Annotated in this window: 55 protein-coding genes, 1 tRNA gene, 1 pseudogene and 1 riboswitch (1 of these 58 running past the window's edge); of the genes and pseudogenes, 19 read left to right on the forward strand and 38 right to left on the reverse strand. The window is 61.9% G+C overall.

Annotation, left to right across the window (positions count from 1 at the left end):
• Positions 1-19: 19 nt before the first annotated feature.
• Genes X773_RS53180 through cobD form a run of 3 tightly spaced genes read right to left on the reverse strand, consistent with a single transcriptional unit; the run spans position 20 to position 2,852 of the window.
• Complete coding sequence (locus X773_RS53180; RefSeq protein WP_023676553.1) at positions 20-1,234, reverse strand: serine hydrolase domain-containing protein; 1,215 nt, start codon at positions 1,232-1,234, stop codon at positions 20-22.
• 59 nt (positions 1,235-1,293) lie between these two features.
• Entirely contained in the window at positions 1,294-1,797 is a 504-nt protein-coding gene (locus X773_RS53185) for a tyrosine phosphatase family protein (RefSeq protein WP_023676554.1), read from the reverse strand.
• Positions 1,794-2,852: a threonine-phosphate decarboxylase CobD gene (cobD, locus tag X773_RS53190; RefSeq protein WP_023676555.1), complete on the reverse strand. Its 1,059-nt coding sequence runs from the start codon at positions 2,850-2,852 to the stop codon at positions 1,794-1,796. The genes X773_RS53185 and cobD overlap by 4 nt, the downstream gene beginning before the upstream one ends.
• On the opposite strand from cobD, the gene cbiB reads away from it, so the two are divergent.
• Positions 2,851-3,822 (forward strand): adenosylcobinamide-phosphate synthase CbiB, encoded by a 972-nt coding sequence (cbiB, locus tag X773_RS53195; RefSeq protein WP_023676556.1) that lies wholly within the window; start codon positions 2,851-2,853, stop codon positions 3,820-3,822. The two genes, cobD and cbiB, sit on opposite strands and share 2 nt — an antisense overlap.
• Positions 3,823-3,849: 27 nt before the next feature.
• Here cbiB and X773_RS53200 read toward each other — a convergent pair whose 3' ends face one another.
• The 5 genes from X773_RS53200 to X773_RS53220 all read right to left on the reverse strand — a co-directional run bounded on the left by X773_RS53200 (position 3,850) and on the right by X773_RS53220 (position 6,857).
• Positions 3,850-4,164, reverse strand: a complete 315-nt coding sequence (locus X773_RS53200) for a hypothetical protein (protein WP_051406122.1) — start codon at positions 4,162-4,164, stop codon at positions 3,850-3,852.
• 582 nt (positions 4,165-4,746) lie between these two features.
• Positions 4,747-5,364, reverse strand: a complete 618-nt coding sequence (gene cobO, locus X773_RS53205) for a cob(I)yrinic acid a,c-diamide adenosyltransferase (RefSeq protein ID WP_023676558.1) — start codon at positions 5,362-5,364, stop codon at positions 4,747-4,749.
• Position 5,365: 1 nt separating this feature from the next.
• Positions 5,366-5,887: a bifunctional adenosylcobinamide kinase/adenosylcobinamide-phosphate guanylyltransferase gene (gene cobU / locus X773_RS53210; RefSeq protein ID WP_023676559.1), complete on the reverse strand. Its 522-nt coding sequence runs from the start codon at positions 5,885-5,887 to the stop codon at positions 5,366-5,368.
• Positions 5,880-6,662 carry a CbtA family protein gene (locus X773_RS53215; protein WP_023676560.1) on the reverse strand — a complete coding sequence of 261 codons (783 nt, stop codon included), beginning with the start codon at positions 6,660-6,662 and terminating at the stop codon, positions 5,880-5,882. Before X773_RS53215 ends, cobU begins: the two co-directional genes overlap by 8 nt.
• Before the next feature lie 15 nt (positions 6,663-6,677).
• On the reverse strand, positions 6,678-6,857 hold the full coding sequence (locus X773_RS53220; protein ID WP_023676561.1) for a CbtB domain-containing protein: 180 nt from the start codon (positions 6,855-6,857) through the stop codon (positions 6,678-6,680).
• Between the two features lie 34 nt (positions 6,858-6,891).
• Positions 6,892-7,089: riboswitch (cobalamin riboswitch) on the reverse strand.
• Between the two features lie 141 nt (positions 7,090-7,230).
• On the opposite strand from X773_RS53220, the gene X773_RS53225 reads away from it, so the two are divergent.
• The 3 genes from X773_RS53225 (at position 7,231) to X773_RS53235 (ending at position 10,164) form a co-directional block, all read left to right on the forward strand.
• Positions 7,231-8,424, forward strand: coding sequence for an aromatic ring-hydroxylating dioxygenase subunit alpha (locus X773_RS53225; RefSeq protein WP_023676562.1), 1,194 nt, complete (start codon positions 7,231-7,233; stop codon positions 8,422-8,424).
• A 218-nt stretch (positions 8,425-8,642) separates the two neighbouring features.
• Entirely contained in the window at positions 8,643-9,641 is a 999-nt protein-coding gene (locus tag X773_RS53230) for a DUF1624 domain-containing protein (protein WP_023676564.1), read from the forward strand.
• 16 nt (positions 9,642-9,657) lie between these two features.
• Positions 9,658-10,164, forward strand: coding sequence for an isoprenylcysteine carboxylmethyltransferase family protein (locus tag X773_RS53235; RefSeq protein ID WP_023676565.1), 507 nt, complete (start codon positions 9,658-9,660; stop codon positions 10,162-10,164).
• 14 nt (positions 10,165-10,178) lie between these two features.
• Here X773_RS53235 and X773_RS53240 read toward each other — a convergent pair whose 3' ends face one another.
• The 4 genes from X773_RS53240 to X773_RS53255 all read right to left on the reverse strand — a co-directional run bounded on the left by X773_RS53240 (position 10,179) and on the right by X773_RS53255 (position 13,250).
• Positions 10,179-10,565, reverse strand: coding sequence for a MerR family DNA-binding transcriptional regulator (locus tag X773_RS53240; RefSeq protein ID WP_023676566.1), 387 nt, complete (start codon positions 10,563-10,565; stop codon positions 10,179-10,181).
• A gap of 139 nt (positions 10,566-10,704) precedes the next feature.
• Positions 10,705-12,123: a magnesium transporter gene (gene mgtE, locus X773_RS53245; RefSeq protein WP_023676567.1), complete on the reverse strand. Its 1,419-nt coding sequence runs from the start codon at positions 12,121-12,123 to the stop codon at positions 10,705-10,707.
• A gap of 330 nt (positions 12,124-12,453) precedes the next feature.
• Positions 12,454-12,936: an SRPBCC family protein gene (locus X773_RS53250; RefSeq protein ID WP_031211735.1), complete on the reverse strand. Its 483-nt coding sequence runs from the start codon at positions 12,934-12,936 to the stop codon at positions 12,454-12,456.
• Positions 12,933-13,250: a metalloregulator ArsR/SmtB family transcription factor gene (locus tag X773_RS53255; protein WP_023676569.1), complete on the reverse strand. Its 318-nt coding sequence runs from the start codon at positions 13,248-13,250 to the stop codon at positions 12,933-12,935. Before X773_RS53255 ends, X773_RS53250 begins: the two co-directional genes overlap by 4 nt.
• 436 nt (positions 13,251-13,686) lie before the next feature.
• Between X773_RS53255 and X773_RS53260 the strand changes: the two genes are divergently transcribed.
• Positions 13,687-14,502 carry a phosphatase PAP2 family protein gene (locus tag X773_RS53260; RefSeq protein ID WP_245274697.1) on the forward strand — a complete coding sequence of 272 codons (816 nt, stop codon included), beginning with the start codon at positions 13,687-13,689 and terminating at the stop codon, positions 14,500-14,502.
• Between the two features lie 282 nt (positions 14,503-14,784).
• Here the strand turns inward: X773_RS53260 and X773_RS53265 are convergent, their stop codons facing one another.
• The 6 genes and pseudogenes from X773_RS53265 to X773_RS53285 form a co-directional block, all read right to left on the reverse strand.
• Positions 14,785-15,840 carry a cyclic nucleotide-gated potassium channel gene (locus X773_RS53265; protein WP_023676572.1) on the reverse strand — a complete coding sequence of 352 codons (1,056 nt, stop codon included), beginning with the start codon at positions 15,838-15,840 and terminating at the stop codon, positions 14,785-14,787.
• 189 nt (positions 15,841-16,029) lie between these two features.
• Positions 16,030-16,395, reverse strand: coding sequence for a 4a-hydroxytetrahydrobiopterin dehydratase (locus X773_RS53270; protein ID WP_023676573.1), 366 nt, complete (start codon positions 16,393-16,395; stop codon positions 16,030-16,032).
• A gap of 49 nt (positions 16,396-16,444) precedes the next feature.
• Positions 16,445-16,519, reverse strand: a pseudogene (locus X773_RS79290) (hypothetical protein); the annotation flags it as partial.
• Positions 16,520-16,561: 42 nt separating this feature from the next.
• Positions 16,562-18,205 carry a chaperonin GroEL gene (groL, locus tag X773_RS53275; protein ID WP_023676574.1) on the reverse strand — a complete coding sequence of 548 codons (1,644 nt, stop codon included), beginning with the start codon at positions 18,203-18,205 and terminating at the stop codon, positions 16,562-16,564.
• Between the two features lie 50 nt (positions 18,206-18,255).
• Positions 18,256-18,570: a co-chaperone GroES gene (locus tag X773_RS53280; RefSeq protein ID WP_023676575.1), complete on the reverse strand. Its 315-nt coding sequence runs from the start codon at positions 18,568-18,570 to the stop codon at positions 18,256-18,258.
• A 629-nt stretch (positions 18,571-19,199) separates the two neighbouring features.
• On the reverse strand, positions 19,200-19,637 hold the full coding sequence (locus X773_RS53285) for a hypothetical protein (protein ID WP_023676576.1): 438 nt from the start codon (positions 19,635-19,637) through the stop codon (positions 19,200-19,202).
• 412 nt (positions 19,638-20,049) lie between these two features.
• Here X773_RS53285 and X773_RS79295 point away from each other — a divergent pair, with 412 nt between their 5' ends.
• From X773_RS79295 to X773_RS53315, 6 genes are all read left to right on the forward strand, one after another.
• Positions 20,050-20,424 carry a DUF1488 domain-containing protein gene (locus X773_RS79295; protein WP_023676577.1) on the forward strand — a complete coding sequence of 125 codons (375 nt, stop codon included), beginning with the start codon at positions 20,050-20,052 and terminating at the stop codon, positions 20,422-20,424.
• Between the two features lie 50 nt (positions 20,425-20,474).
• Positions 20,475-20,660: a DUF3606 domain-containing protein gene (locus X773_RS53290; protein WP_023676578.1), complete on the forward strand. Its 186-nt coding sequence runs from the start codon at positions 20,475-20,477 to the stop codon at positions 20,658-20,660.
• Positions 20,661-21,031: 371 nt separating this feature from the next.
• Positions 21,032-21,688 (forward strand): ABC transporter ATP-binding protein, encoded by a 657-nt coding sequence (locus X773_RS53300; protein ID WP_031211739.1) that lies wholly within the window; start codon positions 21,032-21,034, stop codon positions 21,686-21,688.
• Positions 21,688-24,096: an ABC transporter permease gene (locus X773_RS53305; RefSeq protein ID WP_023676581.1), complete on the forward strand. Its 2,409-nt coding sequence runs from the start codon at positions 21,688-21,690 to the stop codon at positions 24,094-24,096. The genes X773_RS53300 and X773_RS53305 overlap by 1 nt, the downstream gene beginning before the upstream one ends.
• The gene (locus tag X773_RS53310; RefSeq protein WP_023676582.1) at positions 24,086-25,141 is read left to right on the forward strand and encodes a lipocalin-like domain-containing protein; all 1,056 of its coding nucleotides are present in this window, start codon (positions 24,086-24,088) and stop codon (positions 25,139-25,141) included. Before X773_RS53305 ends, X773_RS53310 begins: the two co-directional genes overlap by 11 nt.
• A 1,027-nt stretch (positions 25,142-26,168) precedes the next feature.
• Complete coding sequence (locus tag X773_RS53315) at positions 26,169-26,429, forward strand: pyocin activator PrtN family protein (protein WP_023676583.1); 261 nt, start codon at positions 26,169-26,171, stop codon at positions 26,427-26,429.
• A 682-nt stretch (positions 26,430-27,111) separates the two neighbouring features.
• Here X773_RS53315 and X773_RS79300 read toward each other — a convergent pair.
• From X773_RS79300 to iolG, 11 genes are all read right to left on the reverse strand, one after another.
• Entirely contained in the window at positions 27,112-27,459 is a 348-nt protein-coding gene (locus tag X773_RS79300; protein ID WP_348625927.1) for a transposase domain-containing protein, read from the reverse strand.
• A 649-nt stretch (positions 27,460-28,108) separates the two neighbouring features.
• Positions 28,109-28,744 (reverse strand): transposase, encoded by a 636-nt coding sequence (locus X773_RS53320; RefSeq protein ID WP_245274691.1) that lies wholly within the window; start codon positions 28,742-28,744, stop codon positions 28,109-28,111.
• Positions 28,745-28,986: 242 nt separating this feature from the next.
• Positions 28,987-30,036, reverse strand: a complete 1,050-nt coding sequence (locus tag X773_RS53325; RefSeq protein ID WP_245274692.1) for a Gfo/Idh/MocA family oxidoreductase — start codon at positions 30,034-30,036, stop codon at positions 28,987-28,989.
• 210 nt (positions 30,037-30,246) lie between these two features.
• The gene (locus tag X773_RS53330; RefSeq protein WP_023676588.1) at positions 30,247-31,251 is read right to left on the reverse strand and encodes a substrate-binding domain-containing protein; all 1,005 of its coding nucleotides are present in this window, start codon (positions 31,249-31,251) and stop codon (positions 30,247-30,249) included.
• A 58-nt stretch (positions 31,252-31,309) separates the two neighbouring features.
• A complete protein-coding gene (locus X773_RS53335) occupies positions 31,310-32,410 on the reverse strand; it encodes an ABC transporter permease (protein WP_156937342.1) in 1,101 nt (366 codons plus the stop codon).
• Positions 32,403-33,143 (reverse strand): ATP-binding cassette domain-containing protein, encoded by a 741-nt coding sequence (locus X773_RS53340; protein ID WP_023676590.1) that lies wholly within the window; start codon positions 33,141-33,143, stop codon positions 32,403-32,405. Before X773_RS53340 ends, X773_RS53335 begins: the two co-directional genes overlap by 8 nt.
• A gap of 137 nt (positions 33,144-33,280) precedes the next feature.
• Positions 33,281-34,405 (reverse strand): Gfo/Idh/MocA family oxidoreductase, encoded by a 1,125-nt coding sequence (locus tag X773_RS53345; RefSeq protein WP_023676591.1) that lies wholly within the window; start codon positions 34,403-34,405, stop codon positions 33,281-33,283.
• Complete coding sequence (locus tag X773_RS53350; protein WP_023676592.1) at positions 34,395-35,360, reverse strand: hydroxyacid dehydrogenase; 966 nt, start codon at positions 35,358-35,360, stop codon at positions 34,395-34,397. Before X773_RS53350 ends, X773_RS53345 begins: the two co-directional genes overlap by 11 nt.
• On the reverse strand, positions 35,360-36,175 hold the full coding sequence (locus X773_RS53355; protein ID WP_023676593.1) for an aldolase/citrate lyase family protein: 816 nt from the start codon (positions 36,173-36,175) through the stop codon (positions 35,360-35,362). The genes X773_RS53350 and X773_RS53355 overlap by 1 nt, the downstream gene beginning before the upstream one ends.
• A gap of 10 nt (positions 36,176-36,185) precedes the next feature.
• Positions 36,186-37,622 (reverse strand): NAD-dependent succinate-semialdehyde dehydrogenase, encoded by a 1,437-nt coding sequence (locus X773_RS53360; RefSeq protein ID WP_023676594.1) that lies wholly within the window; start codon positions 37,620-37,622, stop codon positions 36,186-36,188.
• Between the two features lie 3 nt (positions 37,623-37,625).
• Positions 37,626-38,633 carry an inositol 2-dehydrogenase gene (gene iolG / locus X773_RS53365; RefSeq protein WP_023676595.1) on the reverse strand — a complete coding sequence of 336 codons (1,008 nt, stop codon included), beginning with the start codon at positions 38,631-38,633 and terminating at the stop codon, positions 37,626-37,628.
• A gap of 107 nt (positions 38,634-38,740) precedes the next feature.
• On the opposite strand from iolG, the gene iolD reads away from it, so the two are divergent.
• The 3 genes from iolD to X773_RS53380 all read left to right on the forward strand — a co-directional run bounded on the left by iolD (position 38,741) and on the right by X773_RS53380 (position 42,450).
• Positions 38,741-40,588, forward strand: coding sequence for a 3D-(3,5/4)-trihydroxycyclohexane-1,2-dione acylhydrolase (decyclizing) (gene iolD, locus X773_RS53370; RefSeq protein ID WP_023676596.1), 1,848 nt, complete (start codon positions 38,741-38,743; stop codon positions 40,586-40,588).
• A 125-nt stretch (positions 40,589-40,713) separates the two neighbouring features.
• Positions 40,714-41,613 carry a myo-inosose-2 dehydratase gene (gene iolE, locus X773_RS53375; RefSeq protein ID WP_023676597.1) on the forward strand — a complete coding sequence of 300 codons (900 nt, stop codon included), beginning with the start codon at positions 40,714-40,716 and terminating at the stop codon, positions 41,611-41,613.
• Positions 41,614-41,616: 3 nt separating this feature from the next.
• Positions 41,617-42,450: an SDR family oxidoreductase gene (locus tag X773_RS53380; protein ID WP_023676598.1), complete on the forward strand. Its 834-nt coding sequence runs from the start codon at positions 41,617-41,619 to the stop codon at positions 42,448-42,450.
• 61 nt (positions 42,451-42,511) lie between these two features.
• Here X773_RS53380 and X773_RS53385 read toward each other — a convergent pair whose 3' ends face one another.
• Positions 42,512-43,387: a MurR/RpiR family transcriptional regulator gene (locus X773_RS53385; RefSeq protein ID WP_245274693.1), complete on the reverse strand. Its 876-nt coding sequence runs from the start codon at positions 43,385-43,387 to the stop codon at positions 42,512-42,514.
• Positions 43,388-43,733: 346 nt separating this feature from the next.
• Here X773_RS53385 and X773_RS78100 point away from each other — a divergent pair, with 346 nt between their 5' ends.
• Positions 43,734-43,841, forward strand: a complete 108-nt coding sequence (locus tag X773_RS78100) for a hypothetical protein (RefSeq protein ID WP_245274694.1) — start codon at positions 43,734-43,736, stop codon at positions 43,839-43,841.
• An 891-nt stretch (positions 43,842-44,732) separates the two neighbouring features.
• On the opposite strand, the gene X773_RS53390 is transcribed toward X773_RS78100, so the two are convergent.
• Positions 44,733-45,683, reverse strand: a complete 951-nt coding sequence (locus X773_RS53390) for a hypothetical protein (protein ID WP_156937335.1) — start codon at positions 45,681-45,683, stop codon at positions 44,733-44,735.
• Between the two features lie 30 nt (positions 45,684-45,713).
• Here X773_RS53390 and X773_RS53395 point away from each other — a divergent pair, with 30 nt between their 5' ends.
• Positions 45,714-46,220, forward strand: a complete 507-nt coding sequence (locus X773_RS53395; RefSeq protein WP_156937336.1) for an alpha/beta hydrolase — start codon at positions 45,714-45,716, stop codon at positions 46,218-46,220.
• Positions 46,221-46,508: 288 nt separating this feature from the next.
• Here the strand turns inward: X773_RS53395 and X773_RS53400 are convergent, their stop codons facing one another.
• Complete coding sequence (locus tag X773_RS53400) at positions 46,509-47,684, reverse strand: S-adenosylmethionine:tRNA ribosyltransferase-isomerase (RefSeq protein ID WP_023676604.1); 1,176 nt, start codon at positions 47,682-47,684, stop codon at positions 46,509-46,511.
• Positions 47,681-48,403 (reverse strand): SDR family oxidoreductase, encoded by a 723-nt coding sequence (locus X773_RS53405; RefSeq protein ID WP_023676605.1) that lies wholly within the window; start codon positions 48,401-48,403, stop codon positions 47,681-47,683. Before X773_RS53405 ends, X773_RS53400 begins: the two co-directional genes overlap by 4 nt.
• A gap of 94 nt (positions 48,404-48,497) precedes the next feature.
• Between X773_RS53405 and soxR the strand changes: the two genes are divergently transcribed.
• Positions 48,498-49,250 carry a redox-sensitive transcriptional activator SoxR gene (soxR, locus tag X773_RS78105; protein WP_245274695.1) on the forward strand — a complete coding sequence of 251 codons (753 nt, stop codon included), beginning with the start codon at positions 48,498-48,500 and terminating at the stop codon, positions 49,248-49,250.
• A gap of 531 nt (positions 49,251-49,781) precedes the next feature.
• On the forward strand, positions 49,782-50,156 hold the full coding sequence (locus X773_RS76365) for a hypothetical protein (protein ID WP_156937337.1): 375 nt from the start codon (positions 49,782-49,784) through the stop codon (positions 50,154-50,156).
• Here the strand turns inward: X773_RS76365 and X773_RS53420 are convergent.
• Both X773_RS53420 and X773_RS53425 read right to left on the reverse strand, forming a co-directional pair.
• Positions 50,116-51,498 (reverse strand): DUF6538 domain-containing protein, encoded by a 1,383-nt coding sequence (locus tag X773_RS53420; RefSeq protein ID WP_023676607.1) that lies wholly within the window; start codon positions 51,496-51,498, stop codon positions 50,116-50,118. The two genes, X773_RS76365 and X773_RS53420, sit on opposite strands and share 41 nt — an antisense overlap.
• A 137-nt stretch (positions 51,499-51,635) precedes the next feature.
• Positions 51,636-51,720: transfer RNA gene (locus X773_RS53425), tRNA-Leu, on the reverse strand.
• Positions 51,721-51,895: 175 nt separating this feature from the next.
• Here X773_RS53425 and lipB point away from each other — a divergent pair.
• Complete coding sequence (gene lipB, locus X773_RS53430) at positions 51,896-52,639, forward strand: lipoyl(octanoyl) transferase LipB (RefSeq protein WP_023676608.1); 744 nt, start codon at positions 51,896-51,898, stop codon at positions 52,637-52,639.
• 387 nt (positions 52,640-53,026) lie between these two features.
• Here the strand turns inward: lipB and X773_RS53435 are convergent, their stop codons facing one another.
• The 3 genes in view from X773_RS53435 to proS are tightly spaced (each overlapping or abutting the next) and all read right to left on the reverse strand, a layout consistent with a single transcriptional unit that may run on beyond the window.
• Entirely contained in the window at positions 53,027-53,710 is a 684-nt protein-coding gene (locus tag X773_RS53435) for an ABC transporter ATP-binding protein (protein WP_023676610.1), read from the reverse strand.
• A complete protein-coding gene (locus X773_RS53440; RefSeq protein WP_023676611.1) occupies positions 53,707-54,993 on the reverse strand; it encodes a lipoprotein-releasing ABC transporter permease subunit in 1,287 nt (428 codons plus the stop codon). Before X773_RS53440 ends, X773_RS53435 begins: the two co-directional genes overlap by 4 nt.
• Positions 54,990-56,271, reverse strand: the 3' portion of a protein-coding gene (gene proS / locus X773_RS53445) for a proline--tRNA ligase (RefSeq protein ID WP_023676612.1). The gene runs 47 nt beyond the window's last position; 1,282 of the gene's 1,329 nt are visible here — the last part of the coding sequence; the start codon falls outside the window, past its right edge; it ends in the stop codon at positions 54,990-54,992. Before proS ends, X773_RS53440 begins: the two co-directional genes overlap by 4 nt.

Below are 56,271 nucleotides of genomic sequence, written 5' to 3' on the forward strand. Positions count from 1 at the left end.
CATTCGCGCGCGAGGATCCTCATTTCACCTCTTGAAGCGGCGACACCGTGTAGATTTCGTCCAGTATCTTCACCATCAAGGTGTTGGCGGTCGCCTGGCCGTCGAGCGCGAGAGTCAGGTTGGTCCATATGACCAGGGTGACGTCATTGGCCGGATCGTAGCCCATGAAGGACTGGTAACCGGGCATCTCGCCTTCGTGATAGTAGATTTCGTTAGGCCCGAAGGTCAGCGTTAGGATGCCATAGCCGTATTTTTGCATGGCGGGTTCGCCCGGCTCCGGCGCCTCAGGGCTTGCAAGCCACTGCCGCTGGAAGTCGGCATTGAAGAGCTTGCCCCCGACCAGCGCGCGCATCCAGGTCGCGAGGTCATCCGCGGTGGAGATGACTCCGCCAGCCGCAAAGTAGGCGGACGGGTTCTGCCATGTGTCGTCGTTGGGCTTGAGCGTTCCCGCCCTGGCCGCAGCCTGGAGGTCGTCCGGATAGGGCGCATCAGCCAGGGCGTACGAAGTACTGCCGTAGAGATAGCCGTTTGAGTATGGCTCGGGGATGGCGTTCGACGTGCTCGGCGGCAACGCGGTGTTCTTCATGCCGAGCGGCCCGAACAGGCGGTCCCGGAAGATGGTCGAGAGCGGCTTGCCGTCGATCTTCTCGGCAACAAGGCCGAGCAGATAGTAGTTGGTGTTGTTGTACTCGAATTCGGCACCCGGCGCGAAGTCCGGCGGCCGTTTGAACGCCATGCCGAGTACTTCATCAGCGGTCCATACCCTGTAAGGATACTTGTCCAGGCTTTCGGCAAGTTCCGGCGCATTGGTGAAGTTAGGGAGGCCGCTCCGCATTGTTATGAGCTGCCGAATGGTTATCTCGTCGCCGTTGGGAACGCGCTGGACGTATTTCGAGATCAGATCGGCGAAGCTCAGTTTCCCCTCCTGCACCAGTTGCACGATGACAGCGGCGGTCATCGTCTTGGTGTTCGAGGCCGCACGGAAGTGGGTATCGGCGCGCGGCGGGTTCGTGGCACCCAGTTCAGTCGTACCGTAGCCGAAGACGAGGTTGCCCCGCGGAGTCTTGAGCAAAACCATGGCACCGGGCAGCATAAGTTCCTTGGCCAAACCCTCGACAGTGGCTTGGAGCGCTGCCAGGTCGATCGACTTGAGAGCCGGCATGGACGCGGCCATGGCGCTGCCTGTCGCGCAGACCACGCCAACAACGATGGCCAAAATTCTCCCGATCATCATTCGCCCCTTGGCCGTGTCCTAGAACTCCTGCGCACTTTTCCTGGAATTTGTTTTTAGGCTCAGATTTTCAATTCGAACGGCGTGCCTTCGAAAGCATCCGCGCCGCGCCCGATCGCCTGGATCGCTTCGATCATCCGGCCTCTGCGATCGAGCAGCGTGTCGGCGATCGCGATCAGCCGCGGATTGGGTGTCGCCGTGGGCGACAGCGCGCGCAGCGTCTCGGCCAGTTCGGCCTCGTCGCGCTTCGGCGCCAAGGCTGCCGCGATTATGCAGGCCGAGGCGGTCGAGCGGCTGATGCCGGCATAGCAATGCACCACCAGCGGCCGCGAGCGATCCCATTGGCGTGCGAAATCGAGCAGGTTCAAGACATGCTCCTCGCCCGGCATCGTCATGCCCTCCTGCGCTACCGCAATGTCGTGCATGACCAGATGCAGATGGTTTTCCCTGGTGATCGAGGCCGGTCGCATCACCTCCGTTCCGGCGGCAAGCAGCGAAAGCAGCCGGCCGGCCCCGGTCTTCGTTACCGTTTCCTCGACTTTGGACAGCGAACAGACGTGGATCATTGGGTAGTTTCTCCCTTGGCATCATCGTCGCGCCGCGAGGCCCAGCCGGCAAGTGCGGATTCGAGCCGCCGCCATTCTTCGTCGGCTCCCGGCAGGCCGACGCGCAGCACATCCGGACGATCGGCGAAATGCCGAAGCAGGATGCCGCGCTGGCCGAGCACCGAAAACAGGCCGGCGGCGCCCGCCAGCCTGATATAGCGGAACAACGCGGTGCCACCGGCGACAGGCACGCCGAAGCAGCCGAACAGCGTATCGAGCCGCGCGGCATCCTCGGCCAGACGGCGCCGCATCCCGGCCTGCCAGCCGGTATCGGCAAGCGCCCTTATGCCATATTCGAGCGCCGGCCCGGCAACCGCCCATGGCCCGAATTGCGCCTCCAGCCGCTCGACCGTCAGCGCATCGGCCAGTGCAAAGCCAAGCCGCAGGCCGGCCAGGCCGAAGAACTTACCGAACGAACGCAGCACGACGATGCCGCCCTGGTCGACGTCGCCGGCCAGGCTTTCGCTGCGCGGGCCGACATCCATGAAGGCCTCGTCGACCACCAGCAGCCCACCTCTGGCGCGTAATGTCTCGGCAAGTCGAAGCAATCTTTCGCGCTCGACGACGCGCCCGTCCGGGTTGTTGGGATTGACGACGACGGCAAGGTCGGCCGCCGCCAGGGCTTCGAAATCATCGACTTCAGCCGCCGCATGGCCGGCGATCGCCGCTGCCCGCCGATGCTCGGCATAAGTCGGCCCGAGCACCAGCGCCGTGCCCGGGCTGACCAGGGAAGCGACGCGCGGCAACAGGATCTGCGTGCCGGGCGCCGCTGCGACATTCGCCGCCGACGAGGCGCCATAGGCGCTTGCCGCGCGTTCAGCCAAGTCGCGGCTGCGCGCTGTTTCCGGCAATCGCGACAGGGCGGTGGCGGGCAAATCGAAAAGCGGGTAGGAGTGCGGATTGATCCCGGTCGAGAGGTCGACGAAAGGCAGCGGCGCGTGAGGGAAAAGCGCCCTCGCCCGGCCAAGGCTTCCGCCGTGGTCCACTGCCGCCGTCACTCCATCAAGAGACTTCATGCCGATTCTGATCACTTTCCTGTCGCTGGCCATCGAACTTGTACTCGGCTACCCGGCCCGGCTCTTCGATGCCATTGGCCATCCCGTCACCTGGTTCGGCAGGCTGATATCCTTTCTCGACCGCAGGCTCAACCGCGCCACTGATTCCGACGCCCACCGTCGCGGCTGGGGCGTCTTCGCGCTGCTGGTGATCGTGCTGGTGCCGGCCGCCCTCGCCCTCTGGCTCGAAACCTTGCTTTGGAGCATTCCCCTCGGCTGGTTGGTCACCGCAATCCTGGCGACGTCGCTGCTGTCGCAGAAGAGCCTGGCCGAGCATGTCGAAGCGGTCGCCGACGCACTCGACAGCGGCGGACTGGATATGGGCCGCATTGCCGTCTCGCGGATCGTCGGTCGCGACCCGGAAAAGCTCGACAGGGCCGCTGTCTGCCGCGCCGCGATCGAAAGCCTGGCCGAGAATTTCTCCGACGGCGTCGTCGCTCCGGCCTTCTGGCTCGGTATCGGCGGGCTCGCCGGCGGCGTCGCCTACAAGGCCGCCAACACCGCCGATTCGATGATCGGCCATCGCACCCCCCGCCACGAAGCCTTCGGCTGGGCGGCTGCGCGCTTCGACGATTGGATCAATCTGCCGGCGTCGCGGCTGACGGCGCTGCTGATCGTACTCGCCGCTTTTCTGGTCAAGGGCGCCGACGCCAAGGGCGCCTGGCACGCCGTGCGGCGCGATGCGAAAAAACACCGCTCGCCCAATGCCGGCTGGCCGGAAGCAGCGATGGCCGGCGCGCTCGGCCTGGCGCTCGCCGGCCCCCGTTCCTATGACGGCGTCATGGTCGAAGACGCATTGATGGGCGAAGGCGGCCGGCGCGATGATGTCGAGAGCACCGACATCCGACGGGCGCTGAAACTCTACCGCGTCGCCGACTTACTGCTGATCGCGCTGTTCGGCGTGGTCGCGGTGATCGTCATCGCCGCGTGAACGTCCGAATGGGTCGGCAAACCCGACCTACCAGGTAACACGGACTTCCTTTGCGCTCGGATCGGCTTCCACGCCAAACCTTTTGATCGCGTACCCACCGGCAGCTACGGGAGAAGATTTCAATAAGGGTTCGACTACGACAAAAAGTCGTTCAGCGTTTGGCCCATACATGTAGAGGATGCATTCGCCTTCACCAAACAAGTCACCGTCAAACTCGCCGACCGATGCATCCTCGATAGCTTTCTCTAGCCGATTCTCGAGCGCATAAATGGATTCGCGTTCGTCAGCGGCACCAAACTGACCATCATTGAGAATAAGATAGACGATTACCGCCTGGTCCACGAACAATCTCCAGCTTCGCAAGCGACCAGAACTCTATCCCTGACATCCGGCGGCACTGAAACTCTACCGGATCGCCGACTTTCTGCTGATCGCACTGTTTGGGGTAATCTCGACGGTCGTAATTCTGTTGTGATCTTCGCCCGATCCCAGGCGAAACAAAAACCCACCATGCGGCGGGTCGTTGGAGCCAATTAGCACCATACCGAAATTAGTAGCATAGCTGCCGGCACAAAGCAAGAACAAAAGGTGGCGACATCGACGAAACTGCCGATAGGCACANGGCGGGTCGTTGGAGCCAATTAGCACCATACCGAAATTAGTAGCATAGCTGCCGGCACAAAGCAAGAACAAAATAGGGCGCCTTCAGCCTTGAAGGTTCGCAGCTTAGTTCCAGCTTGGGTTCCTCGCCCCACGAAAGTGGGGAGAGGTGGCTCGGCGAAGCCGAGACGGAGAGGGGAACCGCGCTCTACGAAAGCCCCTCTCCGGCCGCTTCGCGACCACCTCTCCCCCGCTTCGCGGCGGGCGAGGAACCCAAATCTTGAGAGGTCGCGACACCGCGCCTCTGCCTCCCCAGCAACCCCCTCAGAACTCGATCCCCTGCTGCGCCTTCACGCCGGCGGAGAAGTGGTGCTTGGTCACGCCCATCTCGGTGACCAGATCGGCCGCCTCGACCAGTGCCGGTTTGGCGTTGCGGCCGGTGACGACGACATGCAGGCCTTCGCGACGCGCCTTCAGCGCCGCGACCACCTTTTCGAGATCGAGGTAGTCGTAGCGCAGCGCGATGTTCAGCTCGTCGAGCACCACGAGGCTGATCGACGGCTCGGCCATCAGCTCCAGCGCTTTCGCCCAGGCAGCCTCGGCCGCCGCGATGTCGCGCTTCAGATCCTGTGTCTCCCAGGTAAAGCCCTCGCCCATGGCGTGCCAGACGACACGGTCGCCGAAGGCGGCAAAGGCGTCTTTCTCGCCGGTGTGCCATTTGCCCTTGATGAACTGAACGACGCCGACGCGCTTGCCATAGCCAAGCATCCTGAGCGCCAGCCCAAAGGCGGCCGTGGTCTTTCCCTTGCCCGGTCCGGTGTTGACGATCAGCAGCCCCTTCTCGACCGTCTTGGCCGCGACCTCGGCGTCCTGCACCGCCTTGCGCTTGGCCATCTTGGCGCGGTGGCGTTCCTCGTCCTTGGGATCGATAGTATCAGCCATGTCATTTCACCTTGAGCGGCAGCCCCGCCACCATCAAAAGCACGGTGCCGGCAACAGCCGCGACGTCCTGGTTCAGCCGGCCGGCGGCGTCGCGAAACCGTCTTGCCAGCGCATTGTCCGGCACGATGCCCTGGCCGACCTCGTTGGACACCACGAACCACGGCCCACGCGGCCGCGACAGCACATCGGCCAGCCTCCGGCATTCGGCCTCGACATCATGGTCGGCCAGCATATGGTTGGTCAGCCACAGCGTCAGGCAGTCGATCAGCACCGGCTGGCCGTCAGGCAGCGCTCCGATCGCGCCGGCAAGGTCGAGCGGCGCATCGATGGTCGTCCAGCCGGCGCCGCGGCGCGAGCGGTGCAGCGCGATGCGCTGGCGCATCTCGTCGTCATAGGCTTGCGCCGTGGCGATATAGCTCCAAGGCAGCGGGCCGACCGTCACCAGGCTCTCGGCATGCGCGCTCTTGCCGGAGCGCGCACCGCCGATGACCAGGGTCAGTGCCCCGGCAGCGCGGTCAGGCAAAGCTGTCGCGCAGGCTGGTCGCCGTGCCGGTGAAGCGTCCGCGCACCACGCCGACGACCGCGCCGAGCACCAGCCAGAACACCAGATTGGTCAGCGTCACCGCCACCACGAACTGGTGGTGCAGGCCTTCCGGGATCGCCGTCTCGAAGCTATCGGGCTGCGGCGCGCCGACGATATGCGGCGCAACGATCAACGCCACGGCAAGAGCCACCAGCGGCAGCGATCTGCGGAAGACGATAAGGCCGAGACCGGCCGCTGTCGCCACCACTGTTGCCCACCACCATAACTGGCGTTGGACAAGGTCGGCCGCCGGCATCGCCGGCAGTTCCGGCGGCAGGCCGAGGCCCGGCGCCAGCGTGAATGCGGCAAAGCCGGCCAGCCCCCAGAACAGGCCCTGGCGCCAATTGCCGATGCCGCCGGCGAATTCCGAAACCGCAACCAGGACCAGCGCAAAGCCGATGCCGGTGACGATATTGGCAACGACGCTGAAGCCGAAGCGTTCGAAACCGTCCGCCGGCGCCCAGCCTTCGTCTTCCGCCGGAGCCATTGCTTCAGCCGGTGCCGGCGCGGCGCTGCTCATAGCCGTCATGCCCGCGGCGTTTTCAGCCGGTGTCGCAGGTGCCGCGGCATGGTCATGGCCGCCGCCGGCCTGTTCGTAGACTTCCGCCTTTAGGATGAGCGGCACCGTGGCATAGGCTTGCATGCAGGCGAGAGCCACGCCGGCCACAAGCCCTGCGATCGCCGCGATGAACACGACGTTGCGAAACAGTGTCATGATGTCAGCCCCTTGTTAGTGGCAGGGAAAGCCCATCGAATGGCGATAGTCGTGCGCGGCATTGTGGACCGCATCGATATGCGAGAAGCCGACAAAGCCCATGACGAAAATGCCGAGGAATGCAGCAAGCGCCAGCTGCATGAGACGCGACTGCGAGGAGGCGGAAGCGCCGAGCGAAACGGAAGCGGTATTCATGTCTTTCCTTTCGCCCTCCACCCGAGGGCATAGAAGTCAGTTTCCTGTCGCCGGCAGGTCTCCTGGCTCGCGGATCAGCGCCCTTCCCCACCTTCCCGAAGGCGAACCTTCAGTGGCATATGGAGAGGACTACCGCACACAGTTGCGGGGGCAGCCACGGCATTGGGCAAACAACTTGCCCTCACCGCATTCCCTCTTGGTTCCAAACGGAACCGACGACATCAGTGACTATAGGCAGAATCGCCGCGCCCGGCAAACCAAATTCCGCCGGATCGTGTGGCGAATGCGCCGCCTCGCCAAGCCCGGTCGGCCGGCGCCGCGATTGACAATTTTCGCAGCCGGGTGTCGGCTGGCGGATGGGGAGGAAGCCGGCATGCAACCCAGCCCGAATGAGCGCGGTCCCTACAACGGCCTGACGCGGGCCGAGCCGACGCTGCCGTCATCAGCCTATTGGGACATCGCGGCCTATCAGCGCGATCTCGAGGCCATCTGGTATCGCAACTGGCTGCTCGTCTGCCGCGAGGCCGACCTTGCCCAGCCGCTGGCTTTCAGGACGTTCCGCATAGGCACGCAGGAGGTCGTCGTGCTGCGCGACGAGACCGGCGAGTTGCGCGCCTTCCACAACACCTGCCGGCATCGCGGCTCGCAGCTTTGCCAGCAGAGCGAAGGACGGCTGAAGGCGCGGCTCATCACCTGCCCATACCATGCCTGGTCCTATTCGCTGCACGGCGATCTGGTGCGCGTGCCGTCGAAATCGCTGCCGGACGGCTTCGACAAGGCCGATCATCCGCTCTACCGGGTCGCGCTTTCGGTGTGGCGCGGTTTCGTCTTCGTCAATCTGGCGGAAGACGCTGCCGGCTCGGCTGAAACATCCTTCGATCCGGCATCCGGTAACCTCGCCAACTGGCCGCTGGAAACGCTGCTGAGCGGCCATGTGCTGCGCAAGGTGATAAACTGCAACTGGAAGGTATTTTGGGAAAATTTCAACGAGTGCCTGCACTGCCCCGGCGTCCACAAGGACCTGTCGCGGCTGGTGCCGATCTATGGCCGCGGCCTGATGGGCCGGCACGACGACCCCGAATGGGCGCGCCACGCCGACAATGACGCGCCGGAATTTGCAGGCGGCTTGCGGGCCGGGGCCGAAACCTGGTCGCGCGACGGGCGCGTCCACGGCTCGGTCTTTTCCGGCCTGACGCCGGGCGAGCGTGCCGCCGGGCAGACCTATGCCACCAGCCTGCCGTCGATGTTCGTCGTCGGCCATGTCGACTATGTCAGGACCGTGCGGCTGGTGCCGCTTGGGCCGGAGCAGACCGAACTTACCGCCGAATGGCTTTTTTCGCCCGAAGCGCTCGCCGATCCGGCCGCGGATATCGACAACATCGTCGCCTTCGGTACCCAGGTGCTGGAGGAGGATGCTGATATCTGCGAGGTCAACCAGATGGGCCTGCGCTCGATGCGCCACAAGGCCGGCGTACTGATGCCCGAGGAGTACGACTTGCACCGCTTCCACAACTGGGTGCGCGAGCGCCATGCGGCGCTCGCACATCAAAGCGATTTGGGCAGATAGCGCCAGGTGACGAAGCCGCAGGCCGCCGCCAGCAGGCCGAGTGTCGCGAAAACCGCGCCCAGTCCGAAAAACGCCAGCACGCCGGCCAAAGGCTTTCCGGCTTTGGCCTAAAGCAGCTCTGATGCCGACCGGTACCAACGCGACGCAAGGCCCTGCTTCTTTTGACGGTGGCAACCGTGATAGTCGTCTTGCCGGGGCTGAACCAAGACAGCGAGACCATGAGCATCGACACGCCGAGCGCAGCCGTTCAGGATCAACCGAAGTCGAAGCGCATCGCCGTTATCGACATTGCACGCGGCATCGCTTTGCTTGCCATGGCGAGCTATCATTTCACCTGGGACCTCGAATTCTTCGGCTACACCGATCCCGGCCTCACCGCCTTCGGCTGGTGGAAAATCTACGCGCGCTGCATCGCCTCGAGCTTCCTGTTCCTGGTCGGCATCAGCCTCTATCTCGCCCATGGCAAAAAAATCCGCTGGACCGGCTTCTGGAAGCGCTTCGCCATGGTTGCCGGGGCAGCGCTCGCAATATCGCTGGTCACCCGCATCGCCACGCCCGACGGCTTCATCTTCTTCGGCATATTGCACGAGATCGCGCTCGCCAGCCTGCTCGGCCTGGCGTTCCTGCGCCTCCCGGCGCTACTGACGCTTGCCGTGGCGGCCCTCGCTATTGCCGCGCCTTTCTACCTGCGATCTGAGCTTTTCGATCATCCGGCTTTGTGGTGGGTCGGCCTGTCGGCGACCAACCCGCGCTCCAACGACTACGTTCCACTGCTGCCCTGGTTCGGCGCCGTACTTGCCGGCATCGCGGTTACCAAGCTCGCCGCCACCTCCGGCGCGCTGACGCGGCTGTCGGCCTTGGCGCCCGGCCGCTGGGCAAATCCGCTGGTCTTCATCGGCCGGCACAGCCTTGCCTTCTATCTGATCCATCAGCCGGTGCTGATCGGCTCGGTCTGGCTGTTTTCGCAATTCATGCCGGCGCAGGCCGAAACCAGGGAGGTGAGTTTTGTGAAATCCTGCCAGATATCCTGCGAGCAGGCACGCGACACCGAGTTCTGCTCCAGCTATTGTGCCTGCATGCTGGACACTCTCCAGGGCGAAGCCTCGCTTGACCGGCTCTACAGCAACGACCAGTCCCCGGAGTGGAAGGCGCATATTGGCGAGCTCGCCGGCACCTGCACCGCCCAAACCGAGGCGGCGGAACCGGGAACGCGCTAATCGAGGGAGGACAATAATGAGCGACAGTCACCCGAAACCCGTGCAGCAAAATCCTGGGCAGCCGAAGCTGGGGTACATCCCATGGCCGCCGCTGATCTATATCGCCGCCATCATCGTCAGCGTCGCGCTAGGGCTGTTCTATCCGCTGCCGTGGATCGGCGATCTTCTCGGCGACATCCTGTTCGCCGCCGGCCTTGTGGGGTTGGTGGCGGTTGCCGCGCTCTGGTTCACGGCAATCCGCACCATGATCCGCGCCAAGACGACGCTCAACCCGAACGGCGTGCCTGACCATCTGGTGACTACCGGACCCTTCGCCGTCAGCCGCAACCCGATCTACCTCGCCAACACGCTGCTGCTGATCAGCCTCGCCTTTGTCACTGGGATCGCCTGGTTCCTGCCGTTGGCGGTCATCGCGGCGTTCCTGACGCAGAAGCTGACGATCGAGAGCGAGGAGAAGGTGCTGACGGCCAAATTCGGCAAGAAATACCGGGACTACGCCAAAAGGGTGCGGCGCTGGATTTGAGCCGAGGCACCGGCTTAGGTGGTGACGCCGAGTTCCACCAGCCGCTCGACGCAGGATTCCTCTGCCTGATCGAGCTCGGCCAGCGTCTCTTCGAGGTCGCGGCGTTTCTGGCGCAAATCCTCGCGCTTTTCCTCGATGCGCTTGATCATCAATTTGAGTTGGCCGACCTCGCCGGGCGGCTCCCTGTACATCTGGATGATTTCGCGGATCTCGTTGATCGAGAAGCCGAGCCTTTTTCCCCGCATGATCTGGCGGATGAGATGCCGGTCCGACGGACGGAACAGCCGAGTGCGGCCGCGTCTTACTGGCTGCACCAGCCCTTCGTCCTCATAGAAGCGCAACGTCCGCGTCGACACGTCGAATTCGCGGGTCAGCTCCGTGATCGAATAATATTCCCGCATCGTCACTCCAATGCCCCGGCCACGCCGCGAGTTCCAACTGGCCGGCGCCGCCGGCGCCCAGGCGCGTACCAGAATCGGCGGACAAGGCACCTTTCAAAGCCTCGCATGGCATTTACGTAAAAGTCAATTGAGGTGACGTTCAGCGCACGCCGAACCACCATGTGGCGAGCCCGAGAAAGGCAAAGAAACCTACGACATCGGTGACCGTGGTGACGAAAACCGCCGAAGCCACAGCCGGATCGATCTTGAAGCGGTCGAGCAGCAGCGGGATAAGGATGCCCGCCAGAGCCGCCACGAACATATTGATGATCATCGCAGCCGCAATGATGCCGCCGAGATTGCGATCGTGGAACCAGGCAGCAGCCACGAGGCCGATCAGGATGGCAAAGATGATGCCGTTGATGAAGCCCACCCCGATTTCGCGGCGGATGATGCGGCCGGCATTGTAGATGTCGAGGTCCCTGGTCGCCAGCGCCCGCACCGTGACCGTCATGGTCTGCGAGCCGGCATTGCCGCCCATGCCGGCGACGATCGGCATCAGCACCGCCAGCGCCACGATATGCTCGATGGTGCGGTCGAACAGGCCGATCACCGAGGCCGCCAGGAAAGCCGTCAAAAGATTGACCAGCAGCCAGGGCACGCGCGAGCGCGAGGTCGAAAAGATGCTGTCCGAGAGTTCTTCGTCGCCGACGCCGCCCATGCGCAGCAGATCTTCTTCGGCCTCCTGCTGGATGACGTCGACGACGTCGTCGATGGTCAGCACGCCGACCAGCCGCTCGTTCTCGTCGACGACGGCGGCGGACAGAAGATCGTATTGTTCGAATTCGCGTGCCGCCTCCTCCTGGTCCATGGTGGCCGGGATGGCATGCCTGGTCTCATGCATGACCTCTTCGACCTTGACCGAGCGCTTGGTACGCAGGATCTGGTCGAGGTCGATGGCGCCGAGCAGCTTGAAGCTCGGATCGATGACGAAGATCTGGCTGAAACGGTCGGGAAGATTGTTGTCCTCGCGCATGTAGTCGATGGTCTGGCCGATCGTCCAGAAGGGCGGCACCGCGACGAACTCCGCCTGCATGCGGCGGCCGGCGGTCTCTTCGGGATAGTCAAGCGAACGCCGCAGCCTGATCCGCTCGGTGAACGGCAGCTGCGACAGGATCTCGTCCTGGTCCTCCTGGTCGAGGTCTTCGAGAATGTAGACCGCGTCGTCGGAATCGAGATCCTGCACCGCCTGGGCGATCTGCGCATTGGGCAGACTGTCGACGATGTCGCGGCGAATCGCCTCGTCAACCTCGGTCAGCGCGGAAAAATCGAAATCCTTGCCCAGCAATTCGACCAGCGCGCGTCGCTGTTCCGGGTGCAGGGCCTCGAGCAGGTGGCCGAGTTCCGACTGGTGCAGATCGTCGACTTCACGCTTCAGCGTCAGCGTATCGCGATCGGCGATCGCGGCACCGATCTGGGCGAGGAACGACGACAGGATGACGCCGTCCTCGTCATAGATGTCGGCGCGGCGCTCCTCGGCGGCCCTGGCGCCGGTCATCTGTTCGTCCTGGCCTTCCACCAGCGCCTCCCGCCATCGGATTTCCGGATAAGGTGCCTGTCAGGTCTAACGCATGACCCTGACAATCGGAATCGATTTTGCGAAAGGACCATGCACAACGACAAATTGCTACAGCGCCGTTCGCGCGTCCAAACGACGCGGCGCATACCGGATGGTAGGAGGAGAGGACGTTCTACAAACCTGCGGCGCTGCAAACCTTCGCGGCGGCAGGTAAAGGGCAGCGTATCTCCCCGCCCCGGTCAACCAGATGGGCAGATCGACACTGATTCAAAAACGGCGAGGCCGACGGTGCGACGGCCTCGCTGGATATTGGACTTAACGGCTTCCCGATCAGGCGGCGTGGCGCTTGGCCTCAGCCGCATAGCGGTCCAGGAGACCGCTCCAGCCACCCTCGGACTCGAAGGCCTCGCGCATCCCCTCTGCGGTTTCGCCCATGTTCTCCAGAAGCCTGTGCTCGAGTTCCACACGCGTCGCGTTCTCGCCGAGCGCGACAAAGCGGATCTCGACTTCGGTCAGCAATGCCGGATCGTAGCGCCAGCCGGCTCCAATCCGCCAGGCGAGCGTCAGCCTCGACGGCGGATCCCAGGCGAGAACCTCGCCCCAATCGCATTGTGACCCATCCTCGCCGATCTCGTACCAGCGGCCGCCGGCTTTTGGTTCGATCACCGCGGTCGTCAGGGCGGATTTGCCGATCGAGTGCGAAGCCGGCCACCAGCGCCCGAATCCTGTGGTGAACACATCGAATGCCTTGTCGAGCGGCACCTCCACCGTCACCGACTTCCTGACCGGCGCGGGCTTGATCATGGTCGTCATTTCCTCTTCTCCTTGCTGTTGTCGACTTCCCGTTTGAAGGCGTCGAGCGCATCGCCCCACATGCGGTCGAGCCAGGCGCGCATCTCGCCGAGCCCATGCGGGTCGAGATGATAGATGTTGCTGGCACCTTTCGGCTCTGCGCGGACCAGCCGGGCTTCCTTCAAGACCTTGAGGTGCTGCGATACCGCCGGCTGCGAGACCGGAAGCACTCGCGTCAGATCGATGACCGAGCGTGGCCGATCGGCGATGAGCTCGAACACCTTGCGGCGCGTCGGATCGGCCAAGGCCACCATTCCTGCATAATCATAAATCATGACTTATGATAAGCTAAAACTTATGATATGTCAACCGAAGGCGTGGCGGGCCCGTGTTCAAGCAACCGGCCGGCTCGAGGCTCTGGGGCAATTCCTTGACGCGGGGGCATGGACAGCGATGCGGATGCAAGATTGCTCAGGGAATCGATCCACCGCATGCGGGCCGGCCGGCAAATGTCGACCACCGGGGAAAAGTAAACCTGGCGGCAAGGTTTTTACCTTATCGGTGTACGTGTCTCTCCGGCGAAACGTTAAGAACGGGTAAATTGGTTTGGCCCTAACCACGGAAGCCTCTCGCTACAGGCCCTCCGCCATATGGCAATTGCGCCTCTCCTTGTTTATGGCGACATACGTTTTAGGCGCATCTGCACTATATCCAGAAGTATTCTATACGTCAGCCTTAATCTATTCTCGCAAGTTTCTTGTTGGCATTCCGGTGTTGTTTATCGGTGGCGTCTGCTGTGCCGCGCTAATCCATGGCCGGCGGCAACCGGTTCGCTACGCACTGGATTTGGTTCAAGGGCGCTGGCGCGGTTGTCTGCTGGTGCTGCTGTTCTGCTTTGCCAGCTTGACCGCGTTCTCTACCTACAAGATCGCCATCCCGTCCGTCGTCCCTTACTATGCCGACAACTGGTTGGCCGACGCTGATGAATGGCTGCACGGGATGCCGCCATGGGAGATCGTCCATAAGCTCGACAGCAACAATTGGTCGTTCGTCGTCTTCAACAGCTATGAAGTCATTTGGTTTTACCAGTGGTTCGGCGCCATCCTTTTCGTGTCGCTCTGGTCGGACGAGATTGCCCGCATCCGCTATCTCTGCGCAGCAGCGCTGACGTTGTCCGTCCTCGGAACGGTCTTGGCCCTGGCGCTGGCATCGGTCGGACCGGTTTACTACCACCACTTTGTCGGCGTGGATCGCTTCCACGGATTGAATGCGGCCCTGGACAGGCTGGACCATAGTTACATGGTGCGGGAACCCGCGGCATATCTCCTGATGGCTTACCAGAGCGGCCGGCCAAGTCTTGGCGGCGGCATCTCGGCCATGCCAAGCATGCATGTCGCCTTTGCCGCATTGAACGCCTATTTGCTGTCATCGATCAATCGCTGGCTTGGCGTTCCGGGTTGGACCTTTGCAGCCCTGATCCTGTACGGATCGGTGTTCACCGGCTGGCACTATGCCGTGGACGGCTACGCATCGATCGTTGTTGTATCGGTGATCTGGTGGGCGACCGGACGCCTGGTGCGCGAATAGTTATGTGCGCTTGTCGATAGATGGCCATGCCCGCCGATGGCCACTTCGCGTAAGCCAAACTCGCGACCGCAATCAGGCAAACAGCACGTGCCCCGACAAGGACGCTCCCTGCCGTGCTCGAATTCAACGGGCAAGAGATTCCGCTTTCGAATTCGATTTGTATTGAGGGTGGTTCGGCAGCGGCAGAGCATGCAGCTCCAGCCAGCCACCATCGGCAGGCAATTGGCCGCCTTGGCATCGCATCCTCCTCCTGACGAACACCTAGTCTAATACGGTCAACCGTTAGGCGCCGCGCCGCTCGAGCGCGGTCTTGCGGATGATTTCTGCGATCTCCGGGCTGCTGCTGCACAGCATCTGGAAATCCGCCGAGTGTAGCGACAGGAGTGAGACCACCGTTGTGGCGCTGACGGTCGCCGAGCGCGGTTCGCCGGTGATCAGCGCCATCTCGCCGAAGAAGGCGCCAGGGCCCAGCTCCACCGGGTTCGGCGTCGCGACGCTGACGCGCCCCTCCACGACGAAGAACATCTGGTCACCGGTCTCGCCATTGCGGCAGATCACAGCGCCCGCCGGCACGATGCGAGGTCGTAATGCGCGCACGATCTCGACTAGCGTGGCCGGGCCGAGCTTCTGAAACAACGGCACGGCGGCGACCAATTGCCAATTGCGGACGAAATCCTCGCGACGGACTTCTTGATAAAAGCCGGTGGCAAGAATGCCAGCCCAGAGCGCGAAGATGCCGATGCCACTCATCATGACCGCCCCGGCAAGGACGCGGCCGGCGAAGCTTTCCGGAATAGCGTCGCCATAGCCGGTGGTGGACAGCGTGACCACCGCCCACCACATTGCCTGGGGGATGCTGCCGAACTGTTGCGGTTGGACGTCGCGCTCGATGACATAGGCTGCGAGCGCAAAACCGAAAAGAACGATGCCGAAGACGGTAGCGACGCCGATCAGGTTGCGCGCTTCGTTGGTCAGGATTCTGCCCAGCAGCGGGAAGAAAGTTGAGTCGCGCAGCGGTTTCAGCAGCCAGACAGCACAGTAGAGGCTCCGGTCGGGCGTGCCGACGAGCAGAAATGCGGCGAGTGGAACCAAAACCGCGAGCACATCAATGGCGATTGCCGGCGTCCTGTCCCGAACGTCTCCCGCCCGGCGCTTGAGCAGTTTCTCGGCCAATTCCAGGAGATAGACGCCCCAAATGACCGCGAGCACGGCAGCCAAAGCCAGTCTGCTTCGTCCGGACAGGTCCGGTGTCGTGAGCGTAGCCACCGCCACAAGCCCAGTCGCAGCCAGCACCGCGTTGAGCGGCGCGCAAATTCTTAAGGAAGGCAGTACCGACATTCTATGCCCCGAGCGGATACTACCCTCCAGAATAGGATGCCTTCAAGGCAAGCGCAAAGGTGCTTATTTTCGCTGCGATCGTCGCTGGACCATAGGCCATGAACCATCCGATCAGGGTCGAGATCGAGCTGCCCCTCGACGGATGTGTGGCATAAACGACCTCACTTGATTGGCAATGGATTTGCCGTGTCACCGTTGGCGGTCGAGGGGCCGCCCCGCGCGATCGAGCATCCGATCGATCTTGCTCGCCATGATGAAATCGTTCTCGTGCAGTCCTTTGATCTTCTTGGTGCTCAGGGAAACCGTCACATAACCCCAGCCGAAGCTGATGTCGGGGTGATGGCCCTCGGTTTCGGCGAGCTCACCGATCTCCTGAACAAGGGTGAGCGCGTCCCGGAAATTGCGGCATCGAAAGCTCCGCTGGATGCGGTGGGCATCGTCACCCAGCTCCCAATCAGGAGCCTGTGCCTGGAAGCGTTGGGCTTCATCACGCGTGAGCGGCGGGACGCCGCCGCGACAAGGCGTACATGTTTTCTCGGCAAGAGTGTCGGTCATGTTCTTGTCTCCAAGACCATTTTTAGCAGCAAATACGACAGCGACGAGCCTATCGATCGATCTCCCCGAACACGATGTCGAGCGAACCGATGATCGCCGAGATATCGGCTCGCATGTGCCCGCGTCGCTGGCCTTCCGTCGTCCTGGCTATAGTTTCAGGCGCCGCTCAGTAGTCCATTCCGCCCATTCCGCCCATACCTCCCGCGCCACCCATAGCGGGCGAAACCTTCTGCCGAATGTCCGCGATCATTGCTTCAGCGGTGATCAGGAGCGCGGCAATCGAGCCGGCATCCTGCAGGGCCGTCCGAACGACCTTGGCGGGGTCGACGATACCGGCCTTGATCATGTCGACATAGACTTCGTTCTGGGCGTCGAAGCCCTGATTGTGATCCTTGCTGTCGGAGAGCTTGCCGACGACGATCGAACCTTCAACGCCGGAATTCTCGGCAATCTGGCGGATCGGCGCTTCAAGTGCTCTCAGCACAATCGAAATACCTGCCGTCATGTCAGCATTCGCGCCAGTAAGCTCAGTCAAAGCTGCCTTGGCGCGCAAAAGCGCAACACCGCCGCCGGCAACGATGCCTTCTTCCACGGCTGCACGAGTGGCGTTCAGCGCATCATCGATGCGGTCCTTCTTTTCCTTGACTTCCGTCTCGGTCGCGCCGCCGACGCGAATGACAGCAACGCCGCCAGCCAGCTTGGCGAGACGTTCCTGGAGTTTCTCCTTGTCGTAATCCGAGGACGTTTCCTCGATCTGCAACTTGATCTGCTGGACGCGCGCCTGGATGGTGGCTTTCTCGCCGGCGCCGTCGATGATCGTCGTCGTATCCTTCTCGATGAGCACGCGCTTAGCCCGCCCGAGCATGTCGATCGTGACGTTCTCGAGTTTGATGCCGAGATCCTCGGAAATCATCTGGCCGGCGGTGAGCACGGCAATGTCTTCCAGCATCGCCTTGCGCCGGTCACCGAAGCCTGGCGCCTTGACGGCTGCGACCTTGAGGCCGCCGCGCAGCTTGTTGACGACCAGCGTTGCTAGCGCCTCGCCTTCGACGTCTTCCGAGATGATCAGCAGCGGCTTACCGCTTTGCACCACAGCTTCGAGGATCGGCAGCAACGCCTGCAAATTGCCGAGCTTCTTCTCATGGATGAGAACGTAAGGGTCCTCCAGCTCCGCGCGCATCTTCTCGGCATCGGTGACGAAATAGGGCGAGAGATAGCCACGGTCGAACTGCATGCCTTCGACGACATCGAGTTCGGTTTCGGCTGTCTTGGCTTCTTCGACGGTGATCACGCCCTCATTGCCGACCTTGTTCATCGCCTTGGCGATCATGGCGCCGACCGACGCGTCGCCATTGGCGGCGATCGTACCAACCTGGGCGATCTCGTCCGAAGATTTGACTTTCCTGGCCCTGGCTTGAATGTCCTTCACCACAGCAGCCACAGCAAGATCGATGCCGCGCTTGAGATCCATCGGGTTCATGCCCGCGGCAACGAATTTGGCACCTTCGCGCAGGATGGAAGCGGCCAGCACCGTGGCTGTCGTCGTGCCGTCGCCGGCGAGGTCGTTGGTCTTCGAGGCCACTTCGCGCACCATCTGGGCGCCCATGTTCTCGAACTTGTCGGCAAGCTCGATTTCCTTGGCGACGGCGACACCATCCTTGGTGATGCGCGGCGCGCCATAGGCCTTGTCGATGACGACATTGCGGCCTTTGGGGCCGAGCGTCACCTTAACGGCGTTGTTCAGAATTTCGACGCCGCGAAGCATCCGGTCGCGGGCATCGGTAGCGAATTTGATTTCCTTGGCAGACATGATTTTACGTCCAGTTCAGTCTTGAAATTGCGGGATCGGAAATCGCCCGGTCAGGCGGCTTTCTTGGCCGCTTTGATCTTCTCGACGATGCCCAAAATGTCGCTCTCCTTCATGATCAGGAGGTCCTCGCCGTCGATCTTGACCTCGGTGCCGGACCATTGGCCGAACAGGATGAGATCGCCGGCCTTGACGTCGAGCGGGATCAGCTTGCCGCTCTCGTCACGCGAGCCCGGGCCCACGGCGATCACTTCGCCTTCCTGAGGCTTTTCCTTGGCGGTGTCGGGAATAATGATCCCGCCCTTGGATTTGGTATCGCCTTCCGCGCGCCGAATGACGACGCGGTCGTGGAGTGGCCGGAATTTCATTGGGGGTTCTTTCTGCCGCCGCACATAGAGCGACTGCAACACTTAACATAGCCCCTTTGGCACTCGAATGATAGGAGTGCCAAATTTTTAATTCCTCAAACCGAAAATATTTGAAATGAAATCAGTCGTTTTTACCGGCGCTTTTGGCCGTCCGAAAGGCGGAGCCATAAGCAATTTTATTGTAATTCATCCCTCTTAATTTTGCCGACAACAGACTATATTAACCCGCAATTACGCACCAAACCTATTGAGCCTTGATTGAATGTTTATATACAGTTCGCGAAAATTTGGCACGATTTGGCTTTCCCGGTCCCGATCGACATAGGTCCGCGACCTTCGACCCACCATGAAGCACCGAATTTTCGACGGCGAATGTAAGCGCTTATCCGGCGCGCATGTCGCTCTGTTCGAGCCTTTGAACCACGGCGCTGACCACGGATGTACTGGCAGCATTGGGATCTTTCCGGTTCGGATGGAAAAGGTGCAGGAGGGGCGTCGGCGTGCTCCTGCGGAAAGCCGCACCCCCTCATGCAACGCAGCCTCCCCGCGTGGGGAGCGCTTGCCTGCGCTACGGCGGCGGCTTTCCATGCGAGCCGCTTCAAAAATGATGCTGCGAAACGGCGCTGGCTTTATCCGACGAACGCCTCACGCATCCGAGCGAACATGCCGGGCTGTCTCCCGGCAATCGCCGCACGGATGTGACGGGCGGCCGTTGCGGCGGTCACCGTCGCGCCGAAATGGCAATAGCAGATGATCTCATGCAATTGCCTGTCGGTCAGTTCGAAGAACCGCTTCGCTTCGCCGTAGTTGTCGTTTTCCAACCCGGCGGCGCGGAGGACAGGATTCTCGAAAGCGACTGAGATCGGCGAGCCGTCGCCGCGCATGGCCCCGCGTGCTCTAACCGGCTGATACTCGGTCTGGTGCAGCGTCGAGAGGCGCCGGTCAGGGTTCCGTTCAAGGAGCTCCGCCCAGTGTTCAAGACGCTCGCTGCGGGACATGGCCTGGCGCGGGTAGGCCTGATCGATCTCGGCGACGATCTGCAGTTGCTCGAGCGTCTGGTGTTTCATTTTGGCCTCCTATTCGGACGATAGTTGGTCCACCCATATCCTTCTTATGCCTGCGGCTAGCGTGACTCCAACCGATCGTGAAGTCCAATCACGATGATGCTGGGAGGGCTTCCCCCCACGAAAATGCGGAGGCTTCGCAAAGATCCGGCCATTAATTTGGCGAACGCGGTCAAATGCGCGGCTGTTCGACGATGTCGGTCTGGAGTCCGTGCCGATCGAGGTGATCGACGGGCAGAGTCTGTGCTGGAGTAGCCCAGCTCCATCGCTGGCCGGGCAGCGGGATCAAGCGAGTGGCAGTTTAGCTTCGAAACCGCCGTAATTCTGAACGCGCACAATGCGAAGAGACGCAAGGCCGCGAGCCTGCAACAGACGTTCGCTACGCGGTTCTTGACGGCTTGAGGTATGTTCAACCTTGGCGCTGACTTTTCCGAACCGAAGCCGCAGCTACGACGAGGCCGGACAATACCTCCATTTTCTCGGCTACGATGGCATGTTTGAAATGCCGTTCTTGATTGAGATTGAAGCGCTCGCGAACGCAAAACCGGAAGCAGCCACAGCCGAAGCGGGTTATTTGGCGACCTTCGATGCATCAAGGGACTCCATTCGTGATGTCGCGCGGAAAGCTTCCTCCCACGGCCGCAAGAACGTGTACCAGCCCAGAAGACCTCGACGCTTCGAACGGCGGACGAGCAAAGCGTTCCCCGTAAGGGATCGGCTTATCCCTGCGACCGCGGAGTTGTGCGGTTTCGACATGGTTGGCGACTACGTCCTTGTCCCCGTCGATTAGAGGATTATCCTTGACACGTTTGGGCGAGGCGATCGCCCATGGAGGTTGTCATGGCAGACGACAAGTCAAAGCGTGGTCCGCAAGACAGAGCACGGGTCGACGGTGGCGAAGACTATGAAGTCGGGTACCTCATGAAGAAGCACCATCTCGAACGGGCTGATGCCCTCAGGCTGGTAAAAAAGTATGGAAACAACCGCGCAAAGATCGAAGAGGAACTCTTTGCCCGAAAGGTTTGATCGCGTATTCCCGTGAGGCTGGCATAGAGCCAAGCACGCCTGAGTGTGACCAGGCTGCAGGCATAATCATGGCGCTTTTCAGCAACGGCATCGGCACTGCTGAGGAATTGAAGGCAGCGCTCCAGTTCCGTTTGGAGAGTGAGTTGCGACGGCACGGTCAACGCCTATCCCGCCTAGCTGAGAACCGCTCTAGATCGTAATTGTACATCGAATTCCAAGTGGAGGTCGCGTTAGATGCAAAACGCGAGCCTCTGAAGAAAACCATTGTCCAATTAAGGCAGTGGGTTTGGAGGCTGTATGAAAGGGGTCGTTGTTTGGCGCTATTTCACTGGCATGCCGTGTCAGAAGCACGCGGGCCTCCGGGGAGTAACATGCTGCTGAGGCTGGACCAGATCGACAAATTCTACCCCACTGGCGAAGGGCCGTTGCATGTTCTGCACGGGATCGATCTTTCGCTGGAGGCGGGCAAGAGCCTTGCGCTGACCGGCGAGTCTGGCAGCGGCAAGAGCACGCTTTTGCACCTCGTTGCAGGGCTCGACAGCCCTGATGCGGGAGAAATCCACCTTGGCGGTACCAATATTGTGGGGCTGAACGATACGGCCCTTGCCGCCCTGCGTCGGGGAACAGTCGGACTTGTGTTCCAGCAGTTCAACCTGATCCCTTCGCTTGATGTGGCAGCCAACCTTGCCTTTCAGGCTCGACTTGCCGGCCGTCCTGATCCGGCGTGGCTGAAGGTCCTTGCTGAACGGCTGGGCCTGGCCAAGGTCCTAACGCGCTACCCTGAACAGCTGTCGAGTGGGCAACAACAGCGGGTGGCGATTGGGCGGACCCTAGCCGTTCGGCCCCGGCTGGTTTTGGCCGATGAGCCCACGGGCAATCTCGATGAGGCAACAGGGGACGCTGTACTCGATCTTATGCTGTCGCTGGTGGCTGAAACGGGTGCCGCCCTGTTAATGGTTACCCATTCCAACCGTCTGGCAAACCGGCTGAACGCCCACGTTCACCTGCACGCGGGACGGCTGGCTTGATGGTGTGGACCGGGTTGTCAGCGCTCTTGTCGCATTGGCGCAGGCGGCCTGTCCAACTGGCGATGCTGCTTTTGGGGCTATCGCTGGCAACGGCGTTGTGGTCAGCGATTCAGGCGATCAACGGTGAGGCGCGGGCGAGCTATGACCGTGCAGCGGCGATCCTTGGGCAGGACCGGCTCGCGCAACTGGTGCGTGAGGACGGGACCCGGATGGATCAACAGGTGTTTGTGAGACTGCGGCGAGCAGGCTGGCTGGCTTCGCCGGTGATTGAAGGTGAAATGCGGTTTGGGGATGTGCGGTTGCGCGTCCTCGGCATTGACCCACTGACTTTGCCGCCGCAGGCGCAGCAGGTGGATGTTGCAGTGGGTGATGAGCTATTGCCGTTCATCACGGCGCCCGGGGTGCTCTATGCAACTCCGGAAACCGCGGCACGACTAACCGAACAAGCAACACCTCCCGTGCGCGTGGCCGAGGGTTTGCCGCCTGGCACAGTCCTCACCGACATCGGGCAGGCGCAGGTCTTGCTTGGGGCAAAGGACAAGATCTCTCGTCTTTTGCTCTGGCCGGACCAACCGATTGGCCGTGCCCCTCTAGAGGTGACAGCCCCCGGCCTGACCCTGCGCGAGCCGAGTGAAACGGGGGATCTTGCCAGGCTGACCGACAGTTTTCACCTGAACCTGACGGCTTTCGGTTTTCTTGCCTTTGCGGTGGGGCTCTTCATCGTGCATTCCGCCATCGGTCTGGCTTTTGAACAGCGCCGCCCGGTGTTTCGCACGCTGCGCGCACTGGGCTTGCCGGCCCGCGTGCTGGTCCTTTTGCTGATCGCCGAGCTGCTGATCTTCGCCCTCCTCGCGGGATTGGTGGGCGTGGCACTTGGCTATGTAGTCGCCTCGGCCCTTTTGCCCGACGTCGCCGCCACCCTGCGCGGACTTTACGGGGCCGATGTGCCGGGAACGCTGTCGATCCGCCCCGCAGTGTGGGCAGCGGGGCTGGCGATCGCGGTAATCGGCACGCTGGTAGCGGCCGCACAAAGCCTCTGGCGGCTATGGCACCTGCCGCTGCTTGCGCCGGCCCAGCCTCGGGCCTGGGCGCGGGCTTCGGAGCGGGCCCTGCGCGCGCAAGGCGTGGCTGCGATGGTGCTCCTGTTGACGGCGGCGGGAATTGCACACTTCGGATCCGGCCTCGAGGCGGGCTTTGCGCTTCTGGCGGCACTGCTGTTGGGGGCGGCACTGGCGCTGCCGCTCGTGCTGACGGGGATATTGCACCTTGGCGGCCGCTTGGCGCGTGGACCATTGGCTGAATGGTTTTGGGCCGACACGCGTCAACAGCTTCCCGGCCTGTCATTGGCGCTAATGGCACTGCTGCTTGCGCTGGCCGTCAATGTGGGCGTCAGCACGATGGTGTCGAGCTTTCGGCTGACCTTCACCGGCTGGCTCGATCAGCGTCTCGCCTCAGAGCTTTACGTGACCGCCCGCACCGAAGCAGAGGCCACGGCGATACGCGACTGGCTGGCCCAGCGCAGCGACGCGGTCCTGCCGATCTGGAGCATTGAGGGCCGGGTCGCAGGCCAGCCCGCGGCAATATACGGCGTGGCCGATCATGGCACCTATCGCGACAACTGGCCGATCCTCTCTGCAGTGCCGGGGGTGTGGGACCGGATCGCCACAGGCGACGGCGCCCTGATCAACGAACAACTGGCGCGGCGCCAGGAGTTGGGCTTAGGGGACCAGATCACGCTGCCCGGTGGCTGGCGGGCCAGCATCGTCGGCGTCTATGCCGACTATGGCAACCCGATCGGCCAAGTGATCATCGGGATCGACACACTGGTCCGGCACTACCCTGACGTCTCCCGCCTGCGCTATGCCATTCGGATTGCCCCTGGCAAGGCCGAAGCACTGGCTGCGGGTTTGCGGGCGGAATTCGGGCTGCCCGCGCAGAACGTGATTGACCAGGCCGGGATCAAGGTCTTTTCGCTCAAAGTGTTTGAGCGCACATTCAGAGTGACAGCCGCGCTGAATGTGCTGACGCTGGGAGTCGCGGGGCTGGCGATGTTTGCGAGCCTCATGACCCTGTCGGGGATGCGCCTACCGCAACTGGCGCCGGTCTGGGCCATGGGTCTGCCCCGCCGCCACCTCGTATGGCTGGAGCTTTGGCGCGGCTTGTTGTTGGCAGCCTTGACCATGCTGGCCGCTCTGCCTGTAGGTATCGGGCTCGCCTTTGTTCTACTGGCGGTGGTGAATGTGGAGGCTTTTGGCTGGCGTCTGCCGATGCACCTTTTTCCCGGTGACTGGGCGCGGCTGGCGGCGCTCGCGTTGCTGGCGGCCGGACTTGCAGCCGCCGTGCCTGCCTGGCGGCTGGCGCGTCTTTCGCCATCGGATTTGCTGAAGGTATTTGCACATGAGCGTTAGAGCATTGCTGATCTACATGAGCTTGGCCGCACCTGCCTTTGGCCAGGGTTTTGCTGGGCTTGGCACAGAGGCTGACGGGTTTTCAGTGCCGCAGCCGGGGACTGCATTCAACTTTCCGGCAGACCACGGCCCGCACCCCGGTTACCGGATCGAATGGTGGTATTTGACGGCCAACCTGCAAGCTGCGGATGGAGCGGACTTTGGCGTGCAATGGACTCTTTTCCGATCCGCCCTGGCCCCGGTGGAGCGGTCCGGCTGGTCTAGTCCGCAGCTTTGGATGGGCCATGCCGGGCTGACGACGCGAACGCACCAATTCGTGGCCGAACGGCTGGCACGGGGCGGCATCGGCCAGGCGGGGGTTTCGGCTGCACCCTTTGCGGCCTGGATTGACAATTGGCAGATGGCAGGTCGGGCCCTGCCAGAGGCGGATGCGCTGTCGGCGCTCGACCTGCACGCGGCGGGACAGGCGTTTTCCTACGAACTGGCACTGGACGCCAAAGGCCCTCTGGTGCCGCAGGGAGTGCAGGGCTACTCGGTGAAATCCGAGAAGGGGCAGGCGAGCTATTACTACTCGCAACCATTCTACCACGTGACCGGTACACTGACCCTTCCGGCGGGCGTGATCGCGGTGTCCGGTCAGGCGTGGTTGGACCACGAATGGTCCTCGCAGCCGCTGGCTGAGGATCAGACCGGGTGGGACTGGTTCTCCTTGCATTTCGACAGCGGCGAAAAGATGATGGGCTTTCGCCTGCGCGACGGAGGCGCGGGCTTTACATCGGCCACATGGATCAAGGCCGACGGCAGGCCGCAGCCGCAGGCCCCCGGCGCGCTAAGGGTGACGCCGCTCGAAACGGCGGCAGTCGCGGGACGTAGCGTGCCGATCCGCTGGAGGGTGCAATTGCCGGAAAACGGAGTGGATGTGACCATCCGGACGCTAAACCCAGAAGCCTGGATGGACACACGCTCTCCCTATTGGGAAGGCCCGATCCGATTTGAGGGAACCCATGCCGGGCGCGGCTATCTCGAGATGACAGGCTATGAGTGACTGGAGGACACTGCTCAATCGCGAGATCGCGACGGTTGGCGAATTGCCGAAAATGGAGAAGGTTAGTTTCCAGCGCCCTTCCCTCTACCACCACCTCAAACCCACTATCTCAGGTAATGGCTCTGGCGATGTAGCGGTCCTGCGCCGCCACCTACCACTACATGGCTCCGAATTGCGGATCGATGTTGCGTGGCCGGAGATGGGCGCGCATCTGCGTAGTGCAGAGTTGCCGCGAGCGTGTTTTCCGATTTCTACGTCGAAGCACCACCGCTGCACGCGTCAATCTTGTCGGTGTCGATCTCCATGCCAAGCAGTCTAACACGCGAAACGGCGTCTGCCGCGGTCCACACCGGATGGTTACGCTGCACGGCGCATTCTGCCGATGATTGAGGTTCATGAAGGCCTTCCCGAAAAATATGCGCCTTAATGCCCGGCCTCACGGCCTCACGCAATCCAGACATTTTCAAACTCGCCACACGAAAAAACCGCCTCGGTTAGACCGAGACGGTTATCGTACTATGACAGAAGTGGTTGCGGGGACACGCAACCACCGATACCGACATCATTGACGTGACGATTTGACAGGTCCAGGCCAGCATTGCAGGGAGGCGACTTGGTGGGCTCGGAGGGATTCGAACTCCGCGCTTGGAAAAGCGTCCCTCTCGTCTTCACCGTGCAGGCCGCTTACTCTGGGCGGCAGAGTGCCCTTCCGCGCTTCGCCAAACCTGCCGTGGGAAAAGCCTTGCCGTTTTTTCCGGCGGGGCTTTGATCAGATCGCGACTATTAGTGATTTATGCTGGAACTGGTTGCGGAGGTTGGAGTCGGACCGATTTGCGCCGATTAAGAAGCCCGTCAGCAAACGAACTCGGTCACAGCACTGTATTGGCGGTATCCCTCTAGCGACTTGAACGCCCCGGCCGTTGCTTAGGTCGCGCCCACCCTTTTGCACGCGCCCCCCTGCCCGGCCGTTGAACCCGTTGGGCGGCTTGCTAGTCTGCCAAGCTCCTAACAGGGATAGCAACCTGGAATGAACACAGCACTGCTTTTGATGGCTCAGTATGGTGGCAAGGCCATCATCCCGATCGATGAGGTCTGCCGAGACTATTTCTCCCACCTGACGCCGCCGAAGTTGGTCCGAAAGATTTCCATGGGGGAAATTGCCCTTCCGCTCGTGCGGATCGAGGACAGTCAGAAGTGTGCCAAGGGCGTCCATCTCGCCGATTTGGCCAAATACCTTGAGTACCGGACTGAGGCTGCGAGAAAGGAAATGAGGGGTCTCACGGAGTAGCGAGGGAGCGTGAATGAGGTTTCGTTCAGCCCTGCCGTACACAGCCGCCCGCGGCTTATGGCCTGATGAGCGACGAACTGGATCAACCGTTTCAAGGCCGGTACTGCATTTGGTACAGCACCACTTCAACAAAGACGCGTAATCGACTGTCTGAACTGCATGTTTGTTGGGACTGCGTCCCATCTGATGTTGGACACGATGGTACAACTTTGCAGTATCAAACGAGGCGTTTCGCGAAATGATCCTACAGAACACGCACGTGTCCCTGCGACGAGCCGAAGCAGCGCACCGGCTGCGTGGAACACGCTGACGGGAGGGGCCTGAAAAAGAAGATTATTAGTCGGCTGCCGAGGTCATTATGAATTCAAATGCCGTCAGCTATTTGTACAGTTCTGGCTTACTCATTGCGCCAATAACTGCCTTTCGCCCTTCTGATAGTGATTGCAGACCCGCCTCGGCGGCGATTGCAGCCCGGTATCCGTCCAGCAGCTTGCTCCGGCCGGAATTCCGCTGAGTATTGAATGGATCCAGGCCTGGGCCTGCAGGCGATAGGCATCGGTGAAGCGAGGACGCCAGTCCGCGGGATAGGCCGTTCCTCGCGACAGACCCGAATTGATCTCGGTGCGCAGGGGCGAAAGCAGCGAGACCGTTGCGGTGGAAGCGTAAGCGCCTCGCGGATCGCCTATGGATTTGGGCTTGACGTTTTCCGGAATCGCCAGGGCATGAGTTCCTCGATCTGGGTTTGCGGATGGCCGTTGATGATGGCGTCGAGGGTTTCGNTTTCGGCGAGGTAGGCGACCGGGTTGACGTCGTTGAGCCTGCAGGTGGCCACGATGGAGGCGAGCAGCGCCCAGTTGTCGAACGTAGTGCTGTGCTGCGATTGTCGACAGTGTCCCAGGAGCCTCTTAGGGACTATTGCCTCCAACGATCCGTTGCTTTCCCCACCCCAACTTTCAAAATTGTGGTAAAGTCTCGACGTTGTTATTGGCTTTGAGCGAGCGGTGTGAGGGCGCTGGAGGCTACCATGCACTTCATTAAGCTCCTGGTTGGCTCAGCAATATTGACAGCATCGGGGGCAGCGTTTGCGGCAGAGGAGGTGTCTGTCGAGAGAGGACGGCTGGTTTCCATCATCAGCAGCTGTCACGACTGCCATACTGACGGCTACAGGGAAGCCGAAGGCGCACTCGACCCCACCAAGGCATTGAGAGGGAAAGTAATAGGTTGGCGGGGGCCGTGGGGCACAACGTATGCAAGCAATCTGAGATGGAGCGCGCAAGACCTTAGCGAAGACGGGTATGTAACCTACATCAAGACACTTCGCACATTGCCGCCGATGCCTTGGTACAACGTTCGCGTCATGCCGGAGAGCGACATTCGGTCATTCTATCGATATGTGAAGTCGCTCGGTGATCCCGGCGCCTTCCTCCCGAGAACGGCGAGACCGGGGGAAGAGCCGAGGACGCCCTTCGTCACGCTGGAGCCACCGCAAATGCCGAAACCTTGTTCACGCGACCTGGACTGCGGCGTGGGCGAAGTTTGCTCGGCCGCACCAGTCCGCCAATGCGTTAAGAAGTAGGCACCGTGGGCAGCGGCCCTCTTAAGACAGCCGACCCCAATTACGCGGTAGGGCGAAACCTTAAGTTTCGGAATAGTAGCGAACGCCGCCCTCGGGCCAGACGTCAAGTCAGACCGTCAATGATAAAACTTAGGGTGAGCGCCTCGCGGATCGCCTGTGGATTTGGGCTTGACGTTTTTCGGAATCGCCAGGGCATGAGTTCCTCGATCTGGGTTTGCGGATGGCCGTTGATGATGGCGTCGAGGGTTTCGGCGAGGTAGGCGACCGGGTTGACGTCGTTGAGCCTGCAGGTGGCCACGATGGAGGCGAGCAGCGCCCAGTNGTTTCGGCGAGGTAGGCGACCGGGTTGACGTCGTTGAGCCTGCAGGTGGCCACGATGGAGGCGAGCAGCGCCCAATTTTCGGCCCCGACTTCGTGACCTGCAAACAGGGCATTTTTTTCTGGTCAGGCATACTGGCCTGATCGCGTTTTCAACCGGGTTGGTGTCGAGTTCCAGGCGGCCATCGTCCAGGAAGCGGGTCAGGCCTTGCCAGTGGCCGAGCCCATGCCGGATGTCTTCGGCCAGGCCAGAGCCGGAGGAGATCATCGATAGCTGCTTTTCGAACCATGGTTTCAGGGCAGCGATGATGGGCGCGGAATGCTCCCGTCGGGCGGCAAGCCGGGCTTGAGGTGATGCGAGCATCCGCGCGTGATCCGCACCCATTACCCCTACGCCGATAATTCCAACGCGTATACTCAAGTTGACCTCCGTATTATTCCAATGCGTTCAGTCAAGCCAGCCGGTTGTCCGGGCTTTTCCGGCCTCGTGCGAGTCGGCGGCCGCCTGGATGAATTTCACCAGCGCAGCCCGTCGAGCACGTTCGGAAACAAGATCGTGACTGCCTCCGCATGAACGGTTGCACCGTACAACGCGGTACGCGATGCCGTTTCGTGAGACGCTTCTCGCAATGAATCCTGGCCGGCTCCGCGGGCGAAAGCGCGTCAGAGAAGCAGCCGCTGGTCCGTTGTAGGCAAGATGCGGATCATATCCGCAGTAGGATGAACCTGCCGTGCCGGCGTGTCTATCTTCTGAGGCTGACCGGTGCTGGCGGCGCGCTCAATGGCAAGCAGGGCGCGCACGTCGGCAAATCCTTCTCCACCGTCGGCTTCAGGCGGTTGTGCATTCAGGATGCAGTCGGAGAAATACGCGGTCTGTCCGGCGAAATGGTCTGTCTGCGGGAACGCCTTTTCGGTTCTGATGTCGCCATGCCGAAGCTTCATTTGCACGGCAGTCTCGAAACGGAAGCCAGGGTCGGCCGTTACGCTCCCCTTCGTTCCGGCCACGTGGTAAAAATCCGAATTGTCCGCGCCGAAGCTGGCAATGAACTGCGCAAGCCGGCCCTCGGGGAAGCGCAACGTCACGGCAATGCTTTCCTCTACCTCCCCGACTGAGGCGCTGCCGAAACTCCTTACCGCGACTGCCTCGATCGGCTCAGTGGCAAAGATATGGCGCGCGGCATTCAGGCAGTAGACGCCGATGTCCTGCAAGGGACCGCCCCAATAGGCGGCCTTGAGGCGGTGATTGTCGGACGACGCTACGAAGGAGAAGACCGCGGCAAAGATGCGGGGATCGCCGATCTCACCGCTGCGGATGCGCTCCAGGACCTCGACAGTGCCGGGCTCGTTGTGCAGCCGATACGCCGTCATCAGGTACGCTCCGCTCTCATTGGCGGCGGCGATCATCGCCTCGCATTCCGCCTCGGTCGTGGCCAGCGGCTTCTCAACGAGCGCGTGCTTGCCGGCTCTCAGGGCTCGGATCGCATAGTCGGCATGCATGGAGTTCGGCAATGCCACGTAAACTGCATCGGCGACGTCCGATGCGAGCATCTGGTCGTACTGCTCATAGCTGAAGACGTGTTCCACGCCGTAGAATTCGGCGAGCTTGGCGGCGTTTTTGGCCGAGCCGCTGACGATCGCCGTGATTGTCGAGTTTCCGGTCTGGGACACACCGGGCATAAAGGCTTCCTGTGTGATCCAGCCCGCGCCCACCACGGCATATCGTATCTTTCTCAATTGCTCCTCCCGAATGGGATCACTCCCGGCACTCGTCTAAAAATGGTCACGCCGTGGCCAGCGGAGCGTCTCTGAGGCCTGACGGCAGCGGTCGATTTGAGCCAGTCGCTCGATGGGTCTGTTGTCGCCTCTCAGGGGCAAAGGCGGGCAAGAGTCATCCCTCGCCCGCCGCAGAGTTGCGCCCCCCGCCTACTTTCCGATGCAGGTGTCGGCGGTTTCGGGGGTGCAGACGTCGAGACCGGTGTAGGTCGGGTCGGCCGGCGCGGGCTTGCCGTCCTTGATGTCCTTCAGCGCCAGCATGGTCTTGTAGCCCATTTCGAACGGCCGCTGTCCGACCTGGCCGAGCGACAGGCCTTCCTTCATCTGGTCCATCTGCACCGGCAGCGTGTCGGCGACGACCAGAGCCAGCTCCTTCTTGGCGATCTTATCCTTGTACGGCTCGACCGCAGCGCGATTCGCATCCGGTATGAATTGCGGAAAGCCGCCTGTCGGCACGAAGGCGTCGAGGTTTGGCGTCTTCGCCATGAAGTCCTGGAACTGCTGAACCGACAGAGGGAAGTCGTCGTTGGTATAGAGAGGGCAGCCCGGTGCTTCCGTCCAGCCGTTCTGGCCGGTCAGGGCATCACCTGGCGAGGCGGCCGACTCCTTGCCGGCCAGCGTATCGCGTATACCCTTCATGCGCTCATTGTGGTTGGCCGCGGCAGCTCCGCCCGACTGGATACAGATGGTGCCGCCTTTCGGCTTGATGGTCTGCACGATCTTGGCGAGGTTGACGCCAATTTCGTAATTGTGCGTGCCGATATAGGCGACACGCAGGTCCTTGTTCTCCGGTAGCACATCCGAGTCCCAGGTAAGCACGGGAATGCCCGCTTCCTTGGCGGCCTGAAGCGCGACGGCCATTGCCGCGGCGTTCGACGGGGCGACGGCGATGCCGTCGACCTTCTTGGCCACCAGGTCCTGCACGATCTGCACCTGCTCCTCGCCGCCGCCATGCTCGCCGGGGCCGATATACATGCATTCGATCGCGCCGCTGGATTCGGCTTCGGCCTTCTTGCAGCCGTCACGAGCCTGGTCGAAGAAAGGATTGTTCATGTTCTTCGGCACAAGGGCGAAGACGTATTTCTGCTGGGCATAGGCCTGCCCTGCCATCAGCGCGGAAAACGCCACGGCCGCCGTCAGAATGTATTTTTTCACCTGTTCCTCCACTTTGTTTTGACGTCCACTATCCCCGACGGCTTGCGGCCGCCGGATTCTATTTGCGCTTCCAGGTAAACATACCCTCCAGCGTCGCCCGCAGCGACTTGCCCGAGGTCTGCATGCCGAGAAGCACGGCAAGAATGATGAAGGCCCCGACAAAGGCGCCCTGCCAGTTCGAATCGATCCCGGCCATCAGCAGCGCGTTGCGGATGACCTCGAGGAAGGCCGAACCGATCACAGCGCCAAACGCGGTTCCGTAGCCGCCCATCAGGCTGGCCCCCCCGATGACGGTGCCGGCGATCACCCTCAACTCGTAGCCGGTTCCCATCGCGTTGATGGCCGAGCCGCTGTAGCCGAGCAGCAGCAGGGACGCGATCGATGCGGTAAATGCGCAGAAGACATAGGCCTGGAATTTGATCCAGTCGACGGGGACGCCGGTCATCCGCGAGGCGTTCTCGTTGCCCCCGATCGCGAAGAGGTGGCGCGCCCAGGCGGTGAAAATGAAGACGGAGCCGACGATGAGCGCGAGGATCACCATCACCCAGAACTGCGAGGACAGTTCCGGGATCCAATGAGGCACCCAGCCGTCAGGCGTGTGCCTCGGCCATTTGGCCTGGCCGATGGCCTTGACGATCGGCGCATCGGGTCCGAACTGGTAAAGCATCTGGTTGCCGGACAGCACGACCGCCAGCGAGCGCGCGATCGACAGCATGCCTAGCGTCACCACGAAGGACGGCATGCCGATATAGGCCACGAAGAAACCGTTAAAGGCTCCGCAGGCGATGCCTGCGAGCAGACCCGCGCCAAACGCCACATACCAAGGCTGGTGCCAAGTGAGCAGCAGGCCGGCGACGATCGCGACCAGCCCCATCACCGAGCCGACCGACAGATCGATGCCGCCGGTGATCAGCACCACCGTCATGCCCAGCCCCATGATGGCGATAGGTGCAAAATTGCGGGTGGTGTTGGTAACGTTGTCGACCGTGCCGAAGCTGGGCTCCAGCCACGTCATGAAGACCACCAACACGAAAAGCGCGATCGCGACCCAGAAGGCCTGGCTGGCGATCATCTTCTGGAAAACGCTCTGCTCTATTATGCCGACCACATCACCGATGGACGCATGGCCTTCCTTCAGCATGTCGCTCTGGCTATGCATCACGGATCGCTCCCGTAATTAGGCCGGTGATCTCCTCCGGCGATGTCTTCTCCGTCGCCTTGTCGGCCACTTTCGAGCCGCGTCTCAGCACGATGATGCGGTCGCAGACCGCGAACACATCGGGCATGCGGTGGCTGATCAGCATTACCGACACATTTTGCGATTTGAGCCGCCGGATCAGCTCCAGCACCTCGGCTACCTGGCGGACCGAAATCGCCGCGGTCGGCTCATCCATCAGCACGAGCTTGGAGTTGGATAGCCGGGTGCGGGCAATGGCGACCGCCTGCCGCTGGCCGCCTGACATTTTTTTGACCAGATCGCGCGGCCGCGTCTCCGACTTCAGCTCCGCGAACAGTTTTGCCGAGCGGTTGATCATCGCCTGCTTGTCGAGCACGCGGAGCGGCCAAAACCCCTTCTTCATCTCGCGGCCGAGAAAGACATTTTGGGCGGCCGTCAGATTGTCGGCCAAGGCCAGATCTTGATAGACGACCTCGATCCCTTCGCCCCGTGCCTCGATCGGCTTGTGGAAATGGCAGACCTTGCCGTCCACCGCGATTTCGCCGTCGGAGGGTGGGAAGTTCCCCGCAATCAGCTTCACCATGGTCGATTTCCCGGCACCGTTGTCGCCCATCAGGCCAACCACCTCGCCGGCAGCAACCGCGAAGCTGACATCTGACAAGGCGCGGATAGCACCAAAGCTTTTCGAGACGCTTCGTACGTCCAGCACAGACACATTCTCCTCCCTGTGCGACGTCGACTTGAGCACTCAGCCGACGTACCTCTCTCCGGCTGCAATCTATATTGCAAAATGTACAAACATGCAACGTTTATTTCAGACGCATGCGGGGCGGCGACCAACTCTCCCTCGCATCAGTCTGTTCGCAGCCACTTGCTCTCCCGGGCCGAGCCCTGAATTGCCTCCACGAGTTCCTGGATGCGTTGGCCGGCCCGGAAGCCGAAAGACTCGTCTCGCTTCCCGGCGATCGCATCGACGAACCGCGCAATCTCGATAGCCTTCAGATCGTTGAAGCCGAGCTGATGGCCTGGTGCGACGCAGAAGAGTCCATAGGGATCGTGATCCGGACCGGCCTCGATGCGCCGAAAGCCACGCCGGCCGCCGGGATCGGCCGTGCTGTAGAAATGCAGCTCGTTGAAGCGCTCCTGGCTGAAGACGAGCGCCCCCTTGGTGCCATAAACCTCGAAATCGTGCTGCATCTTGCGGCCGGTGGCGACCCAGCTCGCTTCGATGCTGCCGGATGCACCATTGGCAAAACGCAGAAATGCGCGACCGATGTCGTCGACCTCGATGGTCCGGCGCCCGCCTCGGCCATCCGGACGGCTCGCTATGACGGTGACGGAATCGCCGAGGACCCGTTCCACCGAGCCAAGCAGAAACTCCGCCGTGGCCAGAGCATGGCTGCCCAGATCCGCCAATACGCCACCGCCGACAGGATCGTGCCGGAAGGTAAATGGGCTTTCCGAATCCGCCATGTAGTCCTCGGCGTGAATGCCGCGATAGCTGCGGATCTCGCCCAACTCGCCCGCGCGGATCATCTGCCGCGCCAGCGCGAGCAGCGGGTTGCAGAGATAATTGAACCCGACCTGCGTCCTGACGCCGGCCGCTTCCGCCGCCTCGGCCATCCGTCGGGCATCCGCCGCAAGGGGCGCCAGCGGCTTCTCGCAATAGACGTGCTTGCCGGCGGCAATGGCGGCGAGCGCCATCTCCTTGTGGAAGCCGTTCGGCGCCGTGATATCGATCATATCGATCTCCGGGTCCTCGACCAGACGCCTCCAGTCCCCGCTCGCCCGCGCGAACCCCAAGGCCTGCCCCGCCTGCGCGGCGAGGTCCTCGGTTCTGTCCGCAACCGTGTGGAGCACCAGTTCGTAGGGAAGATCGAAGACACGTTGTGCGGCAGCAAAGCCGAACACATGGGTCTTGCCCATGAAGCCGGTGCCGATCAGGCCGATTCTGAGTTGAGGTTTTTCACCGGCCATTCAACTCGGCTCCGTTTACCACCAGCGCTGAGTCGATCCGCCCGGCGAAAAAATCGAGCACGTTCTGCACGGACGAGATTGCCATGCGCTCGCCGCACTCGGCGGTGAGCCCGGCAATGTGCGGCGTCAGAATCACCTGGTCGAAGCCGAAGAGCGGATGGTCCGCGGCGGGTGGTTCATCGTCGAAGACGTCGATACCGGCCGCTGCGATGCGCCCCGCTCGCAGCGCCGCGATCAGCGCCGCCTCGTCGACGATGCCGCCCCGCGCTGTGTTGATGAGAACAGCAGTCGGTTTCATCGCCGAGAGTTCCACGGGGCCGATCACCGGGCGCTCGGCCTTGGGTACGTTGACGGAGATCGCATCGGCCCAGGCGAGTCCCGTTTGCAAATCGCTCACCGGCGCGACCGGCCCCTCCGGCCAGCCTTGCCTCTCAAGGAATGGATCATAGGCACGCACGTCCATGCCGAATGCCGCCGCCATGCGCGCCAGGTGGCGGCCGATCCGGCCGAACCCGAGGATCAGAAGCCGCTTGCCCGAGAGTTCGCTTGGCTCCAGCCGGTTGCGCCAACCCCATTCGTTACCGCGCACCGAACGATCCGCTCGGATCAGCCGCTTGGTTGCCGCCAGCAACAGCATCATGGCGTGCTCGGCCACCGACACCGAGTTCACATCGCCGACGATCGCGAGAGCGATCCCGCGCCGATTGAGGGAGGATAGATCCACAGCGTCGTAGCCGACGCCATGGCGCGAGACGATCTTCAACCTCTCGGCGCGTGCGACGGTCGGAGCCGACAAGGGCTGGGTGCGAATGACGAGGCCATCGGCCTTGCCGATCAGAGGTGCGTAGCTTGGTTCGGAGACATCTTCGACATAGTCGTAGGTGACGCCGGGCGACGCATCGAGAAGTTCGATGCCGCTCGGATGAAGTTTTCCGGCGACCAGAACGTGCGGCATCAATAGCCTCCCTTGCCGGCTTCAAGAGAGGCGGGCTTCGCGCCGGTCAATTCGCGAAAGCGGGCAACACACGCCTGGGCCGCTGCTGCGAGCAGGCGGGAGTCGCCTGACACGGTGGTCATGTCGAAACCCCATTCGATGGCACGTGCGGCGTAGTCGGCCGTGCCGCAATGGAGCGCGGCGCGTTTGCCGTTCCTCTTGCAGGCCGCAACGATCGTCCGCAGAGCGGCGATCATGTCAGGCTCCTCGCGATCGAAGGACGGCGCGAGACGCCCCTGGTGCAGGCTGAAGGTCAGGTCTGCGGGACCGACATAGATGCCGTCGAGCCCTGGCGTTGCGGCGATCGCATCGAGATTGCGCATCGCCTCGGCGGTCTCGACCATGGCGAAAGCCAGGATCTCGTCATTGGCTTCGGCCGCGTAGTTGGCACCCGCCGAGAAGTTGGCACGCGTCGGCCCAAAACTGCGCTGGCCGGCCGGCGGATAGCGCAGGTAGCTGACGAGCTGAGCCGCCTGTTCCGGCGTGTTGATCATGGGACAGATCACGCCATAGGCGCCGGCATCCAGCACCTTCATGATGATGCCCGGCTCCAGCCACGGCACGCGCGCCATGGGCACCACCCTGGATGCACGCATCGCCTGGAACATCGGAAGCAGCATCGAATAGTCGAGCGCGCCGTGCTGGACATCGATGCTCACGCTGTCATAGCCCTGCGCGGCCATGATCTCGGCGGTGAATGGACTGCCGATCGAAAGCCAGCCATTGATCGTGGGCCGCCCTTCGGCCCAGATCTGCTTGAGCTCGTTCTTGATCAAGGCGGCCTCCTCAGAACACGATCTGCGCAAGCTTGGTGTCGAGGTAGTCACCGATACCTTCGCTGCCGCCTTCGCGACCCATTCCGGAATATTTCGTGCCGCCGAACGGCGCTTCCGATGCGGCGAGAGCGAAGCTGTTGATGCCCACCATGCCTGCCTTCAGCTCGGCTACCGTGCGGCGCGCACGCTTCGGGCTCGACGTGAAGGCATAGGCCGACAATCCCATTGGCGAAGCATTCGCCCGCTCGAGCGCCTCCTCATCCGAGGAAAACCGGGTGATCGCCGCGATCGGCCCGAAATTCTCCTCGGCAAAGACCCTCATGTCGTCGGCAACATCGGTCAGGACCGTGGGCTCATGAAAATGGCCGGCATTGAACGCCGCAACCCGATGGCCACCGGCGACGAGCTTCGCACCGGCTTTCATAGCGTCGGACACGATGTCTTCGATCTCGGAAAGCCGGCCGGCATTGATGAGCGGGCCCATCTGCACGGATGGGTCGAGCCCGTCGCCCAGTTTCAACGCTTTGGCGCGTTGCACAAAGCCCTCGACGAAGGCGTCGTGCAGGCTTTCGTGGACGAAGAAACGATCCGGTGTGACGCAGACCTGGCCGGAATTGGCGTATTTGGTCGGCACGGAGACGTTGAGCGCGGCATCCAGATCGGCGTCGTCGAAGACGATCAGGGGCGCGTTGCCGCCAAGCTCCATAGACACCTTCTTCACCGTGTCGGCAGCATCGCGGATCATCTGCTGGCCGACGCGGGTCGAGCCGGTGAGGGACACCTTGCGCACCGCCGGCGAAGCCATGATCGGCGCATAGGTCGTGCTCGTGGGCCCAACGACCAGGCTGACGGTGCCGGCAGGAAGATTGCAGGCGCGGATGCAGTCGACCATCAGCATCGCCGTCCCGGGCGTCTGACTTGACGGCCGGACGATGGTCGAGCAGCCAGCGCCAAGCGCCGGCGCCACCTTGCGGGCGACCAGTGCCGCCGGAAAGTTCCAGGCGGTGAAGGCGGCTGCGATCCCGACAGGCTCGTGCAGAACTTCGAAACGACCGCCGGGCACGCGCGATTCGATGACGCGCCCATAGATCCTGCGGGCCTCCTCGGCGTACCAGCGGAACTGATCGACCGCCAGCCCCCATTCGCGCTCGGACTGGGCAATAGGTTTGCCGGTCTCGCTGGAGATCATCCGCGCGGCTTCGTCCTTGCGGCGGATCATCTCGTCCGCGATAGCATGCAGGGCGGACGCGCGCTCAAAACCACCCTTGGATTTCCATGCGGAAAACCCACGGGCGGCGCTAACCAGCGCCTCTTCCGTGTCCGCGCGGGTGGCGACCGGAGCCTCGCCCAGCGGCTTTTCCGTCACCGGGCTCGTCACCGGCGCCGTCCCGCCGTCGGATGCCTTGCGCCACTTCCCGTCGATGAACAGTCCGTAGTTCGCGTACATGGCTTATCCGATCTCGCTGACCTTCACGAAGCGGCCTTCGACCGCCGATTTCATCGCCGCCTCAGCCAGGATCAGGGCGCGGCGCCCGTCCTCAAAACCGACCAGCGGCGGCTCGCCCTTCTCGACGCAGGTGACGAAGGCGTCGATCTCGGCATCGAACGCTTCGCGGTATCGCTCGATGAAGAAGTCGAGATAAGGCGCGGCGGCTTCGGTTTGCGCGACCGAGTAGCGGCGCAGTTCGTGAGGCTTCCTGTTGCCGCTGATCACCATGCCGGTGCTGCCCAGCAACTCGACGCGCTGGTCGTAGCCATAAGTGGAGGTTCGGGAGTTGTTGATGTGGCACTGCTTGCCGCTTTTGGTCCGCATCACGACCATGACGCTGTCGTAGTCGTTCAGCTCCGCCATCATGGCCGGGTCGATCAGCCGGCCACCGATGGCGAACACCTCCTCCGGCTCCTCTCCCAGCATGAAGCAGGCCAGGTCGAAATCGTGGATCGTCATGTCGCGAAAAAGCCCGCCCGCGACCTCGTAGTAGGAACGGGGCGGCATGCCCGGATCACGCGAGGTGATAATAACCTGATGCAGGTCGCCGATCTCGCCGGATCGTACGGCGTTCCACGCCGCACGATGACCGGGGTCGAAACGTCGGTTGAAGCCGATCTGGACCGGCACGCCCTTGGACAAAATTGCTTCGGCGCAACGGTTCACCCTTTCCAGGCTAAGATCGATCGGCTTCTCGCAGAGCACGGGTTTGCCAGCGGCCACCGCCTTTTCGATGTAGTCGGCATGCGTGTCAGTCACCGTCGCGACAAGCACCGCATCTACATCTGCCGAGGCAAATACGTCGTCCGCGGATCCCGAAGCGCGAACGCCGTGCCGCGCCGCGACAGTCTCCGCGGACGATTCGTCGATGTCATAGACGGTGGCTAGTTCCGCACGAGGATGTGCGGCGATGTTTGCCGCATGCATCCTGCCAATCCGACCGCAGCCGAGCACAGCTATCCTGAGCAAGAAGTCCTCCCGGTTTGAATTTTTGCAATGATCGTTGCAAACATATTGATTTGTCAATGGGCATTCCGTATAGATTTGGAAAGACCGTCGTTAGGGAGGAGACAAAGATGACCAGGGCCACCGTCCGTCTGACCATGGCACAGGCGCTCGTGCGCTATCTGTGCAACCAGTTCACGGTCGTCGACGGCGAGAAAGTTCCGCTTTTTCCGGGAGTCTTCGCCATCTTCGGGCACGGCAACGTGACGTGCCTTTCTGAAGCACTCGAGGCGGTGAAGCACGTGCTGCCGACCTGGCGCGGCCAGAATGAGCAGTCGATGGCGCTTGCAGCGATCGGCTTTGCAAAGGCGAAGCGCCGGCGCCAGATCATGGTTGCGGCGACCTCGATCGGTCCGGGTGCGCTGAACATGGTGACGGCGGCGGGTGTCGCCCATTCGAACCGGCTGCCGGTGCTGATGCTCTCAGGCGACACCTTCGTCAGTCGCCGGCCCGATCCGGTCATGCAGCAGGTCGAGCACTTCGGCGACCCGACCATCAACGTCAATGACGCCTTTAAGGCGGTCACGCGCTACTGGGACCGCATCGTCCATCCCGAGCAGATCATCTCGTCGTTGCCGCAGGCGGTTGCGGTGCTGCTTGATCCGGCCGATTGCGGGCCTGCCTTCATCGCTTTGCCGCAGGATGTGCAGGAGATCGCCTGGGATTATCCCGAAGCCTTCTTCGAACAGACGGTGAATGAGGTGCCGCGCCCCCGGCCCGATCGCAGCCGGCTCGCCGAAGCGACGCGCCTCCTCAAAGGCGCAAAGCGGCCGCTGATCATCTCGGGTGGTGGCGTGCGTTATTCGGGTGCCGAGAAGGTTCTTGGCGATTTCGCCAAAAGGCATGGGATCCCGCTCGCGGAGACGATTGCCGGCAAAGGCACGGTTACGCACGACCACCCCGCGCATGTCGGACCGATCGGCATCGTCGGCTCAACCTCCGCCAACGCGCTGGCGGCGGAAGCCGACGTGATCATCGCCGTCGGCACACGGCTCATGGACTTCACCACCGGATCCTGGAGCGCCTTCTCGGCCGACGCAAAGTTCGTCTCGATCAATGCCGCACGCTGGGATGCCACCAAGCACCGGGCGCTCGCCGTCGTCGGCGACGCGCTGGAGACGGTGAGCGAACTCGAAGGTGCCCTCGGCGACTGGAAAGCGGAGAGGGCCTGGACAGACAAGGGTCGCATCGAGTTCGCCAAGTGGAACACGATGCTTGACGGCTTCCAGAAGCCGACCAACGAGCCGGTCCCGACCTATGCGCAGGTCGTAGGCGTGGTGAACGCCAAGGCGGGCGAGCGTGACCTGCTGATCACCGCGGCCGGCGGACTGCCCGGCGAGGTGATGAAGAACTGGCGGGTGAAGGAACCCAACACTTTCGACTGCGAGTTCGGCTTCTCCTGCATGGGTTATGAAATCTCTGCCGGCTGGGGCGCGGCCATGGCCGACCCTACCCGCACGCCGATCGTCATGATCGGCGACGGCACCTACATGATGATGAACTCCGACATCTATTCGTCGGTGCTCGCCGGCCACAAGATGATTCTCGTGGTATGCGACAATGGCGGCTATGCGGTGATCAATCGGCTGCAGAACGCCAAGGGCGGCGCCTCCTTCAATAACCTTATCAAGGACTGCCGGGTCAAGGAGCCGTTCTCGGTCGACTTCGCCAAGCACGCGGAAGCCATGGGCGCGCTGGCGCGGCATGTCGAAAGCCTTGCCGATCTCGGCCAAGCGATCGAATGGGCGAAGACCACCGACCGAACCACCGTCATTACCATCGTCTCCGACGCCTTCAGCTGGACGCCCGGGGATGCATGGTGGGACGTCGGCGTGCCCGAGATCAGCGGGCGCCAGCAGGTCCGCGACGCGCATGCCGCGCAAACCGAAGGTCGCAAGAAGCAGCGCGTGGGTGTCTGAACCGTTCGGGCGCGCGGGGGCGTCCCCTGCCGGAACGATGCAAAACTCCCTGAGCATTGTTCCGGCAGTTTTTTGTCGCTGCGCAGGCAGCCAGCAGCATTCGAAAATCATGATTGGAGATGACGATGAGAGCCAAGCTTGGCATCGCGCCGATCGCCTGGTGGAACGACGACCTTCCCGAACTGAGCGACGACGTCTCGCTGGAGGAGTGCCTGCGGCAGGCCCGTGAGGCCGGCTTCACCGGCATGGAGACTGGCCGCCGCTTCCCGATGGACGCGGCGGTGCTTGAGCCCATCCTGAGGCAGCATGCCATGAGCGTCTGTGGCGGCTGGTTCTCCGGCCGCTTGCTGGTCGGCAATATCGATGAAGAGAAGGACCGCATCGCCGCGCAGATGGAGTTGTTCAAGGCGACCAACGCGCCCTGCATCGTCTATGGCGAGACGGGTCGCACCATTCAGGGCGACCGCGGAACGCCGCTGGCTATGCGCCCGCGTCTCGACGACGATCAGATCAAGGCCTACGGCCGTAAGCTCACCACTTTCGGCGAATGGTGCGCGGGTCAGGGCATGCCGATTTGCTACCACCACCACATGGCCGCGCCGATCGAAAGCGAACAGGACGTCGATCTGCTGATGAAGCATTCCGGCGAGGGTCTGCCCCTGCTCTACGATGCCGGCCATATGGCCTTTGCCGGCGGCGACGTGCTGCGGGTGGTGGACAAGCACCACGCCCGCATTTCGCATGTACACACCAAGGACATCCGCCAAGCGGTCGTGGACGGGCTCGACCGCAGCCGGGAAAGTTTTCTCGACGCAGTGGTAAAGGGGGCCTTCACCGTACCCGGTGACGGCTCGCTCGACTTCGAGGCGATCGTGAAGCGGCTGGCCTCCTACGGTTACGAAGGCTGGTTCGTCGTTGAAGCCGAGCAGGATCCCGTCAAAAGTCCGCCACTCGAAATGGCGAAGATCGGGCATAAGGAATTGCGGCGCGTCATGGCCGCGGCTGGCTACACTGTGGAGAGCTGAAGTATGAATCGCATGGATGGAAAGGTCTGCGTTGTCACGGGTTCAACGCAGGGGTTGGGAGCGGCCATTGCGCGCCGGCTGGCGGAAGCCGGCGCTGCCGGTCTTGTCACTCTCGGCCGCAACGAGGCGAAGGGCCGTGCCGCGGCCGAGGCGATCACGCACGACACCGGCGTGCCTGTCCACTTTGTCAAGGCCGATCTCGGCAAAGTCGAGGATTGCCGAAGCGTGATGGCGGAGGCCGAGCGCGTTTATGGCAAGATACATGTGCTGGTGAACGCCGGTGCCCGCACGGACCGTGGCACCATCCTCGATACCTCGCCCGAACTTTTCGACGCCCTGTTCGCCGTCAACGTGCGCGGACCCTACTTCCTGATGCAGGAGGCCATCCGCCGCATGATCCGCGACGGCATTGAAGGCGCCATCTGCAACATCGGCTCGATCTCGGAACATGCCGGCCAGCCTTTCATCAACGTTTACTGTGCCACTAAGGCGGCGCTGGCGACGCTGACCCGCAACACGGCGTTTTCCGTCATGAAGAACCGCATCCGCGTCAACCAGCTGGATGTCGGCTGGATGGCGTCTGATAACGAGCGAGAATTGCAGGCGAGTGAGACGGGCGATCCCAATTGGGAAGCGAAAGCCGTTGCGAACCTGCCCTTCGGCCGGCTGGTCGATCCGGCCGAGGCCGCCCGCACCGTCAACTTCCTCGTTTCGGACGATGCCGGGCTCATGACAGGTGCGGTGGTGGATTACGACCAGACAGTCCTCGGTGCCGCATCCGGCCCCATGGCCGTGCCTGAAAAGGCGATGGCGCTCTCGCCTTCCGACACTGATTGAGAATCGACGGCCGGCGGTCCGAAAATGCTGCAATGAGGCCAGGTTTCGCGGTTCGCAGTCCCTACCGCTCGGTAACCGTTGGAATGCGGGGATCGACTGCGTTGTTCTGAAGCCTGGCCGCCAAGGCCACGGTCAAAGCCTGCGCAAGACACATAGGAGCCGCCAGCGAGCGCGAGAAAGTGTATTCGTGCTCCGGTACGGCGAACAGAACGCGCGCGCTCTTGGCCAATGGAGACAGCGTGCTGTCCGAGATCGCCACGATGGGTACACCTCTCCCCACGGCTTCTTCCACAACATTGACGACCTCGTTCGCATAGAAGCGGAACGACACCGCAAACAGCAGGTCCGTCTTCCGCATCGCGCGGGCCATATGCGTGGCCAGTCCGCCGCCCGGATCCAGGAGCACGCAGCGCTTACCTAGCATGGTCAGTATATAGCGAAGGAGTTCGACGACCGGTGCCGAGCGAAGTTGTCCCATCAGATAGATGACGTCGGCCTTCTCGAGCAGGCTAACGGCTTCTGCCAGATCCTCGGGTTGAAGATCGGTGAGCATCTCTTTCAGGGACGCGATGTCACGGACGACAAGGTCGTGCATCAATCCCATCTCGCTGCGATCTGTCCGCTCCCCCAGTTCCTTCTCCAACGCCTTGACGCGGGCTTCGAAGCCGGGAGCCGCGGTGGACAATCGTTTCTGGAAGAGGCTCTGCAGGTCCTTGAACCCTTCATACCCCAATGCTTGGGCAAATCGGACGAAGCTGGACGCGTGAACGCCGCTGCCTTCCCCGATCGAGTTCACCGATCGCACCGCGACGTCATTCGGATTTTGGGTGAGGTACAACGCAATCTTCTGGTACGACTTGCTCATCCCATCATACCGGTCGTGTATCACGCGGATGAGATCCTCATAGTCCTTGGGAGCCTCGACCTTCTCGTCCACGATGCACATCCTTGCAATTTTTGTTGCATGATGGCGTCTTTGAAGGTTTTTGACCAGCAGAGAGTTGTCAACTCTGTTATCGGGTCTGTTATCGGGCCACAAGTTGTGTGCGCACCGCGCGTCCGCGCACCAAGAGGGCTGCGACAGCTCCGTGCGAAGGAGAAGCGTCAGAGGAGCAGCGGTTTCGGACAGGCGTAGGAATAGAAGGCCGGAAAGTCGACCGCTCCACCGCCCGACCAAAAGGCTTCGCGGCGGCGAAGATCTTTGCCGACGCCGCCCACTACGACTTGGAGAATTCCTGCTGCCGTATGCGATCCGCAGAGTTACCGATCCGGAACCAAGCCTCATGGTCGTCCTGGAGAGCACATATCGCGCCGCCGCAGACCTCGCGGACTGGGATTCAGCCGGTCTCGAATGTGCATTCGGGCAACCTCTGCGACCACGGGCTCCGTAAGTGCCCTGTCGCGCCGACGTTCGCAACGGCAAGTCCGTCCTACGACCCTGAAAACATCATCGGCTGCGCTTCAGCGGTACTGCATTTGGTACTGCATCGCCAACTTAAACCCCCTTAAGCTTTGATTTTTATTAGCTTTTCCGGACAGTCCGTCCAGTCCATCATTGAAATCGACATGGATGTCCTGGCCGCGTCGCCGATTTCTCGCCATAGCTTCCATTCGAGCGATCGAACCGCTGCAAACGTTGCCATTCTCCGGAGATTAGCCAAGATCCGATTATGCCGCCTTCCGATTTGTGGCGCGATAGATGCCATAGCCGATCTTGATGAGCAGGCCCTCGTCACACATCCGGGCCAGATAGCAGCCGGAATTCCGATGTCCGTGAGATCGCGTGTTCGCACACTTGTCGCTCCCATGCGAGTGCGATCGCCCGTTTTTCTTGAGTGACGGTTTCGGCCCACCGGCCAAGAGGACGCGCTCCGCGCGCTCGCGGTCACGCTTGCGGATCTTGATGGTAGGCTGTGGCGTAGATTTGTAGATTGGAAAGGGATCGGCAGCTCATGCTTCGCAGTTTCGCTCAGCCCGGGGCCAAAGCCTTTTCTACGCTAAGGCGCGATTTTGCACGCCAGCGTGCGATTTCTCTCTGTCCCTCGATCCGCTTCGCTTCCACTTGAATGGTTGTAGCAGCCTAGTCCGGTTTCGATACGCCCGCGTTCATCTCTTGGCGGAAACTGCTCCTGCTCATGTAAAGATAGGCGCCGTAGAGCAGCATCCCAATCGCCGCAACAGGCTCTTCAAAGAGCCGAACCATTTGGTCAGCAAAACTCTCTCGTCAGTCATCGCTCAATGCCCCCACAGCGCCACCGTAATGAGCTCACCGCGCATAGCCTTCATTCACGGTTTGCTATTCGCAGCGCCCGAATCGAGGTGATTTTTTGCGCGATCTGGAATGGGTGCTCGCTCGTATTCATAGCAAGCCATTCGATCTTCTCCAGCTCGCGTTCTACTAGATGCAGATGCTCGTATCTCAGCATGCCATTCAGCAGCCCGAGTACGTCGCTGTAGCCGTACTGCTGGTTCCTTTCGAGCACCCGGTTCACGTACGAGCGCCGGAATATGTTGTCGACGAGAGCAGGCTTGAATTCATAGCGCTCGTATACCGTTTGGAGCGCGTCTTCGAGCCGGTTGAGCCGCCACAACGCGTATACGATGAGGTAAGACACGCCGTAATACTCGCGATCCCTATCGAGGCGGTCCAGCAAAAGTGACGGGAACTTCGCCAAGCGATCTTCGGGAAGCTTTGAGGCGTACTCAACGATCGCATCGCCAATCTCAGAGACGATCTTCGGCCCGCTCTCGACCACGATGTCCTGCCGCTCGGAAGCGCGGTCGGACGCCCACCAATCCTGGTAGATCGACTTTATCTTCGCGTTCCCCTTTACTGCCGAAATGGTCCCCAGCCCGCCATGCTGGCGACCGTGCCGCGCATAGCGCCCAATCTCCTCTTTCAGGAGCGACGCCAGAGCCTTCTCGTCTTGGTCAGCGATCTCTGCAATCGCCTCGGAGTTGAGTTTCGTCGTCTTGACGCGTTGGCGCTCGGGCTTGTAGTCGATGCCCCGTTTTCGCGTCCGATGCCCGTTGTGATCGACGAATGTGAAATCGTAGCGTTTCGTGGCCTTCAGGTGATGCTTCCTAGTGGGGACCATGAAGTGCGTGGAAATCGGGACCGTCGCCTTTGGCGGGATGACAGGTTCGCCATCGTGCGCCCTCGGCCCATCCACAATGAGATCGCCCTTGACACGTGGTCGGTCGATTTCAATGCGTCGAACGACGCTAAGCACCGCGAACTGTCATATGGTTAGCGCAGACACTTGATTGACCAATTAGGCCAATTGGCGATTGACAGTGCATTTGATAAATGCGCCGAACCTACGGCAATTAGCAATGCTAACGTTGACATCGCCCTGATGCAGCACCTTGGATTTGATCGCTTCGCAATCGCCGGGCACGATCGGGGAAGCCACACCGCCTTTCGGACTGCTATGGGTCATCCCTCCGCGGTGACACATCTCATCGTGCTCGATGGCGTTCCTATCCTCGAAGCGCTTGAACGATGTGATACACGCTTTGCAACCGCGTGGTGGCATTGGTTCTTCTTCGCCCAGCAAGAGAAGCCGGAGCGCGCTATCAATGCCGATCCCGATGCTTGGCATGGTGGCTCCGCCGAACAGATGGGCCCAGAGGCCTATGCCGATTACAGCGCGGCCGTTCACGATCCGCGGGTCATTCAGGGAATGATAGAAGATTATAGGGCAGGTATCACGATAGACCGTCTGCACGACGCGGAAGACCGAGAGGCGGGCCGCCGTATTGAATGATGGTTCTGTGGTCGCTGCGTGATGACCTTGAGCAGCTTTACGGCGATGTTCTCGAAGTTTGGCGACCGTGGACGGCGGCGAGACTGCAGGGGAAGGGCCTGGACTGTGGTCACCACATGGCTGAGGAAGCACCGGATGCGCTCGCGGCCGAAATCCTGCGATTCTTGGGACCCTGCTAGGCTCTGCCTGCCGTGGCACGTATCGAAGCATTGACGCCCGGCAAGCCATGTTGTCCGCTTCGCCCGCAATGCGGACCCAATGTGAGGGCTTCGGAACTTCGACTTTGGGTCAAATGCCGAATTTGGTCCGCTGTAACATAGCTCCGACTTCCTTGCGCGCCGAGCACGAAATACCACCGATCCTGCCGACATCATGGCACACCTCGAGTAAAGCCTTCGTCTCGAGCCCCTCGCCCCGATTTTGTTCGCGCGATAGAAGCGGCGGTTGGCGATTAAGCAGCATGGAATCGCCGAATTCATGCGCGCGGTAGCGGCAGGCGGCAAAGGCTGTGGAGGCCTTGGCGAGCAGAGCATCGTCGGCAAAGGCGCGCAGGAGCTCGAAATGGCTTTCGCCGGGCTGGTGGACGCCTGTAAAAATCGCATCGACCACGCGAAGCGGCGTGCCGCGCGCCATGCGCCCTGTCGCAATGCCTTTTCCGGCACGCACACCGCCATCGGAATTGGCGGCTGCCTCAAGGGCGCGCACTACGCTCGTGCCGATCGCGATGATGCGGCTGCCGCGGAGCTTCGCCCGCACGACCTGCGCTGCGGTGCGCTCGGGAATGCGGTAGGGCTCGTCGAAGGGAAGACGCGAATCGAGTGCGGGATCGCCGGTGGAAGAAACGCCGGCGGCATGCGTGAGCGTTGCGAAGCCAACGTCGCGCCGACGCCAGACCTGGAGCGTACGCCAGTCGAGCGCGAAGCCTGCCGATGGCGCCTCGAACGCGGCCGGCTCGGCGGCAATATTCGTCCAGACATCCCACAGTGCCAACGGCTCACGAACATGCGCGTATTGGATCGGTCGGCCGTGCTGCGCCAGTGCTGCAAGCACCGCTGCGCGGTTGCCTGGCAAACGCAGCTCAAGAAGGCGAGGATGGTCGAGAAGGCGCTCTACGACGGCGTTAAGCGGGCCGAGCCGGAGTCGATCGCCTGGTGACAGCGGAGGCGGAGGCGGCCGGTCTTCAGTGCGCGTGCCGTGATCGCCTGCACCGAAGGCAATCGCCAAGAAACGGGTTGGATCGGGAAACGACTGCCAGCCTGCCAGTCGGATCTCGATCGCCTCGTCGCTCGGGACATGCGTGCCGTGCAAGCTGGCAGGCAAGGTCGCGGCGTCATTGGCGACGACCAGATCGCCGGGACCGAATAGCGTCTTGATTCCAGCGCCCGGCAGGTCGCGCGTCGTGCCGTCCGCCTCGAGGACCAACAGCCTGGCAGCGCGCCGGTCGGGACGGTCGGCGGCAATCATGTATTTGCCCCGGCGTGAAGCGTAGCACGGACCTGCAACGCGTCGAGCATCTTTTCGATGATCTCGGCAGCGGACAGCTCGGGGCGTTTCAATGTAGACGGATCGGCGTCAGGAAGCGCCAGCGCGTGCAATGGGGTGTCCATATCACCGGGGTCTAGCGCGAAGAGCCGTATGCCGTGAGCCTTCGCCTCCTCGTCCCAAATCGCCGTCAGATGAGCAAGAGCAGCCTTGCTCGTGCCGTAGGCGCCCCAGCCGGGATAGGCGTTCACCGCCGCATCGCTGGAGATGTTGATCACCAGCGCGCCACGGCCCCCGCGTGCGGACGCGGCAAGTGCACCGAACAGGGCCTTCGTCAGCCGGAACGCGCCGACCAGGTTGACCGCGAGCGCCACTTCCAGTTCCTCGCACTCAGTATCGGCGAGGAGCGCCAGAGGGACAGGGCCGAGGCTCGAGGCATTGTTGATCAGGACGTCGAGCCCGCCGAGGCTCGCAGTTACCTGTAGCGCGATCGAGTAGGTGTCCTCCTTCTTGCCGACGTCGCCGACAATGCCGTGCGCGCCCGTCTCGTCAGCGATGCGTTCGACATTCGCGGCGGTGCGAGCGACGAAGGCCACGCACGCACCCGGCGCGGTCAGCTGCCGCACAAGCGCCATTCCGAGCCCGGAGGTGCCGCCCGTAACCGCCACGCGAAGTCCCTGAAGATCAATATTCGACTGCATTGCCGGTGCTCCTTCAAGCTTTATGGCGCCTTCTACAAGTTCAAGTTAACTTGAAGTCAAGCGGGAATCGTGCTTTCGTTCATGCATGGATTCCATGCTGACCATCGCCGACGTGTCGCGGCGTAGCGGCGTCGCCTCATCGGCCCTGCGCTTCTACGAGGAGCGCGGGCTGATCGCGTCCGAGCGGGCCGGCTCGGGACACAGACGCTATCCGCGATCCGTGCTGCGCCGGATCGCCTTCATCGTCTTCGCGCAGCGAATTGGGCTGACGCTCGAGGAGATCGGCGCCGAGCTCGCCAAGTTGCCAGCCGATCGCGTGCCGTCGCGTCGGGATTGGTCGCGGTTGTCGGGCCAGTGGACCAAGCGCATCGACCAGCGCATCGCCGAGTTGCAGCGCCTGAGGTCGGGGCTTACCGAGTGCATCGGTTGCGGCTGCCTGTCGATCGACCGGTGTAGCCTTGCNCCGATATGGCAGGACGCAAGGGGCCGGGGCCGAGGTATTGGCTGGGGTGAGTTGGCAGCCAAGTGCGAGACGCTGCGGACCGGTAACGTTCAGCGGCGGTATCGTTTGTCGCTGACTTTCTCCATCCACTCGACGGCGTTGCCATCAATTGCTTGCGCCGTCCTGCCAGACGGTTCGTTCCTTCTAAAGATGCGGCTGCATTTCTGCGGGCCAAGCGAAATAAGGAAATACGTCGAACTGCTCCGGGTGCGGCAGTCATCAACCTCTTCAGCCCCCCGAAACGCTGAGCATTGGAGCCGTTGCGCGTTGCCACAGGCTGATCGGATTGATCCGGCGGTTGGCGATACCTTTCTTGCGGCAACGAAGGACGAAAACGGTGTCTAGGCCATCGGTAATGGTAGCCTGTTCAAAATTTCGCCAATCGTTGGCTGATCGCCCGCACGGTACTGCATTCGGACAGCATGACCCAAGACTTTACATTAAGTATTCGAATTTGTTCGCTTTCGGCGCAGTTGGTCCCGCCCATCATTGAACCGACACGAATCTCATAACCGATTTCCTGCCAAGCGATCGCCGTGTGAAGCTTGTCAAACTCACCCCAAAGGTGCCGCAATATCGAGGAATGCTAATGATAAGGTAATCATAAGCGACCTCCCGAGATACTCGCGCTCCCACGCACTGATCCGGATCAGCTGATTGCCTCTCCTCAGGTAATTATAGCCCACCAAATCCGGCATTGCCTGCGTCCTCCGATCGGTTTGGTCGGATCGGATGAGGCATTCCGGCCCGCCGACAGCCTGCGGATCGATTCGGTCTCGTGTCCGGTTCAAGGGCATCGACCCGTCTGAGTCCGCTCAGCAATTCATGTGGCCGGATGTGGCTAGCTGCATCTGACAGTGCAGAGTTGCCGCAAGCGTGTTTTCCGATTTCTACGTCGAAGTATCGCCGCTGCACGATGCGGGAGGCAAACCGCTTTTCTCACCTGCGCCTGCTGCCATTATCTCGTCTGTGTCATCGCCGAACAGGAAACAGACGGGACAGACAATGACCTGTGTTCTGCCACAGGTAAGCACTGTTCCTGAGCCCGTGACCTTAGACAGAATTGACCGCGCTCTGGATACGCTCGCCCTAGCTATCCACAAGGCTGGCAACAAAGGACGAGCGTATCTCCCGATTTACGAGCGTCTTGAACGGGAGAAGAAGAAATTGATTGCAGAGATGGGCGCAATGCTGCGCATCCAGGAACGGCTCAAACGATCTCGGGATCGAAAGGCAAAGCAATTTTTTTGAGTTCGTCTCGTCGCCATTGCAACGATCCGCCCGTACCATACTCTACACGCTCTATCGTATGGCCCATCAAGATTTTGCGAAGCTCGCTGTCGATACCTGCCTCCTTCATACGATCCTCGAAACTGTGCCGGAGGGAATAAATCTTGTGCTTCGGTGTCGGGAAAAGTTTGTGTGTTTTAAAGAATTTATTGAGGTTTGCAGAAAGCGCCTCTTCACGATTGCGGTAGCGCGGAAAGCCCTGCGGATTTTTCTTAAAAACTTCCAGCGCGACGCCTACCAGCGGTACATCTCGCACTGACCATTCGGTCTTGATCTCGCGCGGATCATCGGCGTCCTCTCGTGGGGTAATGCGAATATACGGAACCGGCGTGTCAAGGAAGATCACGGTCTCATCAAGATTGCATATCTCGCTTGGGCGTGTGCCTGTCTCGATCAGCGCCAGAACGCAGCGACGCGCTTGAGCATCCAGGGATGCTAAAGCGCCCGGCCTCATGATCTGATCGGTTATCCATTTGGGTTCGAATGACGGCCGTTTACGACGGCGCTTGCCACGCTCCGAAAAGCGGAGGTCATCGAATGGGGTGCCTTTTTGTTCCTCGCCCAAATGAGCGAAATAACGCCTGTAGAGATCCCGCATGTTGCCGAGGTCTCGATTGCCGGCAGACGCCGAATGTGTCGCGGCTCCGATGTCTGGCGGCGGCGCGATGCGCTTGAGCCAGAACCGGTAGAAGGTCAGTCCGTCTTCACGCGTGACGTCGCCGATCGGCTTGTCACCAACCAGGGCAACGAAATTGTTTACGGCTCTCTGCTTTACCTTCTTCCACATTCGGCGCTGCGACTGGCTCTTACCCGCGACTTCATGGGCCATGATCTCATCGGCGTAGAGATCAAAAGCTTTGGAGACTTTGACCGGCGGCACCTGCACCCCGCCGAGGAGAGCGTCGGCGACCGCGGGGGCCGCTTGAACGCGCTCCAGCGCCTCGACACGCTTTAAAATTGAATCGACATTCTGAAAGCCTGCCACCTGTCCATTTGAAAGGTAGGAAACGCCCATGGCTTCAGCCCGGCGAACGGCGTCGCGATACTGATCGAGTGCTGACCTTGTCTCGCCGCCGCAAAGAAGCACCGCCCACAGGGTCTTGTCCGCGTCTTCGAGCTTGTCGCGCATGGCACGTGCGAGGCGGCGTTCGTCCGTTCCCAGGGACTTGCGAATGAACCTGCCGCGATCGTCGATGCCGACCATCTTGGCGGGCATTCGCCGATGATAATAGAAAATTCCGTCGCGCTGGACGAGGTAGCGATCCGGGTCTCTGGCGGGCTCTGCGACGGCCTCTTTTCGCATGGGCCAAACTCGCGATGTATCTCAGTTTGTATCCCAAATTGTATCGCATTTCGGCAAGAACGCCAAGCGCCCTCATCAACGGGTGCTCTGCCGGACTGGAGTTTCAATGGCTTAGATGGCCAAGTTCACGAATTTGATGGTGCGGTCGAGAAGACTCGAACTTCCACGGGTTGCCCCACAGCGACCTCAACGCTGCGCGTCTACCAATTCCGCCACGACCGCACGTGGTAGGAGCCGGAACCAACCGGCCCGCGGCGTGTAGCAAATCGTTTCCGGTGAAACAAGTGCGCGGCCAGCAATAATCGGCCGGACATCGGCATAACTCTTCAAGGGCCGAACGTGCCGGAACTGGACGTTTGTACCGATTGCCGCCATATGAGTGGCGAGACGAGATATCATGACAGAACGCAGCCAGATCGCCACGTCGTTCCTGCCCTTGCCCGGCTCGGCGCCGGTCGAATGGCGCATCGAGCCCGGGCTCACCGCCTATCCCGATGCGCTCGCCGTGATGGAGGCGCGCGCCGAGGCAATCCGCAGCGGCGCCGCCGGCGAGATGGTCTGGCTGGTCGAGCACCCGCCGCTCTACACCGCCGGCACCAGCGCCCGCATCGAGGACCTGATCGAGCCGGACCGTTTCCCGGTCTTTGCCGCCGGGCGTGGCGGCGAATACACCTATCATGGGCCGGGCCAGCGAGTCGCCTACGTCATGCTCGACCTGAAGCGGCGGCGCGAGGATGTCCGCGCCTTCGTCGCCGCACTCGAACAATGGATCATCGGCTCGCTGGCCGCCTTCAACGTACGCGGCGAACGCCGCGAGGACCGCGTCGGCGTCTGGGTGGTTCGGCCGGACCGCCCCGCTTTGCCCGACGGCTCGGCGGCCGAGGACAAGATCGCCGCCATCGGCATCAGGCTGAGGCGCTGGGTGAGCTTTCACGGCATCGCCATCAATGTCGAGCCGGACCTTAGCCATTTCAGCGGCATCGTGCCGTGCGGCGTCCAGCATCACGGCGTCACCAGCCTTGTCGACCTCGGCCTTCCCGTGACCATGGCCGACCTCGACCTGGCGCTGAAATCCGCTTTCGAGGACGTGTTCGGGCCCGCCGCGGTGTCGCCTGTCGAAGTGTCCCGCAAGGCCGGCTGAAACACTCGCCCAATGCCTGCGCCAATATGCGAAGGCGGCCCTCGCTCATCAGCATCGAGCCCGCCCTTGAGCTCAATCCTCACATCGCGCCGATCCAGATTGCCATGGAAATGAGGAACGTGCTCATGCACACCAGCGAGACGACATCCTGAACAAGATCGGTCATAACTCTCTCCTGTTGTTAGTATGTTCGTATTTTGTTCTAATTTTGTTCGAATGTCAACGATCGCAGTCCGGGCGTCACCCGAATTGCGCTCGGTCATTTCGACAGGGTTAAGAAAGGGTTGAGAAGGAGATGCCGAGCGTTTCGGGGCCGACAGGCGCGCGAAAGCGGCGGGACGGCGCACGGCAGCTCGCGGGCCGTCATCGCCTCAATTGCAGCGCACCCTAAAGCGGCACAACCTTGCCGTCGGACAGCGTCACGCGGCGGTCCATGCGCGAGGCGAGCTCGTGATTGTGGGTGGCGATGAGCGCCGCCAGGCCCGATTGCCGGACCAGTGCTGCCAGCGCCTCGAACACATAGGAAGCGGTCACCGGGTCGAGATTGCCGGTCGGCTCGTCGGCCAAAAGCACCAGCGGCGCATTGGCGACGGCACGCGCAATGGCGACCCGCTGCTGCTCGCCGCCGGAGAGCTCGGAGGGGCGATGCTGTGCCCGCTTGCCGATCTGCATATAGTCGAGCAATTGCGCCGCCCGCTCGGCCGCCTCCTTGCGCGGCAGCCCTTTTATCAGCTGCGGCATCATGATGTTTTCCAGCGCAGAAAACTCAGGCAACAAATGATGGAACTGGTAGACGAAGCCGACATCGTTGCGGCGGATCGCCGTGCGCTCGTCGTCGGAAAGCCGGCCGCAGGCGCGCCCCGCCAGGATCACGTCGCCGGCGTCCGGTCGCTCCAGCAGCCCGGCCGTGTGGAGCAGCGTCGACTTGCCGGTGCCCGACGGCGCCACAAGCGCCACCATCTCGCCACGCTTCAGCGAAAAATCGGCGCCGTTCAGGATGGTCAGCTTGCGCGGCCCCTGTACATAATGGCGTTCGACGCTCTTCAGCTCGATAATGGCCTCGGCCATCATTCGTACCTCAGCGCTTCGACCGGATCGAGCCTGGCAGCGCGCCACGCCGGAAACAGTGTCGCCAGGAACGACAGCGCCAAAGCCATGAGAACGACCGAGATCGTCTCGCTGGCATCCATGCGCGCCGGCAGCTGGCTCAGGAAATAAAGCTCGGGATTGAACAGCCGCTCGTTGGCCAGCCAGGAGAAGAACTGGCGGATGCGCTCGACGTTGAGGCAGATCACGATGCCGAGCAGCACGCCGGCGATGGTGCCGACAACGCCGATCGCAGCCCCGGTCATCAGGAAGATGCGCAGGATCGCGCCGCGCGTGGCGCCCATGGTGCGCAGGATGGCGATGTCGTGGCCCTTGTCCTTCACCAGCATGATCAGGCCCGAAATGATGTTGAGCGCCGCCACCAGCACGATCAGCGTCAGGATCATGAACATGACGTTGCGCTCGACCTGCAGCGCGTCGAAAAACGTCTTGTTACGCTCCCGCCAATCGACGAGGGTGATCGGCCGTTGCGACGCCTCTTCGACCTTCGGCTTCAGCGCGTCGATATTGTCGGGATTGTCGGCGTAGATCTCGATCGTCTGCGCCCTGCCGTCCATGTTGAAATAAAGCTGCGCTTCCGAAAACGGCATGTAGACGATGGAGCTGTCATATTCCGACATGCCGACCTCGAAGATCGCGGTTATCGGATAGCCTTTCATGCGCGGCGTCGTGCCGAGCGGCGTGACGTCGCCCTCGGGCGAGATCAGCGTGATGGTATCGCCGAGCACAAGGCCGAGATTCTCGGCCATGCGGCTGCCGATGGCGACTCCCTCGCCGGTGTCGAAGCCGACGATCGAGCCCGCCTTGATGTTGTTGGCGACGATCGTGATCTTGCCGAGATCCTCGCCGCGTATGCCGCGCACCAGCGCGCCGGTGCCGCCGCCGACATTGCCTTGCGCCAGCACCTGCCCGTCGATCAGCGGAATGGCATATTTGACGCCGGGCACGCCGTTGATGCGGCCGGCGACCTGGTCATAGTCCTCCAGCGGCATGTCGAGCGGCTGCACGATCAGGTGCCCGTTGACGCCAAGGATGCGCGTCAGCAGTTCGGCACGAAAGCCGTTCATGACCGCCATGACGACGATCAGCGTGGCCACGCCCAGCATGATGCCGAGGAAGGAGATCGAGGCGATCACCGAGATCACCGTCTCCTTGCGGCGCGAGCGCAGATAGCGCCACGCCACCATGCGCTCGAAGCCGGAAAAGGGTCCTGCCGCCGAAGGTTTGGCTGCTGCCGCTTCACTCATACGGCGGCACCGAAACGCTTTTTCACGTCGCCAATCGGCAGCGTCTCGCGCTCGCCGGTCCTGCGGTTCTTGATCTCGACCTCGCCGGCGGCGACACCACGCGGCCCGACGATCACCTGCCACGGGAGCCCGATCAGGTCGGCGGTGGCGAACTTGCCGCCCGGCCGCTGGTCGGTGTCGTCGTAGAGCACCTCCTTGCCGGCGGCGGCAAAGGCGGCATTCAGCTCGCCGCAGACGCGGTCGCATTCGGCATCGCCAGCCTTCATGTTGATCAGGCCGATGTCGAACGGCGCCACCGCTTCCGGCCAGATGATGCCGTTATCGTCATGGCTGGCCTCGATGATCGCCGCTACCAGCCGCGACGGGCCGATGCCGTAGGAACCGCCAGAGACAAAATGATCCTTGCCGTCCGGGCCGGTCACCTTGGCGCCCATCGGCTTGGAATATTTGTCGCCGAAATGGAAGATATGGCCGACCTCGATGCCGCGCGCCGAGACCTTGTCGCCTTCGGAGAGCTTTTCCCATGCCGCCTCGTCATGCATTTCGTCGGTGGCGGCATAGGGCGTCGTCCACGTCTTGACGATGCCGCCGATCTCGGCGTCGTTCGAAAAATCGGTGTTCGCCCCGGGCACTGCCAGCGAAAGATAGTCGCGATGGCAAAACACCTGGCTCTCGCCGGTGTCGGCCAGGATGATGAACTCATGGCTGAGGTCGCCGCCGATCGGCCCGGTGTCGGCGCGCATCGGAATGGCCTGCAGCCCCATGCGCGTAAACGTCCTGAGATAGGACACGAACATGCGGTTATAGGCGGCCTTGGCGCCTTCATAATCGAGGTCGAAGGAATAGGCGTCCTTCATCAGGAACTCGCGCGAACGCATGACGCCGAAGCGCGGGCGCACCTCGTCGCGAAACTTCCACTGGATGTGATAGAGGTTGAGCGGCAGGTCCTTGTAGGACTTGACATAGGAGCGGAAGATCTCGGTGACCATCTCCTCGTTGGTCGGCCCGTAGAGCATATCGCGGTCTTGCCGGTCCTTGATGCGCAGCATCTCCTTGCCGTAGTCTTCATAGCGGCCACTTTCGCGCCACAGCTCGGCCGATTGGATGGTCGGCATCAGGATTTCGAGCGCGCCGGCGCGATTCTGCTCCTCGCGAATAATCCGGCAGACCTTGTCCAGCACCCGCTTGCCGAGCGGCAGCCAGGAAAAGCTGCCCTGCCCCTGCTGGCGGATCATGCCGGCGCGCAGCATCAGCCGATGCGAGACGATCTCGGCCTCG

The organism is Mesorhizobium sp. LSJC280B00 (genome assembly GCF_000502835.1).
In the GTDB taxonomy this organism is placed as follows: domain Bacteria; phylum Pseudomonadota; class Alphaproteobacteria; order Rhizobiales; family Rhizobiaceae; genus Mesorhizobium.

Bases quoted from the DNA above. Each gene is read 5' to 3' on its own strand.
- X773_RS53180 (WP_023676553.1), bottom strand. From the start codon at position 1,234: ATGATGATCGGGAGAATTTTGGCCATCGTTGTTGGCGTGGTCTGCGCG.
- X773_RS53185 (WP_023676554.1), bottom strand. From the start codon at position 1,797: ATGATCCACGTCTGTTCGCTGTCCAAAGTCGAGGAAACGGTAACGAAG.
- cbiB (WP_023676556.1), top strand. From the start codon at position 2,851: ATGCCGATTCTGATCACTTTCCTGTCGCTGGCCATCGAACTTGTACTC.
- cobD (WP_023676555.1), bottom strand. From the start codon at position 2,852: ATGAAGTCTCTTGATGGAGTGACGGCGGCAGTGGACCACGGCGGAAGC.
- cobO (WP_023676558.1), bottom strand. From the start codon at position 5,364: ATGGCTGATACTATCGATCCCAAGGACGAGGAACGCCACCGCGCCAAG.
- X773_RS53215 (WP_023676560.1), bottom strand. From the start codon at position 6,662: ATGACACTGTTTCGCAACGTCGTGTTCATCGCGGCGATCGCAGGGCTT.
- X773_RS53220 (WP_023676561.1), bottom strand. From the start codon at position 6,857: ATGAATACCGCTTCCGTTTCGCTCGGCGCTTCCGCCTCCTCGCAGTCG.
- X773_RS53225 (WP_023676562.1), top strand. From the start codon at position 7,231: ATGCAACCCAGCCCGAATGAGCGCGGTCCCTACAACGGCCTGACGCGG.
- X773_RS53230 (WP_023676564.1), top strand. From the start codon at position 8,643: ATGAGCATCGACACGCCGAGCGCAGCCGTTCAGGATCAACCGAAGTCG.
- X773_RS53235 (WP_023676565.1), top strand. From the start codon at position 9,658: ATGAGCGACAGTCACCCGAAACCCGTGCAGCAAAATCCTGGGCAGCCG.
- X773_RS53240 (WP_023676566.1), bottom strand. From the start codon at position 10,565: ATGCGGGAATATTATTCGATCACGGAGCTGACCCGCGAATTCGACGTG.
- X773_RS53250 (WP_031211735.1), bottom strand. From the start codon at position 12,936: ATGACGACCATGATCAAGCCCGCGCCGGTCAGGAAGTCGGTGACGGTG.
- X773_RS53255 (WP_023676569.1), bottom strand. From the start codon at position 13,250: ATGATTTATGATTATGCAGGAATGGTGGCCTTGGCCGATCCGACGCGC.
- X773_RS53265 (WP_023676572.1), bottom strand. From the start codon at position 15,840: ATGTCGGTACTGCCTTCCTTAAGAATTTGCGCGCCGCTCAACGCGGTG.
- X773_RS53270 (WP_023676573.1), bottom strand. From the start codon at position 16,395: ATGACCGACACTCTTGCCGAGAAAACATGTACGCCTTGTCGCGGCGGC.
- groL (WP_023676574.1), bottom strand. From the start codon at position 18,205: ATGTCTGCCAAGGAAATCAAATTCGCTACCGATGCCCGCGACCGGATG.
- X773_RS53280 (WP_023676575.1), bottom strand. From the start codon at position 18,570: ATGAAATTCCGGCCACTCCACGACCGCGTCGTCATTCGGCGCGCGGAA.
- X773_RS53285 (WP_023676576.1), bottom strand. From the start codon at position 19,637: ATGAAACACCAGACGCTCGAGCAACTGCAGATCGTCGCCGAGATCGAT.
- X773_RS53290 (WP_023676578.1), top strand. From the start codon at position 20,475: ATGGCAGACGACAAGTCAAAGCGTGGTCCGCAAGACAGAGCACGGGTC.
- X773_RS53300 (WP_031211739.1), top strand. From the start codon at position 21,032: ATGCTGCTGAGGCTGGACCAGATCGACAAATTCTACCCCACTGGCGAA.
- X773_RS53305 (WP_023676581.1), top strand. From the start codon at position 21,688: ATGGTGTGGACCGGGTTGTCAGCGCTCTTGTCGCATTGGCGCAGGCGG.
- X773_RS53310 (WP_023676582.1), top strand. From the start codon at position 24,086: ATGAGCGTTAGAGCATTGCTGATCTACATGAGCTTGGCCGCACCTGCC.
- X773_RS53315 (WP_023676583.1), top strand. From the start codon at position 26,169: ATGAACACAGCACTGCTTTTGATGGCTCAGTATGGTGGCAAGGCCATC.
- X773_RS53335 (WP_156937342.1), bottom strand. From the start codon at position 32,410: ATGCATAGCCAGAGCGACATGCTGAAGGAAGGCCATGCGTCCATCGGT.
- X773_RS53345 (WP_023676591.1), bottom strand. From the start codon at position 34,405: ATGGCCGGTGAAAAACCTCAACTCAGAATCGGCCTGATCGGCACCGGC.
- X773_RS53350 (WP_023676592.1), bottom strand. From the start codon at position 35,360: ATGCCGCACGTTCTGGTCGCCGGAAAACTTCATCCGAGCGGCATCGAA.
- X773_RS53360 (WP_023676594.1), bottom strand. From the start codon at position 37,622: ATGTACGCGAACTACGGACTGTTCATCGACGGGAAGTGGCGCAAGGCA.
- iolD (WP_023676596.1), top strand. From the start codon at position 38,741: ATGACCAGGGCCACCGTCCGTCTGACCATGGCACAGGCGCTCGTGCGC.
- iolE (WP_023676597.1), top strand. From the start codon at position 40,714: ATGAGAGCCAAGCTTGGCATCGCGCCGATCGCCTGGTGGAACGACGAC.
- X773_RS53380 (WP_023676598.1), top strand. From the start codon at position 41,617: ATGAATCGCATGGATGGAAAGGTCTGCGTTGTCACGGGTTCAACGCAG.
- X773_RS78100 (WP_245274694.1), top strand. From the start codon at position 43,734: ATGGTCGTCCTGGAGAGCACATATCGCGCCGCCGCAGACCTCGCGGAC.
- X773_RS53400 (WP_023676604.1), bottom strand. From the start codon at position 47,684: ATGATTGCCGCCGACCGTCCCGACCGGCGCGCTGCCAGGCTGTTGGTC.
- X773_RS53405 (WP_023676605.1), bottom strand. From the start codon at position 48,403: ATGCAGTCGAATATTGATCTTCAGGGACTTCGCGTGGCGGTTACGGGC.
- X773_RS53420 (WP_023676607.1), bottom strand. From the start codon at position 51,498: ATGCGAAAAGAGGCCGTCGCAGAGCCCGCCAGAGACCCGGATCGCTAC.
- lipB (WP_023676608.1), top strand. From the start codon at position 51,896: ATGACAGAACGCAGCCAGATCGCCACGTCGTTCCTGCCCTTGCCCGGC.
- X773_RS53435 (WP_023676610.1), bottom strand. From the start codon at position 53,710: ATGATGGCCGAGGCCATTATCGAGCTGAAGAGCGTCGAACGCCATTAT.
- X773_RS53440 (WP_023676611.1), bottom strand. From the start codon at position 54,993: ATGAGTGAAGCGGCAGCAGCCAAACCTTCGGCGGCAGGACCCTTTTCC.